A 55,664-nucleotide genomic window follows, 5' to 3' on the forward strand; every position below is an offset into this window, starting at 1 on the left:
GCAGCAAAGCGGAGGATGGCGCAGGCGCGCGTTTCTTGGTTTCGCGAGGAATGGGCTTCGCCCAGGGGAAGAAACGCGCGACGCGCCATTGCGGCATAGGCGGTCGAGGCTTCAGCCGCCCTTCGGCCAGATCAGCCCGTTCGAGAGGTAGTTGGTGCTCTGTGAAAAAGAAGGAGGGGGGCAATGGCAGCGCTGGCCATCAAGAGATAAAGCAAATTGGTGTCCGAGATGTCCGCCGACGACAGCGTGGATCGACCTGAATGAAAGCTTGAGCCCACATCCGGTGCCAGCCGCATACGGTGGCGTATCGCGAAGACCTCATTGGGGTCGGAAGCGGACGGACAGGTTTCGGAAACGCGTTGCGAAAAGCCGCCATGGCCATGCTCGGGCAACACGGAATGTGCGGATAAGGTGGAAGGTCAGTGTGAAAAGCAAATTTGACAGTGAGAACCTTTCCCGTTTGATGATGGTCGTCCTCACTCCCGTGTTGAACCGGGGATGAGTAAAGGCTGTGACGGTAGTTAGAGAATCGGCTGGCCTTCAGAGGAAGGACACATCAGGAAAAATGCGTACGATCAGCTTGTTCATGTGGGGATATCAGTCGCATTTCCGCGGAACGATTCAGTATCTAGCCCAACGTGTTCTCGAGTTGATCGGTGTAGATGCGGAGCCGGAGGTGTTTCTCGTCGGGCTCGCCCGACCGGAGCACAATCCGAGGCACTCTGTCTGCCTGGAGCCCGAAGATGGGCGATGGTCGCTTTCGACCTTCTCGGCATTGCCAGCACGCGTGGATGAAGCGATCGCGGTGCACCCCATGCAGCAGCACTACTACGGGGACGAGGTGTCGATGCGGGAAAAACCGGAGAACATTAGACGCCTCGTTATCCGTGAAGAGGTCACCCGCCAGCTCGGTGTGAACGACCGTGCGGCACGCTTACGAAGTTACTGCAGCAACGCTTATCCCGTAGACGATTATTACATTGTATGCGTCATACAGGTAGCAGAGCATCTCTTCCGTCAATTTCCTGCAATCTCGTACCGTTGGCAGAATGAGGATTTTGAGACCAGTTTTCTCGATCAATGCCTGAAGGCCGTACTCGATGAGGCGCATGTGGCACTATCGCGCCCCGATCCCGGTAGACATCTCTCCGATCAAGGCATGCGAACGCCAGCCGAAGTCGTGGCCAGCGCGGCTAGAAGCTTCATGCGTGTGCCGTTCATCGGAAATTTCAATACCTCAGATCTTTTCGAGAATTTCAACAGGCTCTCACAGCTGATGTACGAAGGGCGGCTCGGCACGGGCCGGATCGTGCTCGCGGCCGCGGAAGACGCGAATGTACAATATGTCCTGCGACTGGCCAGCCCAGTATCACTCAGGCAAACGCGCTGGGCTCGGAAACTCCTGCAGATGGCGACCAAGGACACCGCGTTGATCGCTGGCTACGATTCGATCTACGGTCTTGGTCGTGTCTCGGATGTGAGCGTTCCACCATACAGTGTGGACTTTCTCGGCCATCATCAGTGGCAGTTCAGACGCGGAGACCAAATTCTGATGCGCGCGCAGTTCGGCGAGGCCCGTCTCCCGGAGGAACCGATTAGTACCGAGCGATTCGTGGATAATATGAGTCGTACCTTTGCAGGCATTTCCGAAGACGCAGTGGGCCGGTTCCGGATTGTTCTCGATTTACTGGTGCAGCTGCCAAGAGGCAGCATGCTCGTCATAGCGAAGGACGCAGCAGCCGAAGCAATTAGGCTCAAGCACCAAGGCACAGCGATTGAGCCAACGCCCTTGTCCAAGGAACTGCTCGAGCGGGCCACGAGTATCGATGGCACTATTCTCGCCGATCCGAACGGCGTGTGCCATGCCATAGGTGTAATTCTCGATGGCGCTGCCAACGACGAGTGCACTCCCTCTCGGGGCGCTCGGTATAATTCAGCCGTTCGGTACGTGCTCGAAGATACGGCGGAGAGAATGGCTTTCGTTGTATCAGAAGATCGGACGCTCGACGTCATTCCGCTGTTACGTCCAAGAGTGAGCCGCAACGCCATCGACCAAGCGGTCAAGTCGATTTCGACAGCGACCATTGACAACTACCATAAGGTTCGATCCTGGCTCGACGAACACCGCTTCTACTTGAACACAGAGCAATGCAAAATCGTCAATGAGTCGCTCGATCGCATACAGCACACACCATTGGAGGTCGGGCGCATCATGTTACAAACGGCGCGATTTGAGCCCCACGCCGCCATGAACGACAGCTATCTCAAAGATTGACGCGAGAAGTATGCGAAGCTCAGAGCCTCGCCCTCAGGCTGGCGTGATCTTCTTTCGGTTCGCGCCGGCACCGATCCAGAGATTAAGGCTCAAGGGAATGCGATTTTCCACGGATTGCGAATGATGCTCTGTGCTCTCTCTCACCAGTTTCCAAGGTTCGTTGAACAGTTCCTCGATCAAGGGCGTGGCTTGCGCCGTCGTTTCCGCGAAGAAACCGTCACCGATCTCCTGATGGGCGCGCTCATCACGGCGGCTGGCGGTCGTCTAATCGTCGAATTCCCAGATGAGCCTGTCACGGGTGCCGACATGGAATGGAACTTCGTCGACCGGCGCACGTCGACCTTCTTCCGTCTATTGCTCCAGGCCAAGCAGGCCTACGGCGACGGGTCGGTGTGGACGCGGCATTGCTATCGCGAGCTGCTACACACGTCCGGTTCGGGATCAAAGTTACAGGCGGAGACATTGTGCGACAGCGCCCGCCGTTCCGGTTTTGCGACATACCCACTATATATATTCTATCACGCAGCAAGTACTTGTGAGTTGGCGCGCCGTTCCGGCAATCCTTTGATATCCGGGATAAACATCGCCGATGGCTTCCTAGTGGAGCGGCTCGTCAAAGACGCAAGCACACGCGCACTCCGCACTAGCAACAAGAGCTTGCGACTCATTGCACCTATGCTATCCTCGCTCTCTGTGCTTTTCTGTCCGCCCACTCTGGAGCAATTGTCGCCATTCGCGCTTGCGCCCGGTGCGGTCTCGTTACCACTATATCTCGGCATCTCAGCGGGGCGCCGCATTGTCGGCTTTCCGACGCCGCCCACCCCGGTAGAGGTGCGAGCCCGAATACTCGATCTCAGGGCCGCTGCATCTTCGAAAAGTAGGGATGTGGCCGGACAGACGGACACGCTGCCCGACGTTCCCGACGTGTCGGATGGTATACCCGACGACGTGCAAGCCGTGCTGAATCGAAGAGAGGAAGGCATGGCCTCAGCGCCTGGGCTTAACCGGTGGCGCCTAACATTTGTGTCGAACAGTCGCGCGTCGAGCGGCGATGACTAGGAAGGCGTGAGAGACATGCTCGATGACGACCTACGCCACCGTGTCCGTCGTCTGATAGCGGGCGATCGTCGTGTGGCTGACCTGGACCGTCTGTTCCTCGGACTCAGATCGCGTGCTGGCACTCAAGCCTGCTTTCGCGAAATCGGGGATTTTGTCGCCCATCGCGACACGCGTGAAAAAGGACTCGTCACTCAGGTCGGACGAGACGTCTTCACCAGCGTGGACGTCTGGAGCCTAAAGTTGCGCGGTCGCGATCCCACTTGGGACGACATCGCCCGAGCCGCCCACGCCAATCTCCGGCTGGCGTCTGACGACCAGTTGTGGGAGGGGTGCGGTTGTCAGCGACCATCCGCTAAGCAGCGGCTGAAACGGGCTCTGGAGAAGGTTGAGACGGGAAGGCGGCCGACTGAGAAGGAAATCCAGGCGCTCGACTTCCTCGGTAATCGGTTCATCTGGAAGCCGGCCTTTACTGCAGAGCAGCTCGCAGCCGAGGTCAAAGAGGTGTTGATACGGACCGGCATTGCTGCATCAGCAGCCGCAGAATTATCTGAGGAGACGCAAGACTTCCTCGCTCTTTATGCGCTCTCGATAATGCATGGCTCAACCATCGCCCTAGAGAACGGACATCGGGGACGCCTCTTTGCGGGGTTCGCCAATCGGAACCGGCAACTCGAAGTAAAGATTGAGATCATCTTTAACGAGCTCACGAAGCCGTTGATGGCGCCAATCTGCCTGTTTTTGACCGACCTCTACCCTGAGGCGCACTGTGCGCCCACGCTGCTTGAGCCCCCTGATCCTATTCTTCCTACGCATTGGAACTTCCCCATTGAACTCGGCCTGGACGGCAAGCTGGATCGAGCCGGCTGATCTGCAATGATCGGGTGGGGCGCAGCTCCTGTCACAGCAGGCCTAGCCGCACTTCGGCCCAAGTTCCCGCTGCGTCTCGGGAAAAGGTTACGCGAGATGCACTTGGATACGATTTTGGGCCGCAGGTCCACGATTACTGGAGATCCAGGGTGCATACGAGCCACGAGGCCGATCCTATTTCGGGGTGTCTGATTGGACCTTTTGCGCAAGACCCTCAGTAGCTGACGGAGACATAACCGAGCAGCCCACGGCAGCTCACACAGTGATCCCGAAAAGAGTTATCTTCGGCTATCCTGCTGTGGGCGTCAGTTGCGCCCAACTGTTGGCTTGGAAGATTGCGGCGAAAAGCCCGCTTGGTGGAGGCTCAGTTCCAACGATGACCATCAAAAAACCCGCCAGATCGTGGCGCGACTTGGCAAACATGTCATGCATGCTCGCCCGATCAACCGGCGATGGCGTGGGTACCGGTTCAGGGTGCGTGTGCCAGTCTCCCAGATAATGCAAGCCTTGCTGATGCAGTCGCCGAATTTCCGCCCGATCGGCCCATTTGTTGGGAATAAACGAAAAGCGCGATCGACGGTCGATCGCGCGGGGACCCGTCGCCACCTCCACAACGATGCGTTGTCCCTCGAAACGGGCGAAAAGTTGCCCGCCGGCTTCGCGATCAAGGCGCCCGACCTGCCGATAGGTGGCAAAATGGTCCAGCACGGAAGGTGCAAGGATAAGCTCCTGCTTGCCCGACGCAGCCAAATATCTCATTACGCCGCCGCCTGGGCCATCTTGCGGCAGACCGGGCAATCCGCCGCCGCTGGCCATTGGCGCTCGCGGATCATCCCACCGGCCCCGGGATCACCCATAAGCTTCAGCCAGCCGGGATCAACCTGGCCGCCTTGAGCAGCCCAGTTGGCAGTCTGGCCGACCCAGATCTTGTGGTGCGGCATGCCTGGCTGATCAATCAGGCAGCGGATCGTCTCCCCACTGAGAAGCGCATGGGCCCAGGCGAGCTCGGCGGGACCGTAGGGCGTGAATGCGCCACCACAAGCCGGTACGGCCAAAAGGCCGTCCTCCGGCCAGCGCGTGACCGCGACATCGGGAGTGCCGGTGTCCGACATACCGCAGCGGAAACATCCGCCCTGCCCTGGAATAAAGACGGCATGCGCCGCCGCCGCATTGGGCTCAAGCCATCCGTATAGAATCGGCGGCAGCCCTTGGCTCTGCTGCAGATGGTTGAGCAGACTGTCGACCTGCCAGACACCCGTGGTGGCGACAATCAGGTCGGCAGCCTGCAGGCGTTCAACATCGATCGCCGCCACGACCTCCGCACTGGCCTCCACCGCCAGAAGATGTGGCAGGTTCGCGCTCAAGTAACCCGCCAGTTGCACACTCTTAAACGCACCGACGGACTGGGCGCCCAGGACATGGCGGGCGATGTTCTCCCATTCAAGGACCTCGCCGTCGATCAGATGAAGGCTGCCGATCCCTGCCTTGGCGATAAGTTCCGTCAAGGTGCTGCCCAGAGAGCCGCTTCCGACAATGACAACATGCTTGCCCTTGAGCAGCGTTTGGCGGCCGTCATGGTCGCGACCGTGGATCCAGTCGTGGTCGACACGCTGGACCTGAAAGCGCCTGACCTTGCTCACGGGTGCCAAGCCGCGTTGGAGCGCGAACTTCAATGGCAATCGACCCGGCCGGAACCCCCGATTAATCGGATCGTGCTTGCGGCCAAGGCCATCCTGCTTGGGTGGCAACGTCAGCTTGACACTGCCAAAGCCAATGCCGGTCTCCGTCCTTGCACCGAGCAGCACCTCATCAATGGTCCCATCAACAATGGCTTTGCCCAGCAGGTCCAGGGCTGCCGCGTCGCCGGCAACGAGGCGACGGATATCGGCACCGTTCTTCGGGAAATCCACAGGCAGCGGGACAGTTGGCAACCACAACAAAAGAGCCTTGGAGACGTCATACTTATCGGCTTTGGCGGACGAACCAAACCTATGACCGAGCCATCGCCGAAGCGCGGCCTCGCTATCGGCGATGATATGGTCTTTTTGGCCTTTCCATACGTAGACGGCGCGATGATCTCCTTGAGCCTCGACAAGGCTCAGCACACGCGGCGCGGCTTCCACACTGCGGTTCCAGTACGATACGAATTCGGCACGAAAATCGGCGGCGGTATTCCCGGCGATGTTCTGCTCGATCATAGCAACGCCATCTTGCAGCAAGGCATGGACCACGGCAACCGGCCGTTCGGTGCTGAACGAGGCTTGTGAGGGATAGACGCAAAGCAGTCCGGTGTCCTCCAGATGCGGCCAGGTCAAAACGCCTGGCCCATCAAGGACAAACAAACGCGCCGCCGCGAATGGAAACGCTGCCGGGACCAACACCGCCAGGGTCAAAACCCGGCCGTCACTGAAGGAAACCGGGAATTTCCAGCCTGCATCTGCAACCAAGGACTTGTTAGCCGCGAGCTCCTCCGGGGCCATCCTCGTGGCGCTATAAGCGTCGAAATACGTATTGAGCGCTAGAAGCGCCTGGTCATGCAACTCCGCCAGCAGCGGGCGGGATTCAGCCATACCTGCCGCCACCGCGTTTATCGACCGCTTCCCTGCCGGCATCGGCGTAGTCACCGCGCAGGATCGCCGCGGAGGTCACAATCGCATCGGCCTTCTTGGTCGCACCGCGATCGGTGAAAAACTCCGTCTTGAAAACCTTGTCCCATGCCTTGCGGGCGTAAGCTTGGCTGCAGTCGGCATCATCGAGCACGTCCAGCTCGTCGATCGCCCATGCGAGCTTCTCCCGCAGCAGCTTAGCACGGCTATCATCCGGACCGTGGGTGAGCTTGACGCCGAAAACGACTGGATGATCGATCTCGAGGCTGCCTTCGAGCCGCGAATGGATGTCTTCCATTGTCCTTCGCAGCGATACGTCGTCATGCCCGGCATTCTCTGAAAAGCGCTCGGTGACGAGCTTGGTGATCATGAAACCGGTGGCAATCTGGCTACGCCAGGATTCTCGGCTGCGGGCAAAGGCCTTCATCAGCTTGACCACCCGTCGCATCTGGCCGCCATTGATTTGATCGGGGCTCTGCGCCTTGTTTTGGTCCTTGAACCAGTCGGTGACCGCCATCGGGTCCGATTTCTTCCAGTCCGTGCTTGCGAGCTCGTAAACGTATTTCTGGTTCTCCACGACGCGCCGATAGACAGGCACGTCAACGTGGTAACCCATGTCGTAGTAGATCCGCACGCAGTTCTTCAGCACCTCCGGGGGCGTCTTGAACTTGTCGTCATGGACGGCCTTACGGACCATTTCCTTGGCGTCGGCCGCTGTCTTGTCGCCACCACGCGGACCAATCAGCTTGTCCTTGTCGAAATAGACCCCATCATCGATGTCATAGTCGAGCTCAGCATGCTGGGTCATGGTGCGCATGGCGTAGGAGCCCTGCGTCCGGCATCCGATCGGCGACGGCTCCTCATCTCGCTTCAGGCCTTCTTTCAACCGCTTGCGGTTGGTGTTGCGACGATCGCGCATTGTATCGCGCTCGGCCTTGGGCAATTGAACCTTATCGTTGTGAAACGCCGTTATATCGTCGTGGCAATCAAACATCTTTCCCTCGCTTGGCTTTGCTTTCCGGCGCTTCGCGCAGGAGTCCGTCGATTGCTCGACCTATTTCAGATTTGTCGTCGCCACAGGCGCTTAGCGCTTCATAAGCGTCGGTCTGGCCCTGCTGGACCAGCGCGTCCATCGATGCTTTGGACGTTTCATCCAGATCCAGATGGTTCAGCATCGCCCCGGCGATGTCGCCATGCGGGAAACGGAAGACGGAAAGATGGCGGCCTGTATGCTTGCCCATCATGCGGGCTATATGATCGAACGCATATTGTTGCGCACTGATGCTGACTGCGGCCGCATCGGCGCCAAAGCGCCATTGCTTGTAGCCACGGTCGACCAGCGCCGGCGTAATCTGGTCCCCCGAAGGTGGTGGGCACGTTCCCAGGCAAAAGATTTCAATGGCATCACCTGGTTCGGTGAGTTCGAGGGCGTCGGTCAGACCGACCAGGATCGGATTGTTGGCCCAGAGTCCGCCATCGACGAAGGCATGCCCGCCCTGCATTTTGGGATTGGGCAACCACGCCACCGACCGGAACACCGGCGCAGCCGTGGTAGCCATGCAGACGTCGACAAGCGTGTAGTCGTCGTCGCGATGCTTGCTGTTCTCAAGGTGCGGGGTCTTGAAGACCCATGATCGGTGTCGTGACATTTCAACCGCCGGCACGGCCAGACCTACGCCACGATCGTTCCAGATATCGATCAACTTCGTTGTTTTCAGTTCTGCCGTGAGCGCAGCCTTGAGGGCCGCGGCCCCTGCCCGGTTAAGTGCAGGACGCCTGCTGAACTGCAAAAGAATCTTGGTAAGGGACGACGGCACTTTCTCGGGGAAGATCTTCGGCCCCTGATTGCGATAGAGATCGATCACCTTGCTCATGCGGACATCGGCGGCCAAGGCACAGGCAAGGATCGCGCCCGTGCTGGTGCCGCAGATAAGCTGGAATGCTTTGCCAAGGTCAATATGCGTGACCTTGCGCGTGGCAGAATACCTGGTCAGCAACGCGTCCAGATAGGACGCGCTGTAAATACCGCGCATGCCGCCCCCCTCAATACAGAGGACGCGGAAAGGAGGCTTGCGGGCCTGTTCTGATGCGGGCGTTGTTTTACGCGCCAAAGAATCAATCTCCCTTAGGAACCGGCAATGTTACCGCATCTTTGCACGGCCAACCAAGCATGTTCTTTGTTTGTTCAGAGAATAATATGACCTAAAACCTTCCCGCCGATGAAACCTGCTCGACCCCTGCGCGCGGCTGGCGGTTGAGCCGGATCGGCCTCGCAAATCGATCGGCTCCGAGGACACATTCACAGCCGACATCGTCGATCTCGATGCATCAATCGCCGAACTCAAGCCGCTGGTCGCCAAGGTCTGGGGATACTGTGAAGGGAAAGGCATCCGGGGAAGGACCGTCACGCTGAAGGTCAAATTCGCCGACTTCCAGCAGATCACGCGCAGCCGCACGGTGGCGGTGCCGATTGAACTCCCAGATTTCGAGGGGCTCGCAACCGATCTCCTGAGGTCGGTATTTCCGCCGCGGAAAGGTATCCGCCTGTTGGGCATCACACTCTCGTCGCGGGCGATGTGTCGCCGCCGGATCAACGTCAATTGCGGTTCGAACTGTAGCGCTGCCTCGGGCCGGGGCGCAAAGGACCACCGGCCGCAACTTGTCCGGATCATCGCTCGTGTGGATCGATCTCGCGGACGATCTGGGCGACCTCTCCTTCATACTCGTCGGCCCGCACGACCGAAAGTGTTCCGTCGCCGGCGCGGAAAATGACGATACTGACCATCAGGCTGGTGGCGAGGCTGAAGGCGAAGGCGTTGGCTTCCACGAGGGACATTTTTCCGGCTCCTGTTCTGGAAGCGGGGAGCGATCCCCGCGTGACAGGCGCCCGATGTGTCCGGCCGAGGGCCGCAATCACCGTGAAGGCAAGGCCGAAACGGCGGCACGCTTTGCGTAGTCCGACCCTTTATGGGTTGATGGCATCAGGCCCTCGGATCGGACCAAGGAATTGCGCCGACAAACGCGGCGATCGGTTCCCTGTCCTCCATTCCGGGACGGGATGGGATGTGAATCTCGTGGTCCTCCGCCTTGCCTTCATAGACGCCAAATCGGCAGGAGCGTTCGTCCGATCCAAGCGCCAAGAGCGACGGAAATCACGGCGAATGACTTGAGGCGAGTGGAACTGGTGGCCCCGTCACGCGGCGCCAAACTTCATCACCGGGATGCCGAGCCTGCGGGCCTTGTCGGCGAGATTGTCCTGAATGCCAGAGCCGGGGAAATGAATGACGCCGATCGGCAAGGTGGCGAGCATGGCGTCGTTGCGCTTGAAGGGCGCGGCCTTGGCATGCCTGGTCCAGTCCGGCCTGAAGGCAATCTGTGGCACCTTGCGACTGTGAGCCCATTTGGCCGCGATCAACTCTGCACCTTTTGGCGATCCGCCGTGTAGCAGGACCATGTCCGGATGCTTGCCATGGACCTGGTCCAGCTTGACCCAGATCAGCAGATGATCGTTGAAATCGAGGCCGCCGGTGAAGGCGACTTTCGGTCCCGGCGGCAACAGCAGCTGGCTATCTGCATGCTTCCTCGCGGCAACGAAGTCCCGGCTGTCGATCATTGCCGCGGTCAGGTTGCGATGGTTGACGAGAGAGCCCGAACGCGGGCGCCAGATCGAGTGGGTGTGACGCTCGTAATGCTCGGCGGCCTGGTCACGCATCAATTCGAAGGCGTTGCGGCGTTCGAGCAGCGTCTGACCTTGGGCGATGAGGCGCTCTAGTTCGACCGACTTGACCTCGGATCCATCCTGTTCGCGCTGCAGCCGCTGCTGGCCAACTTCGTTTTCATCGAGCTCGCGTTCGATCCGCTTGGTCGCGCGATGGAACAGATTGACTGTACCCCACAGCAGCTCCTCGAGGTCGGGCTCAAGGCGTGTGTCGGCCATCGCTACCATGAGAGCGTCGAAGATGTCGGCGATGCTGGCTGCCACGACCCGGCCTTCGGGAAGCGGGCGCGGATCGGGTTCATCTTCGAAGGGACGGTAGCCGTAGAGCTGAAGCTCCTGCAGGACGTGGTCGATGGGTGATGATGCGGGTTGCGGCTCGAAGTCGGTATCGTGCTCGGTGCTCATGGCGGCTCGCCTTCGTGGGACCGGCCGCGCCCATCGCGGCCTTCATGGCGACGAAGGCGATGGACGATCCGGACTTGCACCCGAAGCGCCAGCGCAGGGCCGGAACGGGAGTGAAGGATGGCGAAGCCCGGCTATTTTGGTTCGCGATGGAAAGGCCCGAAGACGGGGTCCCGCGCGGCTCGCCGCACGGGGTGGCAAGGGCCGCCGGAAAATAGCCGGGCGCAGCCATTGCCTGTCCGGACCGGCCGGTGCCCGATCGCCCTCTAGAAGGCCGTGGGCCGGCCCTCATCCCAGCGAAGGTTCACCTGCGACCCGAGCCACGCATCGCTGGCGCGCCCCCATCTTCCCCTTTCCGGTCAGGCCGCCAGCTTCATGAAGCGTTCGACATCCTGCGGCGCGATCTGGACACGCAGGATCGCCCTCAGGGCATCGGTACCGAGCAGACGCAGATCTTCGTTGAAATCGCCGAGCCGCGGTGTGAGCACCATCGCCTCGATTCCAGCCGCGCTGGTGCGTTCAATGAGGGTTGCCACTGCTGCGTCGCCTGCCGGATCATTGTCGCGGGCAATGTAGAGTCGCCGCACTGTGTCAGGGAACAGGATTGCGGACAGATGCGCCGCCGACAGCGCTGCGATCGTTGGCATGGTGGGCAGGACAGAGCGTTGCGACAGCATGGTCTCGATGCCTTCTCCGGCGGCCATGACGTCGTGGCAGCAGCCGAAGCGGACAGCGTGACCGAGCAGGTCGCCCATGGCTCGTCTTGGCGTGTCGACCGGAGCGCGGCCGAGATGGGCCTCGGTGAATCCGCCCGGATCGAGCCAGGTGCGGTGGGCGCCGGTGAGCTTGCCTCTGAGGTCGGTGACCATCGCGATCATTGCCGGCCATGTTTCGGTCGGGCCGCTCTCTGGACGGTAATAGCAGCACGGATGAAACCGAAGGCCGCCGGTTTCATGCAAGGCAGTAATCGCGCGTCCGCGCAGATACGTCTCCACAAGCGTTCCTGGTATCGGCTGCGACATGGAGACCAGCCGCCGCGCCGCTTCGGGAGAGCCGCCGGCAGCGGGAACGGCTTGCTCCCAACGGTCCTTTGGTTCGTTCGTCGTCAGGGGCATCGACAGAAAGCTGCGCGCCTCGTCGCAGACGTCCTTGAAATCGACAAGGCCAAGCGATTCCCGAATGACGTCCAGCAGGTCGCCGTGCTCCCCGGTGGCGGCGTCGGTCCATTTCCCGGCGGCGCCCTTGCCGGAATCCGATCCCTTGAGACGGACAAACATCGAGCGCCCCGGCGCATTGCGGGCGTCGCCAACCAGCCAGTAGCGGCCCTGGCGGCGACCATTGGAAAGGTAGCGGCGGCAAACCGCCTCCGCCCGTTGGGCGAGACGGCTTGCCAGTTCGGATGCATCGCGAGGCGGCATCAGCTGGCCTCCCTCTCGCTGATGCGCTGTATCGGATGACGCGCGATGACCTTGGCGAGCACCGTAGGCCCGCTTGCGTCCGCGGGCACGAACATGCGCAGCTTCCAGGATATGATCTCGTGGAAAAGTCCGTAGGCCGCGAGCCGCTCGCGCATGGTATCGGTGAAGCCGGACAGCTCAATGCGATTGGCGCCCATGACGCGGACGCGGCGCAGATGAAGTCCCTCGGCAAGGTCCAGCATCGTGCTCCCATCCGCAAGGGCGTTGAAGGCATCTGATGCTTTGATCGCGCTGACACCGGTTGCGAGCGCGCCGGCGGCCCAGGCTGCCGAAACCCTGCGTCCGATGATGCGCTCCCCATCATCAGTCTGGAGCCGATAGACCCGACTCGACTCGTTTGGAAGTCGCTTCCAGATCGGCAGCAGCAGCCCCGCGACGATGTGGATGGTCGAGTCCGAGAAAGCCGGGACGCCCGCGACCTCGGCACGCCAGGCGGCGGTGAAGGTCTCGCGATCAGCCTGCTGCCAATGACTGTCCTCCATCATACGCAGGGAGGCATGGTGTTGTTCCATCGGCCGGATCAGCCTGACACGCCGTTCGATTTCGCCATCATCGAGCATGAACGATGGCGCGGGGACCTGCACGGCAGCACGCCCTGAGCGTTCGTTGACCAGCAGGATGGTGCGCTGGTCGTCGAGCTGGGCGACAGCTTGCTCGACGGGCAGAGGTCGGTTGCGCTGGCGCTGATCGATGGTGAGGAGCTGCGTGTCGGCGCCGGTGCCCGGATGGGTGTAGATCGCCCGCCGGTCGGTGACGACGAAGCTCTCTGCTCGCAGCGTTTCGAGTCCAAGATCATAAATCCCAGCCGCGATGGCGCCTTCCACCCTAGCGGTGAGCAACTGCTCGAAAGCCGCGAACAGGATGTCCTGCAGGTCGATGGTGAGCGCCAGCAGCCTATTGAGGAAAGTGGTGATCGGCGGCAGCTCGTCCTTGATGCCGTTCTCGTCCGTCAACGTCAGCCCCGTGGTCTGCTCGAACAGCGCGAGTGAGCAGCCCTCGACTTTGCCGCGGACGATCAGCAGGTAGAGCTGGCGCAGCGCATCGCGCGCATAATGCGATTCCAGATTGTCCTCCGGGCGGAACAGGCCCTGCCCGCCAGTCCGGCGCTGGCCTCGCGTAATTGCGCCCAGCGTATCGAGACGCCGCGCAATCGTGGAGAGAAAGCGTTTCTCGGCTTTCACGTCGGTGGCGATCGGCCGAAAAAGCGGTGGCTGCGCCTGGTTGGTCCGATGCGTACGGCCAAGGCCCTGAATGGCGGTATCGGCTTTCCAGCCAGGCTCGAGAAGGTAGTGGACGCGCAGGCGCGTGTTCCGCGCAGAAAGCTCCGCATGGTAGCTGCGGCCTGTCCCACCGGCATCGCTGAACACCAGGATGCGCTTGACGTCATCCATGAAGGCCTGCGTCTCGGCGAGATTGGCCGAGGCCGCGCGGCCCTCGACCATCAAGCGTTCGCCCTTCCTGACGATGCGTCGCGACCGACCCGTCACCTCCGCGACCATGCCGGTGCCGAAGCGCTGGACGATCTGGTCGAGCGCGCCAGGAACCGGTGGCAAGCTCGCCAGCTTCTCGATCAGGGCCGTGCGGCGCGCGACCGCCTCGCGGCTTTCAACGGGTTGGCCGTCGCGAAACACCGGCCTCGACGACAGGTTCCCTTCCGAATCCGTGAAGGGTTCGTAGAGTTGAACTGGAAAGGAATGCTCGAGGTAGTCGAGCACATATTCGCGTGGCGTGATGTCGACGCGGACGTCGTTCCATTCCTGCATCGGCACCTCCGCCAGCCTGCGTTCCATCAGCGCCTCGCCGGTGGAGACGATCTGAACCACGGTCGAATGCCCGGACTGGAGATCCTGCTCGATCGAGCGGATCAGCGTCGGCGTCTTCATCGACGTCAGCAGGTGACCGAAGAAGCGCTGCTTGGCGCCTTCGAAGGCCGAGCGCGCGGCGGACTTGGCCTGGCGGTTCAACGTGCCGCCGTCGCCGGTGATGTTGGCGGCCCGCATGGCCGCGTCGAGATGGTTGTGAATGACGGCAAAGGCGCCGGCATAGGCATCGTAGATGCGCCGTTGCTCAGGCGTCAGTTCATGCTCGACCAGTTCGTACTCGACGCCGTCGAAGGAGAGCGAGCGCGCCGTGTAGAGGCCAAGCGCACGAAGGTCCCGGGCGAGCACCTCCATCGCCGCCACGCCACCCGCCTCGATCGCCTCGACGAACTCCGCGCGGGTCGAGAACGGGAAGTCCTCGCCGCCCCAGAGGCCAAGCCTCTGGGCGTAGGCCAGATTGGCGACGGTGGTCGCGCCAGTGGCGGAGACATAGACGACACGGGCGCCGGGCAGAGCATGTTGCAGGCGCAAGCCGGCGCGCCCTTGCTGTGAGGGCGCGACATCGCCACGCTCTCCCTTGCCGCCGCCGGCATTCTGCATGGCGTGCGCCTCGTCGAATATGAGCACCCCGTCGAAATCCGAGCCCAACCATTCGACGATCTGCCTGACGCGCGAAACCTTCTCGCCGCGGTCGTCGGAGCGTAGCGTGGCATAGGTTGTAAACAGGATGCCTTCCAGCAACGTGACAGGCCGCCCTTGCGGGAAGCGCGACAGCGGCGTGACCAGCAGACGCTCCATGCCGAGCGCGGCCCAGTCGCGCTGCGCGTCCTCGAGCAGTTTGTCTGATTTCGAGATCCACACAGCCTTGCGCCGGCCTTGCAGCCAGTTGTCGAGCACGATGCTCGCCGACTGCCGGCCCTTGCCTACGCCGGTTCCGTCACCGATGAAGAAGCCACGCCGGAAGCGCATGGCTGCCGGCGCGTCATCTGGTGCTGCGGTGACAAGATCGAGCGTGTGGTCGACTAACCACGATCCGGCGAGAAACCCGCTATGTGCCTCGCCGGCCAGGATCACCGTTTCAAGCTGGGCGTCGGAGAGCGACGTCAGGATGTCTTCGGGCAGGGTCGGGCGATAAGTAGGCTTTGGCGGCGCGACAGACGCCATCGCCGCGGACTGGACCAGCCTGGTCGGGTGCGCCTGTGAGCCGGGAATACGGATCGTCTGCAATCCATAATCCTCGTAGATCGCGTCGGTCAGCCGTGCTCCCTCGGCGGGCGTCCAATCGACCGTCTCGTATGACAGTTCAACGCCGACCGGCTGGGACAACTGCCGGTAAACTGGGCCTGTAACAGTGCGGGCGAGATAGCCGCGGACCGTCGGTGGAGTGGCGGGTACGACCTTGGCCGCTTCGGCGACCGGCAGCCGGGCCGGAACGTGCTCCTCGATCCAACTGAGCAAGGTGGCGACATCCGACGCAACGCCGAGTGCATTCCGGATGAGGGACGTATCACCAGCAGGCGTCTTGTCGATGACCGTCAGTCGGGTCTCGATCGTCGTGCCATGCTTGGCATAGACGGCGCCGCTGATCGTGGCGGTGAAAACGACACGACCATGCTCCTGGAGGCGCACGAAGGCATCGCGCCACGCCGGCATCTCAGGTCCGAAACTCGCACCGGTGATGGTGACCAGCCGGCCGCCGTCGGCAAGTCGAGCGAGGGCTGAGGCGACATGGCGATAGGCCGCATCCGCGACGCGACCACGCACATTGGCGAGGACCGAGAACGGCGGATTCATCAGCACGACGGTGGGCAAGCTGGCGGGATCGAGATGATCGTCGATTTGGGCAGCGTCGAACCGCGTAACCGCAAGGGCCGGGAAGAGATTGGACAGGAGACCCGCACGGGTCTCTGCAAGCTCGTTCAGGACAAGCGAGCCGCCTGCGATCTCGGCGAGTATGGCAAGCAGCCCGGTGCCGGCGGAAGGTTCAAGCACTCGGTCGGACGCCGTTATGGCGGCCGCGGAGACGGCCGCGAGGCCCAACGGGATAGGTGTCGAGAATTGCTGCAGCGCCTGAGTTTCCTCGGAGCGGCGGGTATGCGTGGGCAGAAGGTCCGCAATCCGGCTGAAAAGCGGCAAGGCGGAAGCCACGGAGCCGGCCTTGCGCAGAAGCGACCTGCCATATTTGCGAAGGAACAGGAGGGTGGCGGCCTCGCAGGCATCATAGGCCGTCTTCCAGCCCCAGGCGCCGCTTGTGTCGGACGCCCCGAACGAGGCTTCCATGGCGGCTCGGAGGACGACGGCATCGACGCGCCGGCCGGATTCGAGGTGGGGGAGCAGACGCAGGGCTGCCGCGTAGACTGGTGCGGCTGGATCGATAGGCCCAGCAGCGGAAGAGACCGGATTGCCGGTTAATGTCGGAGGCAAGAAGTTCATCGGAGATCCTCTGGAGAGCGAGACCGCGGAAAAGCCCATCGGCGCTCTCTCTACCGCACGGGCTCAACCCGTTCCGGCCGAACACTCACTCTCACCACCGTACGCAAAAACGCCCGGCACTCTTGCGAGAGCCGGGCGTTAGCGGCGGAAGGAAAACGGCCTATTCGGCGGCGTCTAGCTGTTTTTCTTCCTGGTCGACCAAAGCGGCATCGTTGTCACTTGCCAGGAATTCAGGCAGAGCTTCATCTTCGTCGCCAGCGGCAAGCCGCAGAGGCTCGGGCAGCCAGCCACTATCGGCCAGCAGGCGTTCGGCTTCCTTGGCCATGTCGCCCTTCTTGAGGTGGTCAATGAGCTGGGAGGCGCGCTCGCCAGCACCCTCGCGAACGGCTTCGAGGATACGCGCCTTGGTGACGCGGCCGAGATAATTGCCGACAGTGGGGCGCCATCCGGCGGCGATCATGTCGAGCCCAACTGCCCGCGCAAGGCGATCGGCATCCGCAAGGCGCTGCTGGACGCCGTGCGTTGAGATGGCGCCGTTACCGTAGCGATCGGCCCTTTCGTAAAGGGCGTTGACGCCGAGGGATGCGCAATGGGCGAACAGCTCAGTTTGCTCGGTACCCGTCAGTGCAGAGAGCGCGCCCCATAGGTTGGCGACGTCCGTTGGAAGACGTTTTTCCCAGACCTCGTGGCGGGCCTGGATCGAGCGCGCATACGCCGTATCGCGAAGCCCTTCGGACTGGACCGGAAACACCGTGCCACGGACAAAGACTTCCATCGCCACGCCTTGCGCGCTGTAGCGAGAGAAAGCGTCACGGACGAATTTGTGAAGCACGGCCAGAAAAGCGGTTGCGGGATCGTTTGCGAGCTTGTCGCGCAGAGCCAGCGTGCGATCCGCGGTCAGTTCCATGATCAACCGATCCGGCAATGGCTTGATGCCATCCTCCTCATCATCGTCCGGGTCGACCGGCTGGCCACCGATCGTGATGACGGCCCGCTGATTAGAGCCTTTGGCCGAAACGCCGGAGCCGTCGATGCCTGGATCGTTGTCGCCCTCGGGCGTCAAGGGCGCCTCATCCTCCGGCTTTACATAGCCGCGCTCGACAAGAAGTGCTCCGTCCGTATCGACGCTGACGAAGACACCTGCACGCGCAATTTCAGCGGGATCGAAAAGGACGGGGCGCGCCTCGAGCGATTTGATTGCGGTTTCGATCTCGCCAAACCGCTGGTCGACGTCTTCCGGCAACTCGTCGGCCTCCGCGTACTGCGACTGAAGCCTGTCGAACTCGTCACGCAGCGCACCGAGCGTTGCCTGCTCTTCGCTGGTGAGGTCGATCGGAGTGCCCTTGAGGTCACGCAAGCCATTTGCCGCGCCATAGGGAAAGCTCAATGCGACTTCGATCCACTTCCAGCCTTCGCTGGCGATTTCGTCGGCCGTCATCTGCAGCTTCTCGGTGACCAGCCGTTCAAGCAGCGGGACGTCCTGCAGCCAGCCGCCATCGTCCGACTGGAACAGATCGCGCAGCACTTCGCCGCCTGCCGCCTCATAGCGATCCAGACCGACGAACACGGCCCGCTTGTCGGAGGCACGCACTGTGTTCTCGGTCAGAATGCGCCGGATCTGGTATGGCTCCTTCGACCAACTGTTCTTGATCGCGTCCCAGACCTGCTCCTGTCGGGCGTGGTCGTTGCTGACGGAGAATGCTTCGAGTTGAGCGATCGACATGCCGTCATCGGCGTAAATCTCAAGAAGCGCCGGCGACACTGCGGTGAGCTTGAGACGCTGCTTCACCAAGCTGGTCGAGATGAAGAACGCGGCTGCGATCTCCTCCTCCGACATGCCTTTGTCGAGCATCTCCTTGAACGCGCGATATTGGTCCAAGGGATGGAGCGGTGCGTGTTCGACGTTTTCGGCCAGCGAGATCTCTTCGGCGAGGATTGGCCCAAACGGATCGCCCACGACACAGGGAACAGATGCGGTCTTCGCAAACCGCTTCTGCTTCACAAGCATCTCGAGCGCGCGGTAGCGGCGTCCCCCGGCGGGGACCTCGAACATCCCGGTCTCCTCGCCGCCAGCATCGAGCACGGGACGAACATGAATGCTCTGGATAAGACCGCGCCGGACGATCGAAGCCGCCAAGTCCTCAATAGATACGCCGGCCTTGATCTGTCTGACGTTGGTTTGAGCAAGCACCAGCTTGTTGAAAGGAATGTCGCGCGAAGGCGACAGGGTGATCTTCTGAACGGCGGTGGCCATCAGGGTTTCTCCGCGACGGGCGCCGAGAGCCTCTCTCTCGGCCTTGAACCCGTCACGAAATTCCTCCAACCCTCTCCCTCTCCTGCCAGCACGAGCCGGCACGCCGTTGATCGACAGCCGAGCCGGCACGGCGCGCACGATTGGAAAGTTTTATGACCGTGAACGCGGTTTCCGCATGAACCGATAATGAGAGGCGATGGATGAAACGCGGCTAGCGCTTGATACCTATGCCGATCGGCAGGCCGCCGCGTGCAATCCCGAGGCGGAACCCTGTGAATTCAAGGCAGCCGATCCGTGATCGACGGGACCGCGCTTGCGCGGGCCCGTTCAACGAAGGTTATGCCGCCCTTCTATCATTGCCTGCGCCCAACTCGATGGACGCTTCGACCTCTTGCGGCAGGTGGCCAAGAAGCCACTCCGCCGCCTTGCTGGCTTGGCTGGCGGCACGAACGATGGCACGATTGTCCTCGCGCAGAACCTCCAGCCATGAGCCGATATAGTCCGCATGCCGAACCGTGGGCACGATGCCCAAGGCTGCGCAGCAGAAGGCCGCGTTGATCTCTGCCACGAGCTCCTCGAACGCATATTTTCTGGAGGTGGTCGAGCCTGAGAATTTGCGATCCAGGCGTGAACTGTGCCCGGTGGCATGTCCGAGCTCATGCAAGGCTGTCCGATGCCAATTGATCGGCTCGAAGAAAGCTTGGGGCGGAGGCACCTGGATATAATCGTGGGCAGGCATATAGAACGCCCTGTCGCCGCCAATACGGAAGTCGATGCCGGTGGCCTTGATCAGCGCCTCGACCCGCGGTTCGATCGGACTTGCCACCGGCAGCGGAGCCGAAGTCGCGACTTCGTCAGGTAGCCCTTCACATTGCTCGATATTGAAAACAGTGAAGCGCTTGAGGAACGGTATGGCTTGAGCATCCTCGCCCGTCTCGCGAGCGCGCTTCCTCTCGTGATCCGGGACAAAACGATCGGCATAGACGACAGTTGTCCCGTGCTCGCCTCTGCGGACGTTCCCGCCGAGCGCGAACGCCTGTCGATAGGTTATCCAATTCTGTGTTGGGAACCCGCGTTCGACGACGGCACCCCAGAGGATAAGTACGTTGATCCCGCTGTAAAGGCGGTGCGTGCTGGCATTCCGCGGCAGGGAAAGCGACGCTTTTGCCGCGGACGTCCCCCAGGGCTGAACCCAAGGAAAACGACCCGCTTCTAGCTCGGCAATTATCTTGCCGGTGATCTCGTCGTAGAGGTTCGACCGGTCGGCGAGGGCATGCGTACGATTGGTCCGGACAGACATCGCGGTTCTCCGCGACGGGCGCCGAAGGCCTCTCCTTCCGCTTTCAACCCGTCGCGAAAAACCCGTCCCGTCCTCTACCTTTCCGTCGGGAGAGCCCTGCTCTCCCGACCAAATGAAAAACGGCGTACAAAGCGGAAGCACCGAAATGTCCGTCATTGCGACCAAGTCAGTTCGGTGCTGGAGCAGGTTCGTGGCCCTGAGACCGGTTCAACAGGGCGGCCGAAGGAGCATCAGCATAGCGCCGCCGCCAGGCGGGATGCGGGACCGACCGCCCCCGGCGAAGGGCGCCGGATCGAAAACGATCGGTGTCGGTGCCGACCTTCGCTGTGCTTCCGACGGTCAATTTCCAGTACGCCCAATTGGCAATCAATCAGCAAAGCCATCCCATTTATACGCCCTGACCGCAATTCACCGCACCGTTTGGTCGGATCCCTTCCGGCTGTGGCTGATACGCTCCAGATCTTGATCTCTGAATGGAAGCCCGCGCACAAGGACGGGCGCATGCGGCAGCGAGATCATGAAAAGCGATAGCCTTTCCTATGCTCCTCGGGGTCTCTCACGCGAAGAAGCCGCCCGATATGTTGGCGTAGGCATAACCAAATTCGACCAGATGGTTGCTGACCGCCGCATGCCGAAGCCGAAGAAAGTTGACGGCCGCGTGATTTGGGATCGCCTTAAACTCGAAGCGGCGTTTGCCGAACTACCTGGAGACGATGATGAGAATATCGTCGACTTCCTGTTGCAAGGGAATCACCGCAGGGAATAGATTCATTCTGCCATGACCGACAAATATCCCGGCCTGTCCTCCTACACTGATCGCCATGGAAAACTTCGCTGGCGCTATCGGACGAAGGAGCGTGTTGTCAGTCTGCCGGCGCCAAACCAACCCGGTTTCAAGGAGGCCTACCAAGCAGCGGTCGAGGGCCGGAAAGTCCCTAAGGCCCCTGTCGTCCAAATGCCCGGAACTGCTCTGCCCGGCACATTTGGAGCGGCCTTTCAGCGGCTGAAGATCTCGGTCAAGTGGCTGGCGCTTGACGAAGCCAGCAAACGCAAGAACACGAGGCTGATCGAAGAATTTCTGGAACTCCGGGTGGTCGCAGATCATCCGCTCATCTGGCGGAACGTAGCGGTTAAGAACCTTCGACGCATCCATGTTGAAGAGCTTCTTGGACGCTTCATCGCCACGCCCCACAAGGCCAAGCACCTTTTGGTGGGCATACGCAAGCTGGTCTATGTCGCACTGCGGCAAGACTGGATCGAAATCGACCCCACCGCGGCGGTCGAGTGGCGGCCTGCCTATGCCGGATGGAAAGCATGGTCACGCGAGGCGATGGCGCAATTCGAAAACCGTTGGCCGCGCGGGACGGCGGCACGCACCTGTTACGGTTTGGCGCTTTGGCTCGGCAACCGCCGCGGCGACGTCGCAGGCTTGCGCTGGGACCAGAGGGTCACCCGCCGTGTCTTCATCGATGGCGTCGAGCGTCACTTCGACGGGTTTGATATCGTCCAGGCCAAGAACAAGGGACGAACCGGCGGCAAGCGACTTTTCGTGCCGATCACGCCGATGCTGTGCGAGATCCTGGATGCGGCTGACAGGCGCGGCGAGAACGTCTTGGTCAACGGCTATGGTGAGCCGTTCTCCGACAAGTCGCTGACTGGAATGATGGCGCATTGGTGCAAGCTTGCCGGTCTTCCGAGGGGCCTAACCCTGCATGGTTTGAGGAAATCGCTCGGTGTTTATCTGGCCGAGGCCGAGGCCTCCACCAGGCAGATGATGGACGTCCTCGGTCACGACGATATCGATCATGCGGAGCTCTATTCGCGCGAGGCATCGCAGGTACGGCTCGCGGTCCAGGGGATGGATCGAGTCGTGCGGCTGGTCACGCGCAAGCCGATGCTTGGCGAACCTGTTGGCGAACCTCGTGGCGAACCACCCTATAAGCCATTGACAAATAACGATAATGGTGGGCCCGGAGGGACTCGAACCCCCAACCAAGCGGTTATGAGCCGCCGGCTCTAACCATTGAGCTACAGGCCCCACGCGGGCTGGCTTAGTGTTTTTCGCTCGTCTGCACAAGGCTTTCAAAGGTTCTGGCGGGAACCGTCAAAATCAGCCCATATTCGCTGCGTAGAGCGGCTTGCGCCCATAAGGCGCGTGAACAGGTCCAGGCCCATGCACCGCATCGCAGGGAATCGGCGCCTTTGCGGGGTCGAGTGAGATGCGGCGCGGGTGCTGCGGACTGCAGACTTCGAGGAGTTTTCATGACCAGACATCTTTTGCCCATCGCGCTCGCTGCCGCGGTCGCGTTCCCGGCGCTTGCACGCGCCGCCGACACCCAGCCCCCGCCCCGCATCATCGTGTCCGGCGAAGGCGAAGCGACCGTGGCGCCCGACATGGCGATTCTTTCGCTCAGCGTCATGCGCGAGGCCAAGAGCGCGCGCGAAGCGCTCGACGCCAACAACGACGCTATGGCGGCAGTGATCGCGGCGATGAAATCCGCAGGCATCGCCGACCGCGACCTGCAGACCGCCGGCATCCAGATCAACCCGCGCTACAATTACACCAACAAGGCCGACGGCAGCCAGGAAGCCGAGCTCGTCGCCTATCAGGTAACCAACACGCTGTCGGTGCGCGTGCGCAATGTCGACAAGACGGGCGAGATCCTCGACAAGGCGGTGTCGCTCGGCGTCAATCAAGGTGGCGGCATCACCTTCACCAATGACGATCCGAAGGCGACGATCACCGAGGCGCGCAAGAAGGCCGTCGCCGACGCGATGGCCAAGGCAAAGACGCTCGCTGAAGCTGCCGGCGTCAGCCTGGGCAAGGTGCTCGAGATCACCGACCAGAATGTCGCGCCGGTGCCGATGCCGATGGCGGCCAAGTCGTTCGATGCGGCCCGTTCGGCCGTGCCGGTGCAAGCCGGCGAGAATTCCTACAACGTCCAGGTCGCGGTCACCTTCGAGCTGAAGTGACATCCGGCCGGCGTCGCAAGGCATGCCGTTAATAAAAAGCCCCGGAGGATCGATCCTCCGGGGCTTTTTGGAGCCGCGCCTCATTTGAGGGGCTCCGCTAAGAGGCGATCCTCGCAGAGGATCGTCCTTCCAGCTCATCGATGCTTTGGGATTGATCTTCGCAGAAGATCATATCCAGCGGCAATCCTCTTTGAGGATCAGCTCCAGTCTCAGCGATAGATGATCGGGCAGCCGCGCTCGTTGGCGAACACCACCACGACACGGTCGCCATACTGGCGGCCGGCCACCTTCACGGTACGGCGGCTCATGTCGACGATGCGCGCGCGATCCAGACCCATGCGCTCGGCCTTGTCGAGGGCGCGTTCCGGCGAGCAGCCGCGCCAGTCGCGGTCGCGGTTACGGCGCCAGTCACGGCGATAGCCGTCGTCGTCGCCGGTGTAGATGCCGAAACGCGGGTCGTGCCTGTCCCCGAAACCGAGATAGAGGCTGTCCGCATGCGCCGGGATGGCGGCCAAAGTGCCAAGCCCGACAAGGGCCGAAAGGGCTGCCATCTTGATCGTGTTGAACATCGTCTTCTCTCCTTGTTGTGGGCTGTCGCCCGTAGAACCAATGATGGGAAAATGCCTTTTTGTGTCTGAACTTTCCGCGAACCGGCCGTTCATGCTCGGTTCATATAAGCGCGAACCCGCCAGGGTTCGTCGCTCGTATAAGCGCGAACCCGCCAGGGTTCGTCGCCCGTCTAAGCGCGAACCCGCCAGGGTTCGTCGCCCGTCTAAGCGCGAACCCGCCAGGGTTCGTCGCCCGTCTAAGCGCGAACCCGCCAGGGTTCGTCGCTCATCGCCAAAAACGCCACCCCCCTCAGGGCCTAAGCGCGAACCCGCCAGGGTTTGTCGCCCGTCTAAGCGCGAACCCGCCAGGGTTCGTCGCCCGTAGTGCTTAAACGCGAACTCACCACGGTTCGTCCTTAAACGCGGACGGCTCAGCCTTGGTCATCAATATGCGTTGCGAACCGGTTACGATTCGTCGCCAGACGTGAACCCGTCAGGGCTCGTCATCCAGATGCAAACCCGTCAGGGTTCGTCGTCCAGTATATAATCAAAGTAGTCATCCGGGTCGGCCAGATCGGTCTCCTTGGCCTTCACACGGCCCCGGATTGAAATGCCGGCATCGTGCACAGTCTCGGCGCTCCCCGAAACAAGCCTGTGCCACCAGTAGAGATCATGTCCCTCGGCAATAAGCCGGTAGGCGCAGGTCTTTGGCAGCCAGGTGATGGTGCGCACATTCTGCGGCGTCAGGCCGACGCAATCGGGCACCCGCGCCAGGCGGTTGGCATAGTCGGAGCAACGGCAGTTCTGCGCGTCGAACAGCCTGCAGCCGACGCTTGTCCAGAAGATCTCGCCCGTATCCTCGTCCTCGAGCTTCGACAGGCAACATTTGCCGCAGCCGTCGCAAAGCGATTCCCATTCGGCCGGGGTCATCGCCTCAAGCGTCTTGGTTTTCCAGAACGGTGCGGTCATTTTGCTGGATTTGGCCCTCCGCGGCCTTCCGGTCAAGCGCTGCTGTGACGCTGACCCCGTATCAACATTAGAAAAACACGAAATTGCCTTCAAAACGCCGGTCGGACATCCTTGGCTGGCGCCAATGCCTGACGGAACCAATTGCGGTTGATGAAAGTTTGGGCAGGGATGGGACCCCACTAGGAGAAAATTGATATGAAACGCCAACCACGGATTCTGGCGGGCACGGCAATCGGCCTGCTGATGGCATCCGCGCCGTTGGGCGCGTACCCGCTGCAGGGGGGTGTCGCTTCGGGCAGCCTGCATGGCGCGCCACTCATTCTCGCGCAGGCCGCCTGCGCCGAAGGCCAGTCGGCCGAGGAATGCGCCCAAGCCGGCAGCGGCCAGCAGGGGGAACAGCCGCGCAAAAAGAAGCGCGACCAGCAGCAGCAAAGCGAATCGGCGCCGGCAGCCGAACAGGCCGCGCCTGCCGAGACCGAGCAGAAACCGCGCAAGAAACGGCAAGACCAGCAACAGATGGATAATGGTCAGTCCGGGGAAGCCGCGCCCGCCGAGCAGCAATTCAAGCCGCGTAAGAAGCGCGATCAGCAGCAGCAGACCGAGGCCGCGCCCGCCGACCAGGGCGGCCAGCCCGCGACCGACGAGCAGCCGATCAAGCCGCGCAAGAAGCGCGATCAGCAGCAGCAGATCGAGGCGGCCCCCGCCGATCAGGGCGGCCAGCCTGCGACCGACGAGCAGCAGCCGCGCAAGAAGAAGCGCAACCAGCAACAGATCGAATCGGCGCCGGCTGAACAGCCCGCGCAGCAGATCGCGCCCGCCGCGAACGACCAGCAACAGGGCGACCAGCAGCAAGGCAACCAGGGCCGCAAGAAGCGCAAGCACGATCAACAGCAGAGCGAACCGGCCGGGCAGGCCGGCGAGCAGGCTGCGCCGACCGAACAGACCGCCCCTGCCAATGATAACCAGCAGGGCGGCAACCAGTTCAAGAAGAAGCACAAGCAGAACCAGCAGAACGAGACCGCTCCGGCAGGACAGACACCGACCGAGCAGACCCAGAAGACCGCGCCGGCAGGCGAACCCGTGCAGCAGGCGCAACCGTTGCAGAATGGCGAGCAGCCGGCTCAGGGCGAACAGACCCTGGACAAGAAGAAGCGCGGCAAGAAGCCGACTGCCGAACAGCCGGCAAATGGTGAACAGCCCGCAACCGGCGAGCAGCCTGCAATTGGCGAGCAACCAAAGACCGGCGAGCAAACAAAGACTGGCCGTAAGCCCCTCACCGGCGAGCAGCAACCTGCCACCGGCGAACAGCCAGCCACCGGCAACCAGCCCGCCAACAATAACCAACCGGCCGCCGGCGGCAACGCCGCGCAGGGCGAAACCGCCAACCCGAACGAGGCTCCGGTTCTGGATAGCCAGAAAGATGCCGTGCGCAAGCACCGGGGCCGCAACGACAACGGCCAGAACGGCGGTGCCCAGACCGGTGGCGCTCAAACCGAAAATGGCCAGTCCGGCAATGGCCAGAACGCCAATCAGGCCGGACAGCAGCAGGGTGGCGAGCAGGCGCAGCAGCCTGCCCCGGTCGATCAGGGCCCGCCGCCCACCGACGACAAGACGGCGCAGCAGGCGATCCAGCCTGAAAAGATCGCTCCTGTGACCGAGGAAAAGGGCAAGCGCGTCGAACTCACGCCGCAGGACGTTGTCCGCGAGCGCCGGCGGCCGCAGGGTGCTGACGTGGTCAAGCAACTCGGAGACCGCGTGATCCTCCAGTTCAACAACCAGACATTCGTGGAAAGCAACGAGGCACCTCGCATTACGCGCGGCGCCAGAGACGTCTACTACGAGGATCTTTCGGGCGGCCGAACCCGTGAAATCGTGGAGCGCGACAACGGCGTCAGGATCGTCACCATCCGCAACCGAAACGGCGATGTCGTCAGGCGTTCGCGCATCATGCCGGACGGCCGCGAATATGTGCTGAGCTATGTCGACGAGCGTTATTACAATGACGTCGACGAGTGGCGCGATCCTGGTGACGACCTGCCGCCGATGCGGCTCGACATACCCCGCCGGGACTACATCCTCGATTCCGAGGACGTCCAGAGTGACGACGACTACTACACCTTCCTCGAGCAGCCGCCGGTGGAGAGGGTGCAGCGTCTATACTCGATCGACGAGGTGAAGCGGTCGGCCCGCGTGCGCGATATCGCCCGGCGTATCGACCTCGACACGCTGAACTTCGACTTCGGCTCGGCCACCATCTCCGACACCGAGGTGCAGAAGCTCGATGGCGTCGCCAACGCGATCGAAAAACTGCTCAAGAAGAACCCGGCCGAGACCTTCCTGATCGAAGGCCACACCGACGCCGTCGGCACGCCGGAGGCAAACCTCGCCCTCTCGGACCGCCGCGCCGAGGCGGTCGCCGAGGCATTGACCAATGCCTTTGGCATCCCGGCCGAGAACCTCACCACGCAAGGCTATGGCGAGGAATACCTCAAGGTGAACACACCCGGCCCGAACCGGGAGAACCGTCGTGTCGCGATCCGCCGCATCACCTCGTTGGTGGCGCCGGTGGCGAGCAACAGCGAGCAGTGATGCACGTTTGATTTCAAAAGCTTGATTGGATTTTTGGAATCAGCGCGAAAAGCCAAGGCCCGTCCCTCACAGGACGGGCCTTTTGCTGTCCGGCTCAAGAAGATTTGTTCCGGTTATCCCGCTAACTCATTGAATTGCCGCATTACGACACCCAAATTTTCTTCAGGGCGTTCCCTGCCCTGTCCCGACTCCAGCGGGACACACTGAGCCCCGCCGGGCCCCTCCCCGGCGGGGTTTTTTGTCTTGAAAACGGGGGCTACCTGACCGAAATACGGCCCAGAGCAATTCCAGGAAAAGTGTGAGCGGTTTTCCGTTCGGAATTGCGTAAAAACAAAAGAGATAGAGCGGTTCGCCGTTTCCGTGAAACGGTGAACCGCTCTATCGCAATTTGACCGGAACCCTTTATGAAGCGTCTCGAACTCGCCATCGAATCCGTCATCCTGGCCTCGCGCTGGCTGCTGGTGGTCTTCTATCTCGGGCTCGGCGTGGCGCTGGCGACCTACGCGCTGTCTTTTGGCAAGAAGCTCTATGAGTTCATCATGAGCGCCTTCACGCTCGGCGACACCGACACGATCCTGAAGATGCTGGGGCTGATCGACGCCGCACTTGTCGCCTCGCTGGTGGTGATGGTCATCATCTCGGGCTACGAGAATTTCGTCAGCCGTTTCGACGAGCAGGACGGCGAGGTCCATTGGCTGGGAACGATCGATGTCGGCTCGCTGAAGGTCAAGGTCGCCTCGACCATTGTCGCGATCTCGTCCATCCACCTTTTGCAGGTGTTCCTCAACCACGCTTCCTACACGAGCGATCAGCTCATGTGGCTGACCGTCATGCATCTGGCCTTCGTCTTCTCGGCGCTTATGCTCGCCTATATCGACCGGGTGATGGCGTTGGCGAAGGGCAAGAAGGCCGAGGCGGAATAGATCCGCTCCTTTCAGTAGATGGTCCTGATGTTGGTGTCGGTCCTCGCAAACACTTCGTCCGGTACGAAGAAATCGCCGGCCAGTTGCCCCTTGGCGCCGGGCGCATAGATCGAAAAGTCCGTGACGCCTTCGGCACGCAGCACCTCTTCATCGATATAGAAATTGCCGGTCGCCTCGCGCGATGGGCGCAGGAAGATCGCGTGCGCGGCATCGGCCATTATGTCGGGCGAGCGGCTCATCGCCGCGACCGTGGCGCCACCCAGCAAATTGCGCACGGCGGCCGTGTCGATGGTCGAGATCGGCCATAGCGAATTGACGGCAATGCCGTCCTTGGCAAACTCGGCGCTCATGCCAAGCGTGCACATCGACATGCCGAACTTGGCCATCGTGTAGGCGACGTGGTTCTTGAACCACTTGGCCTTCATGTCGAGCGGCGGCGCCAGATTCAGGATGTGAGGATTCTTTGCCAACTTAAGGTGGGGAATGCACATTTTGGAGACCAGGAAGGTGCCGCGCGTGTTGATCTGGTGCATCAGATCGTAGCGCTTCATGTCGGTCTCCAGCGTGCCGGTGAGCTGAATGGCGCTGGCATTGTTGACGCAGATGTCGATGCCGCCGAACCGTTCGACCGTCTTGGCCACCGCCTCGGCGACCTGCGCCTCGTCGCGAATGTCGCAAAGCACCGGCAGCGCCTTGCCGCCGGCCTGTTCGATCTCCTCGGCCGCGCTGTAGATCGTGCCCGGCAGCTTCGGATGCGGCTCGGCGGTCTTGGCCGCGATCGTCACATTGGCGCCGTCGCGCGCCGCGCGCAGCGCGATCGCCAGCCCGATGCCGCGCGATCCGCCCGAGATGAATAGCGTCTTTCCGCTGAGCGACATCCTTCGCCTCCTCCTCAATGTGCAGGCAAATTGCGCGGCGTACGGCCGTGGCGCAAGACCCAAGGAGCCAATCGGAGATTACGCTGCGTCGTGCGGGAGAGGCCTAGACGAGCACGAGCCCTTGCCGCATGGCGATTGCTATGGCGTCTGTCCGGTTGGCGGCACCGAGTTTGATCAGGATGGCGGCGACGTGGAACTTTGCCGTGTGGACGGAAATGTTGAGCCGCCGGGCGATGACCTTGTTCGGCGCACCTTCGGCCAACAGCGCCAGCACTTCGGCCTCCCGCGGCGACAGAGCCGGGCGAGGCTGGTTGTCGTCAGGCGTCTCTTCCCCGGCAAGCTCGTCATCATGGAAATCGTCATGCAGGACCTTGGACGGCGGCGCCTTGCCGACGCGGTAGCCTGAGGCCGCCAATCGCGCCGCGGCGGCGATCAGCAGGCCATCTGCGGAGGTGGGCAGCACGGCCAGCACATTGTCCGCCACCCGCTCGCTGCCCACACGCCTAGAAAGCAGGACTATGGGCGTGGCCGAACTGACGACCCGGCTTTCGAGGCCAGCCTCATCGGCGATGGCGACATCCGCCATCTGGCCGACGCCGCTTCCGGCCAATGCGGGCGCCAGATCGTCGCTCGCGGCCAGCGCATCGGCAAGCTGCTCGGCCCGCTGGGCATCGGCGAGCGCGACAAGCACCGTCAGCCGGTGGCTTGCCGGCTCTGGTCTCGCGATCGTTTGTGCTGCGCTGCTTGCCATCGGCCCTCTCAGCTCAGCGGCTTCTCGCCGATGGTGATCGACACGTCGCGCTCAGCGCCGCCGCTCGAAACGCCGAGCGTCACGGTGGTGCCGGCGCTGTCCGGTCCGAGCTTGCGGATCAGCTCGCGCGGGCCATGTACCGCCTCGCCGTTCCAGGCGACGACGATGTCGCCGACATGCAGGCCGGCGGCCTTGGCCGGGCCGTTATCGTCGAGGCTCATCACCATGGCGCCTTTCGTGTCGCCGTTGCGGATCGGATGCAGCCCGGCGCCGAGATAGCCGCGCGCGACATGGCCCTTCTCGCGCAGCGTCGCGACAGCACGCTCGATGGTCTCGTAAGGCATGACCAGCGCGCGCCGGCGCGGCCCGAACAGAAGCATGCCGATCAGGCCGCCCTTGGCGTCGAGCACCGGCCCGCCCTCGAAGCGCCCGCCGGTGTTGATGGCGAGGTTGATGCGCCGGTCGATCGTGCCGCCGCGCATCGAGCGCCAAGCCGGCCCGACCTCGCCGACCGTGCCGAACACCGCAAGCGCGGCGCCATCACTGTTGCCGGCGGCGATCGCGATATGGCCGGGCCGCACGGCGCCGGCCTGAGCCAGCTGCGGCAAACCGGCAGTGGCGGAAGCCGGCTTCAGCAGGGCTACGCCCGTTGAGGGATCGCGGCCGACAAGCTCTGCCTTCATGGCTTCACCGGAGGCCAGCGTCAATTCGATCTCCTCGCCGGCTTCAACCGCTTCCTCGGCGGTGACGAAGAAGCCGTCGCTCCAATGGAAGGCGCTCGCGGTGCGGTGGTGGTGCGTGACGAAGCTCGCCACTGCCGGAGCAGCAGCCGCCGCGACATCGGCGATCGCGTCGGAAAAGGCACTGAGGTTGAAGTCGCTCATAAGACTGTCTCCTGGGTTCGGTGACCCAGATATCGCTCCGGAACGCCGACGGGGGTACTCGCCTGACGGCTAGTCGCCTGCCGGACTGGCCATATGGTCAGGTCGCGGCAATCGCGACCGCTCCGCACATATAGTCATCATTTTCGCCAGATCACACGGGAGCCCGCCGATGGCCTTCGCCGCCGAAAAACTCCAATCCGACGACGCTCTGCTCGATGCCTATTCGTCTAGTGTCGCCGACGCCGTCGACCGCATCGGACCGGCGGTCTGCCGCATCGAGCGCATCGGCGCCGGCGGTCACGGCTCCGGCTTTGTCATCGCGCAGGATGGGCTGGTCGTCACCAATTTCCATGTCGTCGGCGATGCGCGCGCCGTGCGCGTGACGATGCCGGACGGCGCTTCGCGCGAAGGCCAGGTGCTCGGCCGCGATCCCGACACCGACATCGCGCTCGTTCGTGCCGACGGCAGCTTCGCCGACATCGCGCCGCTCGGCGATTCCAAGCGCCTGCGCCGCGGCCAGATCGCGATCGCGATCGGCAATCCGCTCGGCTTCGAATGGACCGTCACCGCCGGCGTCGTCTCCGCGCTCGGCCGCTCGATGCGCGCTTCGACCGGCCGGCTGATCGACGACGTCATCCAGACCGATGCCGCGCTCAATCCCGGCAATTCGGGCGGACCGCTGGTGTCGTCTGCCGGCGAGGTGATCGGCGTCAACACTGCCATGATCCATGGCGCGCAGGGCATCGCCTTTGCGGTCGCCTCCAACACCGCCAACTTCGTCATCTCGGAAATCATCCGCTTCGGCCGCGTGCGCCGCGCCTTCATCGGCGTCTCCGCCGACACGACCAACCTGCCGCGCCGGGCGGCACTCCTGTCGCAGGTGACCACGAACACGGCGGTGCGCCTGCGCAGCGTCGAGAAGAACGGTCCCGCGGCAAAGGCCGGCCTGAAGGAAGGCGACATCATCGCGGCAATAGACGGCCGGCCGGTGACCGGCGTCGACGACCTCGTGCGCATGCTCGACGCCGAGCGTATCGGTCGCGAGACGCTGTGCACGGTCGTGCGCCGCACCGGCGTCAGCCAGGTGGTGGTGACGCCGGTGGCGCGGACGAACTGAGAACCCTCGCGCGGCTCAGTTGCCGGCCGCACCTTCCGCGTACTGCGCTAAAAATTCCTCGCTTGGCGCAATCGGCTTGATGACGTCGATCAGCACGCCGTTGGGATCCCTGGTGATGAAATGGCGCTGGCCGAAGGGCTCGTCGCGGAGCGTGCGCAGGATCGGCAGGCCCGCGGCAACAACCCGCTCATAGACAGCGTCGGGATCGCGCACCTCGAAATTGATCAGCAGGCCGGATGCGCGACCCCGCCCCTCCTCCGGGATTGTCTCATGGTCGCCCTGGACGATGCCGAGATTGACGCGCCTGTCCTCGCTGGAGCGCAGATGGACATACCAGTCGCTCTCGAACAGCGGCTCGAAGCGGAAATGCTCGACATAGAAATCCGCGGTGCCTGCGACATCGCCGGTCATCAGCACTGGATAATAGCTTGTCGCCTTCATCTTTCTTTCTCCCCTCATCCAACATACAGTCTGTATGTAAGTTTAAATAACATACAGGCTGCATGTATGCAACAAGGATCCGGACGTCGCTCCAACCGCGACCGCACCGAGGCGACGCGCGCCGATCTGATCCGCGCGGCGCGAAAGCTGTTTACGGAAAAATCCTATGCCGAGACCGGCACGCCGGAGATCGTCGCCGAGGCCGGTGTCACGCGCGGCGCGCTCTACCATCACTTCGCCGACAAGCAGGCGCTGTTCGCGGCGGTCGTCGAACAGGAGGCGGCGGCCGTGGCGGCGGAGATCGATCAAGCCTCCCCGCCCTCGCTCTCCGCGCGCGACGCGCTGATCGCCGGATCGGATGCCTATCTGGCTGCAATGCGCGCGCCCGGCCGCACGCGGCTTCTGCTGCTCGACGGGCCGGCGGTGCTCGGACGCGCGGCCATGGACGAGATCGACAACCGCTACGGCAACCGCTCGCTGCGCGAAGGCTTGGTCGCCGCAATGCGCGCGCAGGCGATGACCAGATTGCCGGCCGAGGCGCTGACCGCGCTGCTGGCGGCCGCCTTCGACCGGGCGGCTTTGGCCATCGAGGCCGGCGCGTCCGCCGCGGATTACCGCGCGGTGCTGATCGCGCTCATGGACGGCTTGTCTCCGGCCCCTCCTCGGTCCACACGCCCGGCTCCATCTCGTTGAAGCAGCCGAGTTGCCGCTTGAACTCGTCGATCAGCCAGGATGCCGCCGGCTTAGGGCTGCGGTCGGCCCGGTGCATGGCATAGAGCGGCGAGCGCACCTCGCGATAGGGCTCGAGATCGAGTTCGACCAGCCGGCCGCTGGCAAGGTCGTCGGCGATCAGCCAGCGCGGAAGGCCGCCCCAGCCAAGGCCTTCGCGCATCAGCGCATGCTTGGTGCGCACATCCGTCAATCGCCAGGTCCGATAGGCAAACACGCCATAGTCGCGCCCACGCGTCCGCTCCGATTGGTCGGTGACGACGAGCTGGATATGCTCGCGCAGGTCCTCGACGGCCACCGGCTTCGGCAGCTTGGCCAAGGGATGGTCCGGCGCCGCGGCCGGCACCAGCGAGATGAAGCCGATGCGCAGCAGATTGACGTCGGCATCGCCTTGCAAGCCGCCGAAGCCAAGATCCGACTGGCCGCTGACGACCTGGTCGATGATCAGGCCGAGCGAGCCGATATAAAGCCGCAGCGTCACCGCCGGGAACTGGGCTTCGAAGGCCTTGAGCACGCGCACCAGCGCGGGTGAAGGCAGCGCCACGTCGACCGAAACCGCCACCTCCGCCTCCAGCCCTTGCCGGTAACCGTCGGCGCGCGAACGGATACGCTGTAGCACGCCGATCATGCGCCGCGCATCCTCCAGCATCGCCTTGCCGACATCGGTCAGTTGCGGCTCGCGCACACCTTCGCGTTCGAACAGTTTCAGGCCGAGCTGTGCTTCGAGATTGGCGATGCCGTAGCTCACCACCGACTGCGCCCGGTTGAGCTTGCGGCCCGCGGCCGAGAAGCTGCCGGTATCGGCCACCGCCACCAGGATTTGGAGCTGATCCAATGTCGGGTTCGGCTGCATGCATATCATCCATTTTATTGATGGATTGTATACATATTATACCAGTTATCCTGATAGTGCGGCAATCCCATATTGGCGGGGAAAGTTCAATCCAACCCCAAGGGGACACCGCCATGTCTATTCTTCTCGTTACGTCCAGCCCGCGCGGCGACGCTTCGCACTCGACCCGCGTCGCCACCGATCTTGCCCGGAAGCTCGTTGCCGCCGATCCGTCGAACACGCTCGTCGTGCGCGATCTGGTCGCCAATCCGCTGCCGCATATCGATCCTGATTACGCCACCGGCATCTATACGCCCGCCGAGGCCCGCACCGCGCGCCAGGCCGAGGTCGTCGGCGTTTCCGACGCCGTGCTCGACGAGCTTTTCGCCGCCGACACCGTGATCCTCGCCACCGGCTTCATTAACTTCAACATCTCCTCGACGTTGAAATCGTGGGTCGACCACGTCGCCCGCTCGGGCAAGAGCTTTGCTTATGGCGAAGGCGGTCCGAAGGGCCTCGTCAACGGCAAGAAGGTCTATATCGTGCTCGCTTCCGGCGGCATCTATTCGGAAGGCGCCGCAGTGCAGATGGACCATGCGGTCCCCTACCTGCGCAGCGTGCTCGGCTTCCTCGGCATGACCGACGTAGAAGTCATCCGCGTCGAGGGCGTCGGCATGGGCGCTGACGCCGTCACCGCAGCCCTTGCCAAGGCCACCGCCAAGGTCGACGCGATCGCGGCCGCCACCGCCGACCACGCCGCCGTCGCGGCCTGACCGCCAACGCCGGAAAATGAGATAGGCAGGCGCCCACCAGCGCCTGCCTCTTTTTGCGTCTGGTCTTTCTATTGCCCTTCCTAAAGTGGGGAGCACCACGGGCGGATGGCGGTCCTCGCGCAGGATCAGTCCCAGGCTGTCATCCAGCGCCAGCTTCATGGCGCCGAGCGCGGTTCCGACATCTTCCAGCATGCTGACGGCGATCGGCGTCGGCGCAATAAAAAAGCTGGAACGACTTTTTCTCCCCGCTGGTCCTGATCACGTCCGACAATTTGAAGACACTGCCGCAAGGGCTGACCGTGTTCGTCGGCGAATTCACCACCGACTGGGGGGTGCTGTTCACCGGGCTGACACTGGCGGCGCTGCCGATTACGCTGCTCTACATCGTGCTGTCGAAGCAGTTCATCTCCGGCATCACGCAAGGCGCCGTCAAATAGGCGGGCCGTCAAACAAGACGCGGTCACAGCGAGTCAGGGCATCAAATGGCGAACCAGAACAAGATCATCATCACCTGCGCGGTAACGGGTTCGATCCACACCCCGTCAATGTCGCCGCATCTGCCGGTGACGGCCGAGGAGATCGCGACCGCGGCCATCGAGGCGGCCGAGGCGGGTGCGGCGATCGTCCACCTCCATGCCCGTAATCCGGTCGACGGACGCCCCGACCAGTCGACCGAGGCCTTCGCGCCTTTCCTGCAGGTCATCAAGCAGCGCTCCAATTGCGTCGTCAACATCACCACCGGGGGTGCCGCGACGATGAGCGTGGAGGAACGCGTCAGGCCGGCGAAGGTGTTCGCTCCGGAAGTCGCGTCGCTCAACATGGGGTCGATGAATTTCGCGCTGTTCCCGATGCTGGAGCGCTTCAAGACCTTTGAGCATGATTGGGAGCGGCCCTATCTTGAATCCTCGCGCGACCGCATCTTCCGCAACACCTTTGGCGACATCGAGCACATTTTGCGCACCTGCGCCGACAACGGTACGCGCTTCGAGATCGAGTGCTACGACATCGGCCATCTCTACACGCTGGCGCATTTTGTCGACCAGGGCCTGGTCAAGGCGCCGTTCTTCGTCCAGAGCGTGTTCGGCATCCTCGGCGGCATCGGCACGCATCCGGAAGACGTCGCGCATATGAAGCGCACGGCCGACCGCCTGTTCGGCAACGACTACCACTGGTCGGTGCTGGGCGCCGGCCGCCATCAATTGCCGATCGCCACGCAGGCTATCGCGCTGGGCGGCAATGTGCGGGTCGGCCTCGAGGACTCGCTGTGGATCGGCAAGGGCAAGCTCGCCCGCTCCAGCGCCGAGCAGGTGACCAAGGTGCGCCAGATCATCGAAGGCCTCGGCGCCTCGATCGCCACGCCCGACGAGGCGCGCCAGATCCTGCAGCTCAAGGGCGGCGACAAGGTCGCGTTCTGAGCGAGGAGAAGCTGGCCAGCGCGGCCGAAGCCTGCGCCGCTAGCCGAACATCCGCTCGCCCTGCTCGTCGACCAGTTGGATGCCCTTCTTGATCGATATGTCGACGGCGTCGTCCAGTCCGGCGAAGCGGTCGGCGCGGATGAAGCGGTGCTCTTTCATCACGCCGTCCACTTCCTTCGAGACGACGCCGCAGGTCTGGTACTGGCCTTCGGCCTTGTAGGGCGTCGCGCTGATCAGGAATCCCTTGTGTTCGACCTGCTTGGCCGGCTTGGTGGAACCGGTCTCCGTCGCCTCGCTACTGCCGCCGCCAAAAAGCTTTTTCAGAAAAGACATTTTTCAAAACTCCCATTCACGCGGGCGCCCGAGGATTCACGGCGCCCCTGTTCATTCGGACTTTGTCTCAGCATGCGCGAATGCGCCGCCGTGTTCCAGCCCCTTGACGAAAACGCCAACCAGGAGCTCGATCTGATGCCAGATCTCCTCGGCCTGCCTGCTGTTCGAATTCGCCACATAGCCGCTGGTCACGATGCCATGCACGCTTGACCACAAGGTTCGGGCAGCAAGCGCCCGGCGATCATCGTCGAGGTCGAAATCGCCTGCCTTGAGCACGCCGGCGACGATGTCGAAAAGAGCGTCCAGCAGCGCGTCATAGGCATCCGGGCCGGGTTGCGTCGCGCGGCGGCGGTTGAAGGCAAGCACCGCCGGCCAACTGCCGGGATGCGCCTCGACGAAACGCACATAGGCGGCGGCCATCGCCAGGATGCGGTGCCGGACATCAGTCACCCCTTGCCTTTCGAGATCGGCCATCGCTGCGATACCTGTCGCGCCGAGCCGGTCGAGCAGCCGCATGTTGACCGCGCGATGCACCTCGTCGAGATCGGCGAACAGGTTGTAGACGGATCCGACCGAGATACCGGCCTGCTCGGCGATGGTGCGCGCCTTCAGGTTGTCGGCGCCGCCCTCGTTGAGCAGCGCCTCGGCAATGGCGAGCACCTTCTCGCTCATCTCTTCCTTGTCCAGCGCCATGCTCTTTCCTGTCCTTATGTCCGGAGCCGGCAAGCCCCGGTCCCGGATTCATTCCCGCGTTTACCATGTCCGGCACCTCATGAACAGCGTTCAAAATAGTTCTTGAACAATGTTCATTTCATGTTATGTTGCCTTCGTGAACATTGTTCACAACAACAGGGAGAAGACCATGCTTAGCCTGATCAAGACATTGCTGGACGGCGCCAGCGCACGGGCCGAGGACAATCTGAAAGACCGCTTCGCCATCGACCTCCTGGCCCAGCGCATCCGCGACGCGGAGGCGGGCCTCGCCGCCGCCAAGCAGACGCTCGCCTCGCTGATCGTGCGCCAGCGCTCCGAGCAGACCAGCCTCGACCAGCTCGACCGCCGCATCGCCGACCTGGAGACCCGCACGCTCAGCGCGCTTTCGGCCAACAACCAGGCGCTTGCCGAAGGCGGCGCTTCAGCGATCGCCGAGCTCGAGAACGAGCGCGAGGTCCGCCGCGCCACCGTCAAGAGCCTCGGCGAGAAGACCTTGCGGATGCGTCTGTCCGTAGAGCAGGCGCATCGCCGCATCATCAATCTCAACCAGGGCATGATTTCCGCCAGGGCGATCGATGCCGAACGCAAGGCGCAGTCGCGCCTCAACCGCTCGATCGGCCGCACCGCCAGCATCAACGAGGCGGAGGACCTGCTCGCCCGCATCAAGGACAGCTCCGACCCGTTCGAGGAGGCCGGTATCCTCGACGAGATCGACGGCGAGCTGCGCCATGAGGCGATCCGCGAGCGCCTCGCCGAAGCGGGCCACGGACCGGCCACCAAGGTGCGCGCCGAGCACGTCCTGGCACGCCTGAAATCGCTGAACTGAACCCGTAATTTCCCCAGACAGATCAAATCAGATCAAACCGAAGGAACGCTACGATGAACGGCAATCAGACCTACATCCTGTTCAACACCGTGTCGGTGGGCGCCGCCTATTTCATGCTCGGCCTGTCGCTGTGGCTGGCGCCGGTCGACCTCTCGACCAAGGGCTACTGGGCGATGGGCGTGCTCTTGCTCACCGGCAGCCTGGTGAACCTGGTCAAGTACCGCACCGACGAGCGGATCGCGGCCGAGACCACCGCCAAGATCGAGAAGGCGCGCAACGAGAAGCTGATCAGCGAATATGTCGGCAAGGAATAATCCCCTGCCCGATCTCTGACTGAATGCAAGAGGCCCGGATCACTCCGGGCTTCTTGGCTTTCCAAATCAAATGCCTTAGAGCAATTCCAGGAAAGGTGTGAGCGGTTTTCCGTCCGGAATTGCGTAAAAACAAAGGGATAGAGCGGTTCGCCGTTTCCGTGAAACGGTGAAACGCTCTAGCGGCGCGACAGCGCCTCGATCGCCTCGGCGGCGTCTTCGAGGATGCTGATTGCCTCGGCCTGCTTGTCTTCCGGCGCGTCGGCGATGTCGCCGAGCGCGGCGCGCAGCCGATGGCGCAGCGCCCGGAACCGGTCGCGCGTTTCCGAACGGCCGCGGCGCCCCTCGTCCTTGTCATCGCCCCAGCCGAACCACTCGCGCGCCGCGGCCATCTTGCGGCCGAAACGCTCGAGATGCTCGAGCACGCTGTCGATCATCTCGCGGTTCTCCTCGAGATGCGCCTTGCCGGCCTCGGTGATCGAAAACACCTTCTTGTTGCCTTCGCTGGACGATACCGCGTAGCCCGCCTCCTCCAGGAAGGTCAGGGTCGGATAGACCACGCCCGGGCTCGGGCTATAGATGCCGCTGGTGCGCTCTTCCAAGGCCTTGATGATGTCGTAGCCGTGGCGCGGCGCATCGGCCAGCAGCGACAGCGTGATCAGCTTGAGATCGCCGTCGGCCAGCACGCGCCCGGCGCGGAACATGTCGCCCGGGCCGCCGCGTCCGCCGCCCCTGCCGCCATGGCCGAAGGGGCCGAAGCCGCCGCCACCGCGGCCACCGAATTTGCCGGCCATATGCATGAACATGCGCTCGCCGAAGTGGTTGTGTCTGTGCATGGATTGCTCCCTGAGTTATATCTTACGATACATCGTAAGTAAGGCGCACCTTTCGCGGAGTCAAGATATATCTTACGATGTATCGCAGGCTGCACCAAGACCCGTCGCATGTCGCGGTGATGCGAGAGGCGAAGCCGCCTACCAACGGCCCTTGCGCCGATTCCAGGCGTAGAGAAGGTCCGCGAAACGGTTATAGGCAAAGCGCGTGAGCGGCAGCGCGACGGGGTTGCCGAACAAGCTCGCCAGCCATCCCTCGCCCGGCGTGATCCGCCACACCGCGATCGCCACGTCGGCGCCGACCAGCAGCCGTCCGCCGGCATCGGTCGCGTGCAGCCGCCGGCGAATATCCTCGAGCGAGGCGCCAAAGGCGGAGAGCGCCTCAGGTTCGAAATTGATGTCGCGGAATTCCACGCGGCCGGCCTTGACCGCTTCGACCAGCCGCCGCCTCTGGTGGTTGATGCCGGCATCGCACACCGGACAGCGTGTGTTGTACCAGACGGTGAGCAAAGGCTTCGGCATGGCGCGACTATCGGGAATGCGGCGCGGCTTCGCAACAGCCACGCCGATCCCTAAAGCATGTCTCCCGAAAGTGGTCCCGGTTTCGGGACAAAGACATGCTTAAGATCAAAGACTTAAAGCAGGTTGCGTGAATCCTTTTTCACGCGACCTGCTTTAAGTCGCCTTACCCAAGCGAGCTGATGATCTCGCGATAGGCGAATTCCGGGAATGCCTTCATCGTCCGCGTCTTGACGTTGCCGCCCGACGACAACAGCAGCGCGAAGCGGGCGAGCACCGCATCGTCCGGGGCTTCGACGATGGCGACCATGTCGAATTCGCCCATGGTCAGGTAGAACGATTTGAACGAGCCTCCCATTTCCCCCAGCAGCTTCTTGGCGGCATCGAGCCGTTTGGGCGACTCCCGCACATTCTTGGCGCCCAGTTCGGTCCAGTTGATAAGCACGATGTAGGTTGTCATGGCACACCTCCCTCCGGGGCCACGGTGCGGGCGCCTGGCCATTGACGGCTGGCGTCGGGCGGGCATCCGGCTTGTCGCCCATAAATGCATCCGACCCCGAATTATCCTCCTGTCCAGCGAACCCGGCAAGGCGGCAGGCCGGAAATACAAAAAGGGCGCCGTGGCGCCCTTTCGATTTTCGTATGGATGCGTTTCCGCTCAGCTGTCGAGGAAGCTTCTCAGCTTGCGCGACCGGCTCGGATGCTTGAGCTTGCGCAGCGCCTTGGCCTCGATCTGGCGGATACGCTCGCGGGTGACCGAGAACTGCTGGCCGACTTCTTCCAGCGTGTGGTCGGTGTTCATGCCGATGCCGAAGCGCATGCGCAGAACGCGCTCCTCGCGCGGCGTGAGCGAGGCCAGCACGCGCGTCGTCGTCTCGCGCAGATTGGCCTGGATCGCCGCGTCGATCGGCAGGATCGCCATCTTGTCCTCGATGAAGTCGCCCAGATGCGAATCCTCCTCGTCGCCGACCGGCGTTTCGAGCGAGATCGGCTCCTTGGCGATCTTCAGCACCTTGCGCACCTTTTCCAGCGGCATGGCGAGCTTCTCGGCCAGCTCCTCCGGCGTCGGCTCGCGACCGATCTCGTGCAGCATCTGGCGCGAGGTGCGCACGATCTTGTTGATCGTCTCGATCATGTGCACCGGAATGCGGATCGTGCGCGCCTGGTCGGCGATCGAGCGGGTGATGGCCTGCCGGATCCACCAGGTGGCGTAGGTCGAGAACTTGTAGCCGCGGCGGTACTCGAACTTGTCGACCGCCTTCATCAGGCCGATGTTGCCTTCCTGGATGAGATCCAGGAACTGCAGGCCGCGGTTGGTGTATTTCTTGGCGATGGAGATGACCAGGCGAAGGTTCGCCTCGACCATTTCCTTCTTGGCGATCGCGGCTTCGCGCTCGCCCTTCTGCACCTGGTTGACGATCTTGCGGAATTCCAGGATCGAGATCGCCGTTTCGGTGGCGAGGTTCTGGATCTCGGCGCGCAGCTCCTTGATCGCATCCTTCTCGTTCTTGGTGAACTCCTTCCAGCCGCGCGAGGTCAGGTTGGCGATCGAGCGGGTCCAGTTCGGATCGAGCTCGGAGCCCTGATACTCCTTGAGGAATTCCTCGCGGCGCACGCCATAGCTTTCGGCGAGACGCAAGAGCTTGCCCTCGTTCTGCACCAGGCGCTTGTTGATGTCGTAGAGCTGCTCGACCAGCGCCTCGATGCGCGCGGCATTGAGCGACAGCGACTTCACCGCCTTGATCAGCTGATCCTTCAGCTCCTTCAGGCGGCGGTCCTGGCTGGGCGAGAGCGTGCCGGCGGCGGCCAGACGGTTCTCGACCTGCTGGTCCTGCAGCTTCCTGAGCTTCTTGTAGGTGTCGGCGATGACGTCGAGCGTCTCCATTACCTGAGGGCGCAGTTCCGCTTCCATCGCGGCCAGCGACAGGCTCGCCTCGTCCTCGTCGTCTTCCTCTTCCTCAAGCCCGCGCGTGTCGCCGCCGACATTGGTGATGTCGTCTTCTTCCTCGCGCGCCGCCGCGCGGCCGCGCGGCTTCTCTTCGGGCTTGGGCGCTTCCTCGATGCGTTCGACGACGGGCGCCTGCTTGGCCTCGGGGCCGGCATAGGTCGCCTCGAGGTCGATGATCTCGCGCAGCAGGATCTTCGATTCGTTGAGCTCGTCGCGCCAGATGATGATGGCCTGGAAGGTCAGCGGGCTTTCGCACAGGCCCGCGATCATCGTTTCGCGGCCGGCCTCGATGCGCTTGGCGATCGCGATTTCGCCCTCGCGCGACAGAAGCTCGACCGAGCCCATCTCGCGCAGATACATGCGCACCGGATCGTCGGTACGGTCGGTCGGCTCTTTCTTGGCGGGCGTCGCGGCGACGGCGGTGCCGGTCTGCTCGGCGAGTTCGTTGGCGTCTTCCTCTGCGTCGGCGGCCGGCTCGGCTTCGGTCTCTTCACCCTGCTCGTCGTCCTCGACGACGTTGATGCCCATGTCACTGAGCATCGCATTGATGTCTTCGATGCGGTCCGGATCCGTCTCTTCAGAGGGGAGCACCGCGTTTAGCTCGTCGAGCGTGACATAGCCGCGCTTCTTCGCGGCCTTGATCATCTTCTTGACAGCATCGTCGGAAAGGTCGAGCAGAGGGCCATCGGTGGCGCCTTCACGTTCGGTCTCGACCTCTTCCTTTTCCTTTGTCGCCATTCTTTGTCGTCTCCAAGCGGCCGAATATCGAGGCCGCGTAAACTGTCGGACCGGTTAGGCCTGATGCGCTCGCACCGGAACGCTTTTTACCGGCCCGGCAACCGCGTCATCTCTTTTGTTTTGTGCATCTCGTTTGCCCCAAACCGGTTTCCACTTTTGGGCGACATGCATTAAGTCCAGATTAACCCTGATATCTGGAGCAGGCGTTTTGCCTGTCCAGCCGTCACCGGCACCTCACATCGCTCGAATTTCCCGCCGATGCCGGGGCACGGTTAACGTTTCGAATCGTCCTGATTCCGCCAATCTGCCAGAAGGTCAAGCGCCTCTGGCATGATTCGCATGAAAAAAGCGAATCAATTACCCGACTTAGAAGCGTCGATTCGACGCGCTGCGCATTTCCACTTCACTTCCAATGGCTGGTGTCCGGCCCTAAACGCGGCCAACCCTGCCCGATGAAACGCCGAACCCTTCGATCAGCGCTTCCGTTGCCTGCACATCGTTGAATTGCGCTTGAATCTCGATGAGATGCCGGAAGTTTTCATCCGAAGGGTCTGCATCGAGCGCTGCTTGCGCCTGTTTCAGCTCTCTATGTAATGTGCGGGCGCTGCGCTGCAAGTGCAGCGCCTGGTTGAAGGCGTCGCGGGCATCGTCGAGCGCTGCGGTCTCCAGCGCCGGCCACTGCCGCGCGCGCTTGATCAGCTCCACCGCCCGCTCCCAGATGCCGCCGCAGCCGGCGCGCTCGATGGTCGCGATGACCGCGCCGCGCTCATCAGCCGCGTCATGCGCCATGGCGTCGAGAATGGCCGCGTGGAGTTTTCGCAAATCCGAATTGGCCAGGTCAAGGAATTCGACATGCGCGAAATTCTCGTCGATCAGCGCCGGATGGTTGACCAGAGCCACGATGATCGTCGCCTCGCGCACCGACATGCCCTCGCCGCCGCGCTTGACCAGCGCCGACTGGCCGAGGCTTTCGGTGATCGCGATGCGGCCGCCTCCGCCCTTGGCAAACTGTCCGCCGGGCGCCGTGGCCTTGCCCTGGCCGCGCTCTCCCGGCCGGCCGCCATCCTTACGCCCCTGCCTGGCCTCGCGTTGGGAGCCGAAGAAGCTCCGCACCCGCTCGCGCATCACCTGTTGATATTCGTAGCGCACACTCTCGTCGCGGATACGGCTGGCGAGCTCACCCAGCCTCTTTCCCAGCTCGGCCCGCCGCTCCGGCGTTTCGAAGACGCCACCGGCGGTCTCCCGCATCCACAGAAGGTCGACAAGCGGCCGCGCCTCCGCCAACACAGTTCGAAAAGCGTCCGGCCCCTCGGCCTTGACCAGATCGTCGGGGTCCTTGCCTTCCGGCAGCAGCGCAAAACGAGCCGAGCGCCCGACCTGCACCGAAGGCAGGGCCAGATCGGCCGCCCGCCACGCCGCTTTCAGCCCGGCCTTGTCGCCGTCGAAGCAAAGCACCGGCTCCGGCGCCATGCGCCACAGAAGCTCGAGCTGGTTTTCGGTGAGCGCCGTGCCGAGCGGCGCCACGGCGTTCTCGAAGCCGGCCTGGGCCAGCGCGATCACGTCCATATAGCCTTCGACCGCGATCACCGTGCCGCCTTTTGCCAAGGCTTTGCGGGCGCGCGCGAAATTGTAGAGCACATTGCCCTTGTGGAAGAGCTCCGTCTCCGGCGAGTTCATGTATTTGGCGAGCGCATCGGGCGCCAAGGCCCGCCCGCCGAAGGCGATGATCTTGCCGCGCGAATCCGGGATCGGGAACATGATGCGGTCGCGGAACCAGTCATAGGAGACCGGAATGTCGTCGCCATGCCGCACCAGGCCGCATGCCTCGATGTCGGCCTTCGGCACGCCCTTGGCGGCGAGATGTTCCTTGAGCGCGTTGCGACTGTCGGGCGCATAGCCCAGCCGGAAGGATTGCTGCGTCGCCGGCGTCAGTCCGCGGTCGCGCAGATACGCGCGGGCTTTGGCACCGTCGGCGCTCTGCAGCCTGTCCTGGAAGAAGGCAGTCGCCATTTCCATGACGTCGGTCAGGCTGGCGCGTTCCTTCTCGCGCCGTTCCTCCCGTTCGTCCCGCACCGGCATCGGCACGCCGGCCATCTCGGCGATCTTCTCGACCGCCTCGGGAAAACTCAGGCCGTCGAGCTCGGTGAGGAACTTGAAATGGTCGCCCGAGACCGAGCAGCCGAAGCAGTGATAGCGGCCTTTCTTGTCCTCGCAATGGAAGGACGGGCTTTTCTCGCCGTGGAACGGGCAGCAGGCCCAGTAGTCGCCGCGCGACGCGTTGGTCTTCTTCCTGTCCCATGCGACGCGCGTGCCGATGACCTGCGAAATCGGCACGCGGTCGCGTATCTCGTCGAGGAAGGCGGGCGGAAAGCGCATCGGGAAAGCTCGTTTGCCCTCCATATAATCAAGCCGCCCGGGCACGGCGACTCTGTCTCACCCATCGTACCCGCTTTTCACAGACGAAAAGAAGGCGGCCAGGCGGCCGCCATCTGAATTTCCGGATTGCGGCGGATTACTGCGCGGCGATTGCGCCGAAGATGATGCCGGAGAGGATGCTGACCAGCACATAGTCGTTGCCGACGCGGATCCACTCCTGGCCGGGGCCGGGACGGCGCAGGCCGTAGCGGTTCCAGTCGCGGACCGGCTGGTGGCGCCTCCAGTTGGAGTATCTCTGGCCGTTGCGCCAATGGCTGCGCTTCACCACCTTCTTCTTCACGATGACGCGCTTCTTCACGATGACGCGCTTGTCGACATGCCGGTCGGGCTTCTGCCAGTCGACCTGGGTGTAATTCGACCGCGGCGCGCTCGGCTGGGCGAGCGGCGCGGCCTGGCCGGTGAAGGCCGAAGCGGCCAGCATCGAGGCGGTGACGGCGCAAAGTATGAGACGCTTCATGGTCAGTACTCCTTATTGTCGATAGGCAGAGGAGTAGCCGCCGATGGATGAACTGAAACTGAACATGAGAATTACAATTCTGTAATGGTTTCCGATGCTTGCGCAGACTGCTTCAACAAGATTCCGGATCGCGCCCGGCCCAGCCGTCCAGGTGTCGCTTCATTCCGGGCGAAGCGTCGTCGCGCGGCCCGCGCAACCAATGCGCTCCGCGTTCATTTCCGACATGGCGCGTCGACCAAAGGCTATCGTCGCATCAGAAAAATCTATTATTCGGCTAATCTTAACTGGTATATTTCCAGGCCACGATATGGCTAAGATTCGCATCCCTCTCCGCGTCGCCGGAGCCGCCCCGCGAGGTCGGCCATGAGCGGCTCCGTCGTCCTCTTGCACCTTGCCGGCGCGGTGGCGTTGATGCTGTTCGCTACCCGCATGGTGAAGACAGGCGTCGAGCGCGCCTATGGCGACGTGCTGCGCCATAGGCTGCGCGCCACCATGCGCAATCCGATCATGGCGGTGCTGGCCGGCTGTGGGCTGGCGGTCGCGCTGCAGAGCTCGACCGCGGTGACGCTGCTGGTCGGCTCCTTCGCCGGCGCCGGCATCGTTTCGGGCGCCGCCGGACAATTGGCGGTGCGCGGCGCCGAGATCGGTTCGGCGCTGGTCGCCAAGCTGCTCACCTTCGACCTCACGCTTTTGGTGCCGCTCTGCCTGATCGCGGGCACGGTCATGTTCATGGCCACCGAGCGGCGCGACTGGCGCCAGGTGGGCCGTATCCTGATCGGTGTCGGCCTGCTGATCCTGTCGCTGGAGATGATCGGTCAGGCGTCGGAGCCGCTGCGCAACAGCCAGTTGATGCCGCTGATCATCAATTATTTCTCGGGCGATTCCATCACCACCTATCTCCTGGCCGCGCTGGTCACCTGGCTGTTCCAGTCGAGCATCGCCGCGGTGCTCTTGATGGCGACGCTGGCGGGCCGCGGGCTGATCACGCCGGAACTCGGCGTGGTGCTGGTGCTTGGCGTCAACCTTGGCTCGTCGCTGATCGCGCCGATGCTGACGCGGTCGGCGCCACCGGAAGTGCGCGTCGTGCCGATCGGCAACCTTTTGATGCGCGGCCTCGGCTCGCTGATCATGCTGGTCCTGATCATGACCTTCAAGCCGGATGTCGCCTTCCTCGGCAAGACCGCGCCGGATCAGATCGTCAACGCCCACATCCTGTTCAACGTGCTGATCCTGCTGGCCGGACTGCCGCTGGCCGGGCTCGTCTACCGCGCTTCCGAAAAGATCGTGGCGCTGGGCAGCGAGCCGCAACCGGCCGCCGCGCTCGAGGTCGTCGAGCTGTCGGCGCTGAACGAGAGCGCCCTCGATACGCCGAGCCAGGCGCTGGCCAACGCGACGCGCGAAGTGGTGCGGGTCTGCGAGACGGTCGAGATCATGCTGAAGCGCATCATCGAGCTTTACGAGGATGCCGACCCCGCCAAGATCAAGGCGCTTGCCGCGCTCGACGACCGCGTCGACAGGAAGCACGCCGCGATCAAGCTCTATCTCGCCAAGATCACCAGGAATCCGCTGAGCGAGGACGAGGCATTGCGGTGCCAGGAACTGATCGGCGCCTGCGTCAAGCTGGAGCAGGTCGGCGACATCATCGTGCGCAACATGCTGGTGCATGTCAGGAAGAAGCTGGAGCGCGGCCTGGAGTTCACCCCCGAAGGCTGGCAGGAGCTTTGCGCCTTCCATTCCTCGGTGCTCGCCAATGCACGGCTCGCCTTCAACGTGCTGGTCTCGCGCGATCCGGAAACCGCCAGGCAACTGGTGCTGGAAAAGGACCTGCTGCGCGAACGCGAGAAGGAAACCAGCGCCAGCCATTTCCTGCGCCTGCGCGAAGGCACCGCCAAGAGCGTCGAGACGAGCTCGATCCACCTCGACACCATCCGCGACCTGAAGCAGATCAACTCGCTGCTCGCCTCGATCGCCTATCCGGTGCTCGAGGAGCGCGGCCTGCTTGGCGGCTCGCGGCTGAAGGCGAGCTAGAGCAATTCCAGGAAAAGTGTGAAGCGGTTTTCCGTCCGGAATTGCGCATAACAAAAAGGCGGTTGACCGGTTTTTGTGAGACGGTCAACTGCTATCGAAGGCAGCCGGAAAAATTAGTCTTTGCTCATCCTCGCTTCCGTCGGCTAAGGATCGCCTGAGGACCTGTTGGGAGGACGATCCGTCGATGGACACGCATTCGCGCAGCTTCGCCAAGGCGCTTTCCTGGCGCGCCACCGGCACGATCGACACGATGATCATATCCCTGGTGGTCACCGGCAGCATCAAGCTCGCGGCCACCATCGGGCTCACCGAAGTCGTCACCAAGTCGCTGCTCTATTACCTGCATGAACGGGCCTGGCTGAAGATCCCCTACGGGCGCAAAACGGCGGCATAGTCGCGGCGACAGGCCGGTTCTGATCGGTCCAGTCAAGAAAAGCTAAAGCGCCATCGCCAATTTCTGCATTGCCGCGCCCGCCCGGGCGTGGTTTGAGGCATGCATTCCTCGCTTATGTTTTGAACCATGCTGCCGCTGATTGCCCTTTTCCTTGCCGCCTTCGCCTTCGGCACCACCGAATTCGTCATCGCCGGCGTGCTGCCGGAGGTGGCGCAGGGCCTTGGCGTTTCGGTGCCGACCGCCGGTTATCTCGTCTCGGGTTATGCCTGCGGCATTGCCATCGGCGGCCCGCTCTTGGCTTTGGCCACTGGCAAGGTCTCGCGCAAGACGCTGCTGATCGGGCTGACGATCGCCTTTACCCTTGGCCAGGTGGCCTGCGCGCTGGCCCCCGATTTCACCTCGATGCTCCTGCTGCGTATCGCAACCGCGGTGGCGCATGGCTGCTATTTCGGCGTCGCCATGGTGGTTGCGGTCAGCCTGGTGCGCGAGGACCAGCGCGGCCGTGCGGTCGCGGTCATCCTCTCGGGATTGACGGTTTCCAATATCATCGGCGTGCCAGTGGGCACGGCGATCGGCAGCCTGTGGGGTTGGCGCGCGACCTTCTGGGTGATGGGTGCATTGGGCATCATCGCGATCGTCGCCATGCTGGCGCTGCTGCCGCGCACGGCGGGCGCCGCCAACCGGCCGGCCGGGCTGGCGCGCGAAGTTCGTGTGCTCGGCCGCCAGCAGGTCTGGACGTCGCTCATCCTGATGCTGATGCTGATGATCGGCCAGTTCGCGCTGTTCACCTACATCACGCCGATGCTGTTCGAAGTCACGGGCCTCGACGAGAGCCTGATCCCCCTTGTGCTTTTGCTCAACGGCGTCGGCGCCACGATCGGCGTCCTGGTCGGCGGCAAGCTCGCCGACTGGAAGCTGATGCCGTCGCTGATCGTTATGCTCGCCCTGCAGGCGGTGGCGCTTGGCGTCATCCATCTCGTCAGCCCCTACCCGGTGCCGATGGTCGTCGCCATCGTCATTTGGGGCGGTCTCAACTTCGCCATCGGCGCGCCGATCCAGACGCGCATCCTCGCCTGGACGGCCGATGCCTCCAACCTTGCCTCCTCGCTGATCCCGTCCGGCTTCAATGTCGGCATCGCGCTGGCCGCCTCGCTGGGCGCGGCTATGCTCAATGCCGGCTACGGCTATCGCAGCCTGCCGCTGGCCGGCGCCCTGGCCATGCTTGTGGCGGTGGTGGTGGCTGCCGCCTCGCAGGCCTGGGAATGGCGCAGCCGGGCGACGCCGCCGCTGCCCGCGGCGGCCGAGTAACAGGCCGCCAAGCTTTCAATTTGCTGCCTCAGACCTTCGGTCGCGAGGAGTCTGGCGCTCCCGAAAGGATGGAGGCCAGGCTTTCAAGGCCTTCCTTCAACCGTTCGCGGTTGGGCGTGGCGCCCAGCGCCAGGCGGAAGCCGTTGGGAAACTCCTGCCCGGCGGCAAACTCTTCCGCCGGGCTGATGGCGAGCCCTCGGCGACGGGCGATGTCGGCGAGTTCTGCGGTGCGCAACTGGCTCTCCAGCGGATACCACAGATGCAGGCCGGACTCCGATGCCACAAAACCGTTGGGCAGGATGCTGCGCGCGATCTCCTGCCTGGCCTGCGCTTCAGTGCGCACGGCGGCGGCGATTTCCCCGGCAAGACCGCTGCGCAGCCATTCGCAGGCGAGGCCCGTCATCAGCGGCGGCGCCATCATCGTCGTGCCGCGTATCGCAGCCGCGATCCGCTCGGCGGCCAGCGGGTCAGGCGCCGCCAGGAAGGCCGTGCGCAGGAAAGGCGAGATGCATTTCGCCAATGTCGCGACATGGAAAGTCCGCTTCGGCGTCAGGTTTAAAAAGGCCGGTGGAGGGTCTGCCAGCAACCTTCTGTAGGGATCGTCCTCGATGACGGTCAGCTCGAGCTTGTCGGCCATGCGGACGAGTTCCCGCCGCCGGCCTTCGGGCATGACGGATGCGGTCGGATTTTGAAGCGTCGGATTGAGGTAGAGGACACGGGCGCCATGCCGCCGCGCCGCCTCTTCGAGGTCGTCCGGCCGCATACCCTCGCCGTCGTTTGCGACAGCAGCGAGCTTGCGTCGCGCGGCTCCGGCCAGCGCGATCAGCCCGGGATAGGTCAGCGTATCGGCGAGGATCGTATCGCCCTCGCGGCTCTGAGACAGCACGACGGCCGTGAGCAACGCCTGCGCGCCCGATCCGACAACGACCCTGTCAACCGGCGGCCTGTCCCCCGCTTCGGCGAGCCACAAAGAGCCGACGGCGCGCTCCACGGGCGAGCCCGGACCGGGATGGTAGGAAAGCAGCGCTTCGGCGCTGGAGCGCTTGAGCAACCCCTCGATCCCCGTCCTGATCAAGGTCGGCAGGTTGAGACCGACGGGTGCCGGCGGAATGTTCATGCTGAGATCAAGGACAGGCTCTTCCGGTTCGCCTGGCGTGACGAAGGTGCCCCGGCCCGCCGTCGCGTCGATAAGGTTCCTGCGCCGGGCTTCTGAAAACGCCCGCGTGACGGTCGTGAGGTCGACCCCCAGCGACCGGGCGAGTTCCCGCTGCGGCGGCAACCTGTCGCCGGGCTGCAACCGGCCGTTCGAGCGGGCATCCGCGAGCGCCTCGACGATCTTCAGATAGACCGGTCGCGGCCCTGCCTCCAGGACCGGGAGCCAGCCGATGTCGCATTCGCCGGTCACTTATCACCAATCCATACATTTTGTCGCATTGTATGCATACAAGTATGATATATGTATGCACCCGAGACCTCAAGGCCAGGCTGGCCTCACGCGAGGTCCGTTGGAGCGACGATCATGGAAGACCTTGCACATTATCCACGTCTGATACCTTGGCAGGTAGGGATCCGGGGCCGCTGCCCGCGTTGCGGAGAGGGCCACCTGTTCGAGGGGTTCTTGAAACTGGCTCCGAAATGCGATGTCTGCGGGCTCGACTATTCCTTTGCCGATCCCGCCGACGGCCCGGCCTTCTTCGTCATCTGCTTTGCCTGTGTGCCTTCGGTGCTGTTCGCCGTCTGGGCGCAGGTGACCTTCGAGCCCTCCATGTGGTTCCACGCCTTCGTTTCGATCCCGATCGTTCTGGCGACTTGCATCCCGCCGCTGAGGCCACTCAAAGGCTGGCTCGTGGCAAGCCAGTTCTACCACAAGGCGGAAGAAGGACGGCTGGCCAGGCCCGGCGAGTAACCTTCAAAGGTCGATGCGAAACTTGAGGCTCTCCGCGCCGCCATAGGCCGCATCCTCGAAGAAGCGACCGATCAGCCTGCCGCCATTGGCCGTGATGACCTTGTGCGAAGCCGGATTGCCCGGCTTCGCGGTGATTTCGACATAATCGAGCCCGACCGCCCTCGCCTCGTCCAGCATCAGCCGCAGCGCTTCGGTGGCATAGCCCCGGTTCCGCTTCCACGGCACCACCGCATAGCCGATATGGCCAAGCACATGCGAGGGCAGCGCCGACGTGCCCTTCTGCCAGCGAAAGCCGATCGAGCCGGCGGCCTCGCCATCCCAGATCCAGCGCCGGAAGCCAGGCAGCCGCGCGACCTTGGTGCCGTCGGGCAAGGTGATGGGCGACCCCTTCGCTTCGGGGTCGTCAAGGCCGGCGAGAAATTCAATGGGATCTTTCTCAATCGCCTCAAGCTGCTCGCGCGTCGCTTCGAGGAGCCGCACATTGTCGGGCGACCACCCGCGCTCCAGCGCCGCCTTGTAGGAAGGCAAATGCTCGAGCGCCGGTCTGACGATTTCGATCATGGTTCGTTTCCTGTCATGCCCCGCATAGCCGCGGCACGGATCGCCCTCAAGTCGCGTGAAACCGGATTTCGCCCTTGTTCAGGAAACAGGCCTTGTCGAACAGCGACAGGTCGAGCGGGTTCGGCAGCCGGACATCGCCGATATCCGGGACCAGTTTCCCGGAGGAATCAAAGGACCTGTCGACCTGCGAGATGAAGACCAGCACCAATCCTCGTTCCCTGGCAAACGACTTCAAGGCGCGGATCTGGACCATGAGCTCGGGATTCTCCCGCTTCTGGTCGAGCAGTTGCAGATAGTCGATGACCGCCAGCGTGCCGCGCGGCGCCGACCGCAACGTCTCGATGACGTAGTCCGCGCTGATCGCGTCGGAATTGTCGAAGTCGAACTGATGGTCGAAGGCGGCCGGGTTGATCCCGATGTCGCGGAACCGGTCCAGGATGTCGGCATGCATGTATTCCAGGGTGAAGAAGACGGCGCGATTGCCTTGCTTCATGGCCGCCACGGCGAGCTCGAGGCTCATCAGCGTCTTGCCCTGGCCCGGCCGCGCCGCCACCAGAACCATGTCGCCGGGCAGCAGCCGCGCCAACAGGGCGCCGGCAGGCTCGACCTCGGCGGCTTTCGCCGCAAGCAGGCTCCAGCTGCCAAAACCTTCTTCACCGGCAATGCGGTCGAGCGCCGTATGGAGTGGAACATTTTCTCGGCGGGACAGGAGCCTTGCCCGGCGCTTCAGATGATAGACGGGTGCGGAAAGCCGCATCGAACAACCTCCTGCCGCGAGCAGTCTCGACAACCCCTCCTTATGCCTGGCGCTCGAACAGTTGGTCGGGTGACGGATTGCCCTGCATGAACGATGCTTCGCGATGGAGGGAGGAGGCGTGGGCGCGCCGGAATCAGATCATAGCGCAATCGAAGCGGTCCGAAAATCCGACCTGCAAAAGGCGTCGCTGAACTAGAAGTGTTTCGCCGATCGATGCGAGACCTTCTATGATCGGCCCGTGTGATTCACGGGTGCGAGACATTTCGACAGGAGGGGCAAACTAGTGCGGTTGAGATCTGTTCCGCTGGGCGCGGCCATCTTTTGTCTTGTTGCGATTCTCGCCGCCTTGACGGCGTCCGTCAGCTCATTCGCGGCCTTGCGACCGTCGACCGTTCCCGACTGGCTGCAGCGCCATGTCGGCGACGGCGAGGGCCAGATTTCGCAGGTCGTTCTGGAGCGGGCGCGCGCGCTCTACCAGAAGAAGGTCAGCGATGGCTCGGTCAGCAACCCCTGCTATTTCGCCATGGACGCGACGCGTCCCGGCGATTTGGGCAACAGCGTGCTCGGCCAGCGCTATTACGTCATCTGCGAAGCCAAGCAGCTTTTCCGCGCGGTTTCCTCGGGGCATGGCGGCGGCCGCAACCTGAAAGGGGTCGCCGATTTCTCAAACGGCCGGCGTTGCGCGAAGAACTTCGGCAACGCGATGGACTCCGAGCTGACGGCCGGCGGCGCCTATATGACCGCCGAGACCAAGACCTCCTTCAAGGGCTACTACCGCGTCGGCGCGCAGAACGCGGTGTTCATGCGCACTTTCATCCAGTTCGACGGCGAGGGCGAGGCCGCCAATGCCCGGGAGCGCGTCATCGGCGGCCATCCTGCAGCTATTCTGAAGGGCTTGTGCATGCGCAAGAACCCGCAAAGCTCTTACGCCGACCATGACGGTTTTGTCCCGTTCGGCAAGCTGGTGAACTATGCTGGCGGCCGCAGCAACGGCTGCACCAGCTGGTCGCCCGCCGATGCCGAGCAGATCATCCCGATGGTCAAGAACAGCCCGACGACGCTCTACATCTATCCGGAATCGCGCGACATCGCCGCTGTCGTCCGGGCCAAGGCCGCTGGCCAGGCGCTCTCAGGCTCAGCTACCTATTGGAACGCCTCCTGCCTGAAGGAGATCGGCACGCCCAAGTTCTGGCCGAAGAAGACGCTGGAGCCGATCATCGCGCAGTACAAGAAGGACCATCCGGCGCCGCCGCCGCAACCGGTGCCGATGTGCAAGGACTAAAGCAATTCCAGGAAAAGTGCGTAGCGGTTTTCCGTTCGGAATTGCGTAAAAACAAAAACCTAGAGCGATTCCGTGAAACGCTGAACCGCTCTAGGCTGTTGTCTACTGAAGCAGCCCCTTGATGATGGCGCTCGCCTTGGCAAAGTCCATCTGGCCGGCATATTTCTGCTTCAGCGCGCCGATCACCTTGCCCATGTCCTTCTGGCTGGCGGCACCCGTCGCCGCGATCGCCTCGCGCGCGGCGGCCGTGATCGCCGCATCGTCGAGCTGCTTCGGCAGGAAGCCGAGGATGACCTCCATCTCGGCGCGTTCCTTGGCGGCAAGTTCCGGCCGCTTGCCGTCCTCGAATGCCTTGGCCGATTCCTCGCGCTGCTTGGCCATCTTGGACAGGATCTGCAGGATTTCGTCATCGCCCGCCGCCGGCCTGCCGGCGCCGCGATTGACGATGTCGCGGTCGTGGATCGCGGCCTGGATCAGCCGCAACGTTGGCAGGCGATCCTTGTCCTGCGCCTTCATCGCGCTCTTGGTGGATTCGGCGATTTTCTCGCGCATCGTGCTTCTCCTTCGAATGCGGCGGACAATAGCTTTGCCGAACGGGCAAGGCAAATCCTTGCAAGCCGCTGATATTGCTGGACGAAAGCAAATTGTGTCTGGTCTGAGGTCGCGACATTGACCGCTTGGGCGCCTTCCCCTATGTACTCGGTCCTGCATGAGACAATGGAGTCATGTCGCCCAAAAGTGCTTAGCGGTTTTGGGAAAACGACATGACCAACGAGAATCAACGCGTGGGAGCTGAAATATCCAGCTTGCGCGCCTTGCCGCGCAAACGGTCCCGCCGACCGATTGAGGCGACCGACAGGAGTGCCGCCATGGCCACGACCACCGCCCCATGGGCCACCGAAAAGCCGACCGCCCTTCTGGTCCTCGCCGACGGCACGGTGATCGAGGGCCGCGGCCTTGGCGCCACGGGATCGGCCGTTGCGGAAGTGTGCTTCAACACCGCGCTGACCGGTTACGAGGAAATCCTCACCGATCCTTCCTATGCCGGCCAGATCGTCACCTTCACCTTCCCGCATATCGGCAATGTCGGCACCAATGACGAGGATATCGAGGATTTGCATCCGGCCGCCCGCGCGGGCGCTGTCGGCGCGATCTTCAAGGCCAATGTGACCGACCCGTCTAACTATCGCGCCGCCGGCCATCTCGACCAGTGGCTGAAGCGGCGTGGCATCGTCGCGCTGTCCGGCATCGACACCCGCGCGCTGACCGTGCTGATCCGCGAGAAGGGCATGCCCAATGCCGTCATCGCGCATTCGCCCGATGGCGTCTTCGACATCGAGGACCTGAAGCGGCAGGCCGCGGCCTGGTCAGGCTTGATCGGCCTCGATCTCGCCAAGGAAGTCACGGCGGGCCAGTCCTCGGTCTGGCGCGAGACGCCCTGGGTCTGGAATGAAGGCTTTGGCGAGCAGGGCGAGCCTTCCATGCATGTCGTGGCCGTCGACTATGGCGTCAAGCGCAACATCCTGCGTCTGCTGGCGGGCCTCGGCGCCAAGGTCACCGTCGTGCCGGCCAAGACGGGTGCGGAGGAGATCCTGGCGATGCAGCCGGACGGCATTTTCCTGTCGAACGGCCCCGGCGACCCGGAAGCGACCGGCGAATATGCCGTGCCGGTGATCCAGAACCTCTTGAAGACCGACATCCCGGTGTTCGGCATCTGCCTCGGCCATCAGATGCTGGCGCTCGCGCTTGGCGGCAGGACCGAGAAGATGCATCAGGGCCACCATGGCGCCAACCATCCGGTCAAGGATCACACCACCGGCAAGGTCGAGATCGTCTCGATGAACCATGGTTTCGCCGTCGACGCCGACTCGCTGCCCGAAGGCGTCGAGGAAACCCATGTCTCGCTCTTCGACGGCTCCAATTGCGGCATCGCGCTGACCGGCCGGCCGGTGTTCTCGGTCCAGCATCATCCCGAGGCCTCGCCCGGCCCGCAGGATTCGCACTACCTCTTCCGCCGCTTCGTCAACCTGATCCGCGAGCGGCGCGGCGAGGACGCGTTGGCGGAGCGTTGACACGCTCCGCATGTTAGCTATAATATCGCCGAAATAGAGATAGCTGCGGCGATATCCGGTGAAGACTATCATCCTCTCGGCAGCCGCGGCTCGTGATCTCGACAATCTACCCGCCGACGTTCGGGGGCAGGTATCCGAGGGCCTGATAGGTTACGCGATAAGCGGTCGAGGAGATGTCAAGCGTTTAGCTGGTAGAGACGGCTACAG

52 protein-coding genes, 1 tRNA gene and 2 pseudogenes (1 of these 55 running past the window's edge) are annotated in these 55,664 nt (G+C 63.0%); 24 read left to right on the top strand and 31 right to left on the bottom strand.

What is annotated here, in order from left to right; all coding sequences use genetic code 11:
* The first annotated feature begins 565 nt into the window (after positions 1 to 565).
* From AC0YKC_RS28770 to AC0YKC_RS28780, 3 genes are all read left to right on the top strand, one after another.
* Positions 566 to 2,275 (top strand): anti-phage protein, encoded by a 1,710-nt coding sequence (locus tag AC0YKC_RS28770; RefSeq protein WP_488513524.1) that lies wholly within the window; start codon positions 566 to 568, stop codon positions 2,273 to 2,275.
* 120 nt (positions 2,276 to 2,395) lie between these two features.
* The gene (locus AC0YKC_RS28775) at positions 2,396 to 3,334 is read left to right on the top strand and encodes a DUF6615 family protein (RefSeq protein WP_488513525.1); all 939 of its coding nucleotides are present in this window, start codon (positions 2,396 to 2,398) and stop codon (positions 3,332 to 3,334) included.
* Between the two features lie 15 nt (positions 3,335 to 3,349).
* Positions 3,350 to 4,201 (top strand): hypothetical protein, encoded by an 852-nt coding sequence (locus AC0YKC_RS28780; RefSeq protein ID WP_488513526.1) that lies wholly within the window; start codon positions 3,350 to 3,352, stop codon positions 4,199 to 4,201.
* 288 nt (positions 4,202 to 4,489) lie between these two features.
* Here AC0YKC_RS28780 and AC0YKC_RS28785 read toward each other — a convergent pair whose 3' ends face one another.
* From AC0YKC_RS28785 to AC0YKC_RS28800, 4 genes are read right to left on the bottom strand one after another with little or no spacing between them, the layout of a single operon-like run.
* Complete coding sequence (locus AC0YKC_RS28785) at positions 4,490 to 4,960, bottom strand: Mov34/MPN/PAD-1 family protein (protein WP_488513527.1); 471 nt, start codon at positions 4,958 to 4,960, stop codon at positions 4,490 to 4,492.
* Positions 4,960 to 6,771 (bottom strand): ThiF family adenylyltransferase, encoded by a 1,812-nt coding sequence (locus tag AC0YKC_RS28790; protein WP_488513528.1) that lies wholly within the window; start codon positions 6,769 to 6,771, stop codon positions 4,960 to 4,962. Before AC0YKC_RS28790 ends, AC0YKC_RS28785 begins: the two co-directional genes overlap by 1 nt.
* A complete protein-coding gene (locus tag AC0YKC_RS28795) occupies positions 6,764 to 7,750 on the bottom strand; it encodes a cyclic GMP-AMP synthase DncV-like nucleotidyltransferase (protein ID WP_488513529.1) in 987 nt (328 codons plus the stop codon). The genes AC0YKC_RS28790 and AC0YKC_RS28795 overlap by 8 nt, the downstream gene beginning before the upstream one ends.
* Before the next feature lie 43 nt (positions 7,751 to 7,793).
* The gene (locus tag AC0YKC_RS28800) at positions 7,794 to 8,918 is read right to left on the bottom strand and encodes a patatin-like phospholipase family protein (protein WP_488513530.1); all 1,125 of its coding nucleotides are present in this window, start codon (positions 8,916 to 8,918) and stop codon (positions 7,794 to 7,796) included.
* A gap of 220 nt (positions 8,919 to 9,138) precedes the next feature.
* Between AC0YKC_RS28800 and AC0YKC_RS28805 the strand changes: the two are divergent.
* A pseudogene (locus AC0YKC_RS28805) lies at positions 9,139 to 9,315 on the top strand (DinB/UmuC family translesion DNA polymerase); the annotation flags it as partial.
* A gap of 160 nt (positions 9,316 to 9,475) precedes the next feature.
* On the opposite strand, the gene AC0YKC_RS28810 reads toward AC0YKC_RS28805, so the two are convergent.
* The 6 genes from AC0YKC_RS28810 to AC0YKC_RS28835 form a co-directional block, all read right to left on the bottom strand.
* Positions 9,476 to 9,643 (bottom strand): hypothetical protein, encoded by a 168-nt coding sequence (locus AC0YKC_RS28810; RefSeq protein ID WP_488513531.1) that lies wholly within the window; start codon positions 9,641 to 9,643, stop codon positions 9,476 to 9,478.
* A gap of 357 nt (positions 9,644 to 10,000) precedes the next feature.
* Entirely contained in the window at positions 10,001 to 10,930 is a 930-nt protein-coding gene (locus AC0YKC_RS28815) for a DUF2493 domain-containing protein (RefSeq protein ID WP_488513532.1), read from the bottom strand.
* Positions 10,931 to 11,286: 356 nt separating this feature from the next.
* Positions 11,287 to 12,345: a DUF7146 domain-containing protein gene (locus AC0YKC_RS28820; protein ID WP_488513533.1), complete on the bottom strand. Its 1,059-nt coding sequence runs from the start codon at positions 12,343 to 12,345 to the stop codon at positions 11,287 to 11,289.
* Complete coding sequence (locus AC0YKC_RS28825; protein WP_488513534.1) at positions 12,345 to 16,658, bottom strand: strawberry notch-like NTP hydrolase domain-containing protein; 4,314 nt, start codon at positions 16,656 to 16,658, stop codon at positions 12,345 to 12,347. The genes AC0YKC_RS28820 and AC0YKC_RS28825 overlap by 1 nt, the downstream gene beginning before the upstream one ends.
* A gap of 160 nt (positions 16,659 to 16,818) precedes the next feature.
* Positions 16,819 to 18,912, bottom strand: a complete 2,094-nt coding sequence (locus AC0YKC_RS28830; RefSeq protein WP_488513535.1) for a ParB/RepB/Spo0J family partition protein — start codon at positions 18,910 to 18,912, stop codon at positions 16,819 to 16,821.
* Positions 18,913 to 19,249: 337 nt separating this feature from the next.
* Positions 19,250 to 20,212 carry an ArdC family protein gene (locus tag AC0YKC_RS28835; RefSeq protein WP_488513536.1) on the bottom strand — a complete coding sequence of 321 codons (963 nt, stop codon included), beginning with the start codon at positions 20,210 to 20,212 and terminating at the stop codon, positions 19,250 to 19,252.
* A 517-nt stretch (positions 20,213 to 20,729) separates the two neighbouring features.
* Here AC0YKC_RS28835 and AC0YKC_RS28840 point away from each other — a divergent pair.
* Entirely contained in the window at positions 20,730 to 20,978 is a 249-nt protein-coding gene (locus AC0YKC_RS28840) for a hypothetical protein (RefSeq protein ID WP_488513537.1), read from the top strand.
* Here AC0YKC_RS28840 and AC0YKC_RS28845 read toward each other — a convergent pair.
* On the bottom strand, positions 20,913 to 21,461 hold the full coding sequence (locus tag AC0YKC_RS28845; RefSeq protein WP_488513571.1) for a hypothetical protein: 549 nt from the start codon (positions 21,459 to 21,461) through the stop codon (positions 20,913 to 20,915). The genes AC0YKC_RS28840 and AC0YKC_RS28845 overlap by 66 nt on opposite strands.
* An 81-nt stretch (positions 21,462 to 21,542) precedes the next feature.
* On the opposite strand from AC0YKC_RS28845, the pseudogene AC0YKC_RS28850 reads away from it, so the two are divergent.
* Positions 21,543 to 21,983 (top strand): annotated as a pseudogene (locus AC0YKC_RS28850) (tyrosine-type recombinase/integrase); the annotation flags it as partial.
* Positions 21,984 to 22,174: 191 nt separating this feature from the next.
* Here the strand turns inward: AC0YKC_RS28850 and AC0YKC_RS28855 are convergent.
* Positions 22,175 to 22,250: transfer RNA gene (locus AC0YKC_RS28855), tRNA-Ile, on the bottom strand.
* Between the two features lie 224 nt (positions 22,251 to 22,474).
* On the opposite strand from AC0YKC_RS28855, the gene AC0YKC_RS28860 reads away from it, so the two are divergent.
* On the top strand, positions 22,475 to 23,185 hold the full coding sequence (locus AC0YKC_RS28860; RefSeq protein ID WP_488513538.1) for an SIMPL domain-containing protein: 711 nt from the start codon (positions 22,475 to 22,477) through the stop codon (positions 23,183 to 23,185).
* 209 nt (positions 23,186 to 23,394) lie between these two features.
* Here AC0YKC_RS28860 and AC0YKC_RS28865 read toward each other — a convergent pair whose 3' ends face one another.
* Positions 23,395 to 23,754: a hypothetical protein gene (locus AC0YKC_RS28865; protein ID WP_488513539.1), complete on the bottom strand. Its 360-nt coding sequence runs from the start codon at positions 23,752 to 23,754 to the stop codon at positions 23,395 to 23,397.
* 501 nt (positions 23,755 to 24,255) lie between these two features.
* The gene (locus AC0YKC_RS28870; protein ID WP_434723626.1) at positions 24,256 to 24,702 is read right to left on the bottom strand and encodes a YcgN family cysteine cluster protein; all 447 of its coding nucleotides are present in this window, start codon (positions 24,700 to 24,702) and stop codon (positions 24,256 to 24,258) included.
* 195 nt (positions 24,703 to 24,897) lie between these two features.
* Between AC0YKC_RS28870 and AC0YKC_RS28875 the strand changes: the two genes are divergently transcribed.
* Positions 24,898 to 27,291, top strand: a complete 2,394-nt coding sequence (locus AC0YKC_RS28875; protein WP_488513540.1) for an OmpA family protein — start codon at positions 24,898 to 24,900, stop codon at positions 27,289 to 27,291.
* A 404-nt stretch (positions 27,292 to 27,695) separates the two neighbouring features.
* Positions 27,696 to 28,214: a TIGR00645 family protein gene (locus tag AC0YKC_RS28880; RefSeq protein WP_320293508.1), complete on the top strand. Its 519-nt coding sequence runs from the start codon at positions 27,696 to 27,698 to the stop codon at positions 28,212 to 28,214.
* 11 nt (positions 28,215 to 28,225) lie between these two features.
* Here the strand turns inward: AC0YKC_RS28880 and AC0YKC_RS28885 are convergent, their stop codons facing one another.
* From AC0YKC_RS28885 to AC0YKC_RS28895, 3 genes are all read right to left on the bottom strand, one after another.
* Positions 28,226 to 29,092: an SDR family oxidoreductase gene (locus AC0YKC_RS28885; RefSeq protein ID WP_488513541.1), complete on the bottom strand. Its 867-nt coding sequence runs from the start codon at positions 29,090 to 29,092 to the stop codon at positions 28,226 to 28,228.
* Between the two features lie 103 nt (positions 29,093 to 29,195).
* Positions 29,196 to 29,843 carry a helix-turn-helix transcriptional regulator gene (locus tag AC0YKC_RS28890; RefSeq protein ID WP_320293506.1) on the bottom strand — a complete coding sequence of 216 codons (648 nt, stop codon included), beginning with the start codon at positions 29,841 to 29,843 and terminating at the stop codon, positions 29,196 to 29,198.
* 8 nt (positions 29,844 to 29,851) lie between these two features.
* Positions 29,852 to 30,727, bottom strand: coding sequence for a S1C family serine protease (locus tag AC0YKC_RS28895; RefSeq protein WP_320293505.1), 876 nt, complete (start codon positions 30,725 to 30,727; stop codon positions 29,852 to 29,854).
* A gap of 169 nt (positions 30,728 to 30,896) precedes the next feature.
* On the opposite strand from AC0YKC_RS28895, the gene AC0YKC_RS28900 reads away from it, so the two are divergent.
* Positions 30,897 to 31,844, top strand: coding sequence for a S1C family serine protease (locus tag AC0YKC_RS28900; protein WP_488513542.1), 948 nt, complete (start codon positions 30,897 to 30,899; stop codon positions 31,842 to 31,844).
* Between the two features lie 15 nt (positions 31,845 to 31,859).
* Here AC0YKC_RS28900 and AC0YKC_RS28905 read toward each other — a convergent pair whose 3' ends face one another.
* Positions 31,860 to 32,285, bottom strand: coding sequence for a VOC family protein (locus AC0YKC_RS28905; protein ID WP_488513543.1), 426 nt, complete (start codon positions 32,283 to 32,285; stop codon positions 31,860 to 31,862).
* A 66-nt stretch (positions 32,286 to 32,351) separates the two neighbouring features.
* Here AC0YKC_RS28905 and AC0YKC_RS28910 point away from each other — a divergent pair, with 66 nt between their 5' ends.
* Positions 32,352 to 32,978: a TetR/AcrR family transcriptional regulator gene (locus tag AC0YKC_RS28910; RefSeq protein ID WP_488513544.1), complete on the top strand. Its 627-nt coding sequence runs from the start codon at positions 32,352 to 32,354 to the stop codon at positions 32,976 to 32,978.
* Here the strand turns inward: AC0YKC_RS28910 and AC0YKC_RS28915 are convergent.
* Positions 32,920 to 33,867 carry a LysR family transcriptional regulator gene (locus tag AC0YKC_RS28915; RefSeq protein ID WP_320293501.1) on the bottom strand — a complete coding sequence of 316 codons (948 nt, stop codon included), beginning with the start codon at positions 33,865 to 33,867 and terminating at the stop codon, positions 32,920 to 32,922. The genes AC0YKC_RS28910 and AC0YKC_RS28915 overlap by 59 nt on opposite strands.
* Positions 33,868 to 33,980: 113 nt before the next feature.
* On the opposite strand from AC0YKC_RS28915, the gene AC0YKC_RS28920 reads away from it, so the two are divergent.
* From AC0YKC_RS28920 to kce, 4 genes are all read left to right on the top strand, one after another.
* Positions 33,981 to 34,619 (top strand): FMN-dependent NADH-azoreductase, encoded by a 639-nt coding sequence (locus tag AC0YKC_RS28920; RefSeq protein WP_488513545.1) that lies wholly within the window; start codon positions 33,981 to 33,983, stop codon positions 34,617 to 34,619.
* A gap of 105 nt (positions 34,620 to 34,724) precedes the next feature.
* Positions 34,725 to 34,877, top strand: a complete 153-nt coding sequence (locus AC0YKC_RS28925; protein WP_488513546.1) for a hypothetical protein — start codon at positions 34,725 to 34,727, stop codon at positions 34,875 to 34,877.
* 14 nt (positions 34,878 to 34,891) lie between these two features.
* Positions 34,892 to 35,056, top strand: coding sequence for a hypothetical protein (locus tag AC0YKC_RS28930; RefSeq protein ID WP_488513547.1), 165 nt, complete (start codon positions 34,892 to 34,894; stop codon positions 35,054 to 35,056).
* A 45-nt stretch (positions 35,057 to 35,101) separates the two neighbouring features.
* Positions 35,102 to 36,034 carry a 3,5-dioxohexanoate:acetyl-CoA acetone transferase gene (gene kce / locus AC0YKC_RS28935; protein ID WP_320293498.1) on the top strand — a complete coding sequence of 311 codons (933 nt, stop codon included), beginning with the start codon at positions 35,102 to 35,104 and terminating at the stop codon, positions 36,032 to 36,034.
* A gap of 39 nt (positions 36,035 to 36,073) precedes the next feature.
* On the opposite strand, the gene AC0YKC_RS28940 is transcribed toward kce, so the two are convergent.
* Both AC0YKC_RS28940 and AC0YKC_RS28945 read right to left on the bottom strand, forming a co-directional pair.
* Positions 36,074 to 36,367, bottom strand: a complete 294-nt coding sequence (locus AC0YKC_RS28940; protein ID WP_434723637.1) for an HlyU family transcriptional regulator — start codon at positions 36,365 to 36,367, stop codon at positions 36,074 to 36,076.
* A 51-nt stretch (positions 36,368 to 36,418) separates the two neighbouring features.
* Positions 36,419 to 37,060 carry a TetR/AcrR family transcriptional regulator gene (locus tag AC0YKC_RS28945; protein WP_488513548.1) on the bottom strand — a complete coding sequence of 214 codons (642 nt, stop codon included), beginning with the start codon at positions 37,058 to 37,060 and terminating at the stop codon, positions 36,419 to 36,421.
* A gap of 169 nt (positions 37,061 to 37,229) precedes the next feature.
* Here AC0YKC_RS28945 and AC0YKC_RS28950 point away from each other — a divergent pair, with 169 nt between their 5' ends.
* Both AC0YKC_RS28950 and AC0YKC_RS28955 read left to right on the top strand, forming a co-directional pair.
* Positions 37,230 to 37,907, top strand: a complete 678-nt coding sequence (locus tag AC0YKC_RS28950) for a PspA/IM30 family protein (RefSeq protein ID WP_488513549.1) — start codon at positions 37,230 to 37,232, stop codon at positions 37,905 to 37,907.
* 53 nt (positions 37,908 to 37,960) lie between these two features.
* Complete coding sequence (locus tag AC0YKC_RS28955) at positions 37,961 to 38,221, top strand: YiaA/YiaB family inner membrane protein (RefSeq protein WP_040996673.1); 261 nt, start codon at positions 37,961 to 37,963, stop codon at positions 38,219 to 38,221.
* A 176-nt stretch (positions 38,222 to 38,397) separates the two neighbouring features.
* On the opposite strand, the gene AC0YKC_RS28960 is transcribed toward AC0YKC_RS28955, so the two are convergent.
* The 6 genes from AC0YKC_RS28960 to AC0YKC_RS28985 all read right to left on the bottom strand — a co-directional run bounded on the left by AC0YKC_RS28960 (position 38,398) and on the right by AC0YKC_RS28985 (position 45,149).
* Positions 38,398 to 39,054 (bottom strand): PadR family transcriptional regulator, encoded by a 657-nt coding sequence (locus AC0YKC_RS28960; protein ID WP_488513550.1) that lies wholly within the window; start codon positions 39,052 to 39,054, stop codon positions 38,398 to 38,400.
* 138 nt (positions 39,055 to 39,192) lie between these two features.
* Positions 39,193 to 39,573, bottom strand: coding sequence for a thiol-disulfide oxidoreductase DCC family protein (locus AC0YKC_RS28965; protein ID WP_488513570.1), 381 nt, complete (start codon positions 39,571 to 39,573; stop codon positions 39,193 to 39,195).
* Between the two features lie 163 nt (positions 39,574 to 39,736).
* The gene (locus AC0YKC_RS28970) at positions 39,737 to 40,030 is read right to left on the bottom strand and encodes a GYD domain-containing protein (protein WP_320293493.1); all 294 of its coding nucleotides are present in this window, start codon (positions 40,028 to 40,030) and stop codon (positions 39,737 to 39,739) included.
* A gap of 198 nt (positions 40,031 to 40,228) precedes the next feature.
* Entirely contained in the window at positions 40,229 to 42,256 is a 2,028-nt protein-coding gene (gene rpoD / locus AC0YKC_RS28975) for an RNA polymerase sigma factor RpoD (protein WP_320293492.1), read from the bottom strand.
* Between the two features lie 429 nt (positions 42,257 to 42,685).
* Positions 42,686 to 44,632, bottom strand: a complete 1,947-nt coding sequence (gene dnaG, locus AC0YKC_RS28980; protein WP_488513551.1) for a DNA primase — start codon at positions 44,630 to 44,632, stop codon at positions 42,686 to 42,688.
* Between the two features lie 136 nt (positions 44,633 to 44,768).
* Positions 44,769 to 45,149 carry an RcnB family protein gene (locus tag AC0YKC_RS28985; RefSeq protein WP_488513552.1) on the bottom strand — a complete coding sequence of 127 codons (381 nt, stop codon included), beginning with the start codon at positions 45,147 to 45,149 and terminating at the stop codon, positions 44,769 to 44,771.
* 363 nt (positions 45,150 to 45,512) lie between these two features.
* Here AC0YKC_RS28985 and AC0YKC_RS28990 point away from each other — a divergent pair, with 363 nt between their 5' ends.
* From AC0YKC_RS28990 to AC0YKC_RS29000, 3 genes are all read left to right on the top strand, one after another.
* Positions 45,513 to 47,177: a Na/Pi cotransporter family protein gene (locus tag AC0YKC_RS28990; protein ID WP_488513553.1), complete on the top strand. Its 1,665-nt coding sequence runs from the start codon at positions 45,513 to 45,515 to the stop codon at positions 47,175 to 47,177.
* Positions 47,178 to 47,361: 184 nt separating this feature from the next.
* Positions 47,362 to 47,571, top strand: coding sequence for a DUF2061 domain-containing protein (locus tag AC0YKC_RS28995; protein ID WP_095766624.1), 210 nt, complete (start codon positions 47,362 to 47,364; stop codon positions 47,569 to 47,571).
* A gap of 126 nt (positions 47,572 to 47,697) precedes the next feature.
* Positions 47,698 to 48,879: an MFS transporter gene (locus tag AC0YKC_RS29000; RefSeq protein ID WP_488513554.1), complete on the top strand. Its 1,182-nt coding sequence runs from the start codon at positions 47,698 to 47,700 to the stop codon at positions 48,877 to 48,879.
* 28 nt (positions 48,880 to 48,907) lie between these two features.
* Here AC0YKC_RS29000 and AC0YKC_RS29005 read toward each other — a convergent pair whose 3' ends face one another.
* A complete protein-coding gene (locus tag AC0YKC_RS29005; protein ID WP_488513555.1) occupies positions 48,908 to 50,284 on the bottom strand; it encodes an aminotransferase-like domain-containing protein in 1,377 nt (458 codons plus the stop codon).
* 114 nt (positions 50,285 to 50,398) lie between these two features.
* Between AC0YKC_RS29005 and AC0YKC_RS29010 the strand changes: the two genes are divergently transcribed.
* On the top strand, positions 50,399 to 50,785 hold the full coding sequence (locus AC0YKC_RS29010) for a DUF983 domain-containing protein (RefSeq protein ID WP_140804369.1): 387 nt from the start codon (positions 50,399 to 50,401) through the stop codon (positions 50,783 to 50,785).
* 3 nt (positions 50,786 to 50,788) lie between these two features.
* Here AC0YKC_RS29010 and AC0YKC_RS29015 read toward each other — a convergent pair whose 3' ends face one another.
* Positions 50,789 to 51,346, bottom strand: a complete 558-nt coding sequence (locus AC0YKC_RS29015) for a GNAT family N-acetyltransferase (RefSeq protein WP_488513556.1) — start codon at positions 51,344 to 51,346, stop codon at positions 50,789 to 50,791.
* Positions 51,347 to 51,392: 46 nt separating this feature from the next.
* Positions 51,393 to 52,103 carry a DNA helicase gene (locus AC0YKC_RS29020; RefSeq protein WP_488513557.1) on the bottom strand — a complete coding sequence of 237 codons (711 nt, stop codon included), beginning with the start codon at positions 52,101 to 52,103 and terminating at the stop codon, positions 51,393 to 51,395.
* Between the two features lie 283 nt (positions 52,104 to 52,386).
* Between AC0YKC_RS29020 and AC0YKC_RS29025 the strand changes: the two genes are divergently transcribed.
* Positions 52,387 to 53,385 (top strand): hypothetical protein, encoded by a 999-nt coding sequence (locus AC0YKC_RS29025; RefSeq protein ID WP_434723645.1) that lies wholly within the window; start codon positions 52,387 to 52,389, stop codon positions 53,383 to 53,385.
* Positions 53,386 to 53,487: 102 nt separating this feature from the next.
* Here AC0YKC_RS29025 and AC0YKC_RS29030 read toward each other — a convergent pair whose 3' ends face one another.
* Positions 53,488 to 53,937, bottom strand: coding sequence for a GatB/YqeY domain-containing protein (locus tag AC0YKC_RS29030; protein WP_320293482.1), 450 nt, complete (start codon positions 53,935 to 53,937; stop codon positions 53,488 to 53,490).
* A 317-nt stretch (positions 53,938 to 54,254) separates the two neighbouring features.
* On the opposite strand from AC0YKC_RS29030, the gene carA reads away from it, so the two are divergent.
* On the top strand, positions 54,255 to 55,457 hold the full coding sequence (carA, locus tag AC0YKC_RS29035; RefSeq protein WP_488513558.1) for a glutamine-hydrolyzing carbamoyl-phosphate synthase small subunit: 1,203 nt from the start codon (positions 54,255 to 54,257) through the stop codon (positions 55,455 to 55,457).
* Positions 55,458 to 55,515: 58 nt separating this feature from the next.
* On the top strand, positions 55,516 to 55,664 hold the 5' portion of the coding sequence (locus tag AC0YKC_RS29040) for a type II toxin-antitoxin system RelE family toxin (protein WP_320293480.1). It continues 103 nt past the right edge of the window; the window shows 149 of its 252 coding nt (coding positions 1–149); its start codon is at positions 55,516 to 55,518; the stop codon falls past the right edge of the window.

It is taken from the genome of Mesorhizobium sp. CNPSo 4661, assembly GCF_057784215.1.

Bases quoted from the DNA above. Each gene is read 5' to 3' on its own strand.
- AC0YKC_RS28770 (WP_488513524.1), top strand. From the start codon at position 566: ATGCGTACGATCAGCTTGTTCATGTGGGGATATCAGTCGCATTTCCGC.
- AC0YKC_RS28775 (WP_488513525.1), top strand. From the start codon at position 2,396: ATGATGCTCTGTGCTCTCTCTCACCAGTTTCCAAGGTTCGTTGAACAG.
- AC0YKC_RS28780 (WP_488513526.1), top strand. From the start codon at position 3,350: ATGCTCGATGACGACCTACGCCACCGTGTCCGTCGTCTGATAGCGGGC.
- AC0YKC_RS28785 (WP_488513527.1), bottom strand. From the start codon at position 4,960: ATGAGATATTTGGCTGCGTCGGGCAAGCAGGAGCTTATCCTTGCACCT.
- AC0YKC_RS28790 (WP_488513528.1), bottom strand. From the start codon at position 6,771: ATGGCTGAATCCCGCCCGCTGCTGGCGGAGTTGCATGACCAGGCGCTT.
- AC0YKC_RS28810 (WP_488513531.1), bottom strand. From the start codon at position 9,643: ATGTCCCTCGTGGAAGCCAACGCCTTCGCCTTCAGCCTCGCCACCAGC.
- AC0YKC_RS28815 (WP_488513532.1), bottom strand. From the start codon at position 10,930: ATGAGCACCGAGCACGATACCGACTTCGAGCCGCAACCCGCATCATCA.
- AC0YKC_RS28820 (WP_488513533.1), bottom strand. From the start codon at position 12,345: ATGCCGCCTCGCGATGCATCCGAACTGGCAAGCCGTCTCGCCCAACGG.
- AC0YKC_RS28825 (WP_488513534.1), bottom strand. From the start codon at position 16,658: ATGAACTTCTTGCCTCCGACATTAACCGGCAATCCGGTCTCTTCCGCT.
- AC0YKC_RS28830 (WP_488513535.1), bottom strand. From the start codon at position 18,912: ATGGCCACCGCCGTTCAGAAGATCACCCTGTCGCCTTCGCGCGACATT.
- AC0YKC_RS28835 (WP_488513536.1), bottom strand. From the start codon at position 20,212: ATGTCTGTCCGGACCAATCGTACGCATGCCCTCGCCGACCGGTCGAAC.
- AC0YKC_RS28840 (WP_488513537.1), top strand. From the start codon at position 20,730: ATGAAAAGCGATAGCCTTTCCTATGCTCCTCGGGGTCTCTCACGCGAA.
- AC0YKC_RS28860 (WP_488513538.1), top strand. From the start codon at position 22,475: ATGACCAGACATCTTTTGCCCATCGCGCTCGCTGCCGCGGTCGCGTTC.
- AC0YKC_RS28865 (WP_488513539.1), bottom strand. From the start codon at position 23,754: ATGTTCAACACGATCAAGATGGCAGCCCTTTCGGCCCTTGTCGGGCTT.
- AC0YKC_RS28870 (WP_434723626.1), bottom strand. From the start codon at position 24,702: ATGACCGCACCGTTCTGGAAAACCAAGACGCTTGAGGCGATGACCCCG.
- AC0YKC_RS28875 (WP_488513540.1), top strand. From the start codon at position 24,898: ATGAAACGCCAACCACGGATTCTGGCGGGCACGGCAATCGGCCTGCTG.
- AC0YKC_RS28880 (WP_320293508.1), top strand. From the start codon at position 27,696: ATGAAGCGTCTCGAACTCGCCATCGAATCCGTCATCCTGGCCTCGCGC.
- AC0YKC_RS28885 (WP_488513541.1), bottom strand. From the start codon at position 29,092: ATGTCGCTCAGCGGAAAGACGCTATTCATCTCGGGCGGATCGCGCGGC.
- AC0YKC_RS28890 (WP_320293506.1), bottom strand. From the start codon at position 29,843: ATGGCAAGCAGCGCAGCACAAACGATCGCGAGACCAGAGCCGGCAAGC.
- AC0YKC_RS28895 (WP_320293505.1), bottom strand. From the start codon at position 30,727: ATGAGCGACTTCAACCTCAGTGCCTTTTCCGACGCGATCGCCGATGTC.
- AC0YKC_RS28900 (WP_488513542.1), top strand. From the start codon at position 30,897: ATGGCCTTCGCCGCCGAAAAACTCCAATCCGACGACGCTCTGCTCGAT.
- AC0YKC_RS28905 (WP_488513543.1), bottom strand. From the start codon at position 32,285: ATGAAGGCGACAAGCTATTATCCAGTGCTGATGACCGGCGATGTCGCA.
- AC0YKC_RS28910 (WP_488513544.1), top strand. From the start codon at position 32,352: ATGCAACAAGGATCCGGACGTCGCTCCAACCGCGACCGCACCGAGGCG.
- AC0YKC_RS28915 (WP_320293501.1), bottom strand. From the start codon at position 33,867: ATGCAGCCGAACCCGACATTGGATCAGCTCCAAATCCTGGTGGCGGTG.
- AC0YKC_RS28920 (WP_488513545.1), top strand. From the start codon at position 33,981: ATGTCTATTCTTCTCGTTACGTCCAGCCCGCGCGGCGACGCTTCGCAC.
- AC0YKC_RS28925 (WP_488513546.1), top strand. From the start codon at position 34,725: ATGGCGGTCCTCGCGCAGGATCAGTCCCAGGCTGTCATCCAGCGCCAG.
- kce (WP_320293498.1), top strand. From the start codon at position 35,102: ATGGCGAACCAGAACAAGATCATCATCACCTGCGCGGTAACGGGTTCG.
- AC0YKC_RS28940 (WP_434723637.1), bottom strand. From the start codon at position 36,367: ATGTCTTTTCTGAAAAAGCTTTTTGGCGGCGGCAGTAGCGAGGCGACG.
- AC0YKC_RS28945 (WP_488513548.1), bottom strand. From the start codon at position 37,060: ATGGCGCTGGACAAGGAAGAGATGAGCGAGAAGGTGCTCGCCATTGCC.
- AC0YKC_RS28950 (WP_488513549.1), top strand. From the start codon at position 37,230: ATGCTTAGCCTGATCAAGACATTGCTGGACGGCGCCAGCGCACGGGCC.
- AC0YKC_RS28955 (WP_040996673.1), top strand. From the start codon at position 37,961: ATGAACGGCAATCAGACCTACATCCTGTTCAACACCGTGTCGGTGGGC.
- AC0YKC_RS28960 (WP_488513550.1), bottom strand. From the start codon at position 39,054: ATGCACAGACACAACCACTTCGGCGAGCGCATGTTCATGCATATGGCC.
- AC0YKC_RS28965 (WP_488513570.1), bottom strand. From the start codon at position 39,573: ATGCCGAAGCCTTTGCTCACCGTCTGGTACAACACACGCTGTCCGGTG.
- AC0YKC_RS28970 (WP_320293493.1), bottom strand. From the start codon at position 40,030: ATGACAACCTACATCGTGCTTATCAACTGGACCGAACTGGGCGCCAAG.
- rpoD (WP_320293492.1), bottom strand. From the start codon at position 42,256: ATGGCGACAAAGGAAAAGGAAGAGGTCGAGACCGAACGTGAAGGCGCC.
- dnaG (WP_488513551.1), bottom strand. From the start codon at position 44,632: ATGCGCTTTCCGCCCGCCTTCCTCGACGAGATACGCGACCGCGTGCCG.
- AC0YKC_RS28985 (WP_488513552.1), bottom strand. From the start codon at position 45,149: ATGAAGCGTCTCATACTTTGCGCCGTCACCGCCTCGATGCTGGCCGCT.
- AC0YKC_RS28990 (WP_488513553.1), top strand. From the start codon at position 45,513: ATGAGCGGCTCCGTCGTCCTCTTGCACCTTGCCGGCGCGGTGGCGTTG.
- AC0YKC_RS28995 (WP_095766624.1), top strand. From the start codon at position 47,362: ATGGACACGCATTCGCGCAGCTTCGCCAAGGCGCTTTCCTGGCGCGCC.
- AC0YKC_RS29000 (WP_488513554.1), top strand. From the start codon at position 47,698: ATGCTGCCGCTGATTGCCCTTTTCCTTGCCGCCTTCGCCTTCGGCACC.
- AC0YKC_RS29010 (WP_140804369.1), top strand. From the start codon at position 50,399: ATGGAAGACCTTGCACATTATCCACGTCTGATACCTTGGCAGGTAGGG.
- AC0YKC_RS29015 (WP_488513556.1), bottom strand. From the start codon at position 51,346: ATGATCGAAATCGTCAGACCGGCGCTCGAGCATTTGCCTTCCTACAAG.
- AC0YKC_RS29020 (WP_488513557.1), bottom strand. From the start codon at position 52,103: ATGCGGCTTTCCGCACCCGTCTATCATCTGAAGCGCCGGGCAAGGCTC.
- AC0YKC_RS29030 (WP_320293482.1), bottom strand. From the start codon at position 53,937: ATGCGCGAGAAAATCGCCGAATCCACCAAGAGCGCGATGAAGGCGCAG.
- carA (WP_488513558.1), top strand. From the start codon at position 54,255: ATGGCCACGACCACCGCCCCATGGGCCACCGAAAAGCCGACCGCCCTT.